Raw genomic sequence first — 57,671 nt, 5'->3', positions numbered from 1 at the left:
TGAGTTACGCTGATTTGAGTGGCGCGGATCTGAGTGATACTTTTATGCACAAAGTTATTCTCCGAGGTGCAAATTTATCTGAAGCCAATTTGTTTCGAGCTAACTTACTTTTAGCCGATATGAGAGAAGCTAACTTGCGCTCTAGTTACTTGATTGGTGCGGATCTCAGTGGAGCCGACTTGCGCGGAGCCGACTTGACAGGAGCGCGGATTCGTTCAGGCGATCGCCTGATGGTAAAATTGATTGGTGCTAACTTAGCTGGGGCAATCATGCCTGATGGTGTCATCCATAGTTAACATAATTACACAAAGGAACTATTGTTAACGTAAAGATCAGTTTTATTTATGAACATTGCCATTATTGGTTGTGGTTACGTTGGCTGTGCAGTGGCTGAATTTTGGCAGCAAAAAATGACTTTGATGATTACAGCTACCACAACTAACCCTGAGCGTATCCCGACTTTACAAAGTTTAGCCCAAAAAGTTGTAGTCACCCAAGGGAACGACCGAGAACAACTAAAATCTGTATTGCAAAATCAAGATATTGTGCTGTTGAGTATTGGCGCAAAAGGGGCAAATGTATATGAAGAAACTTATCTAAATACTGCCAAAACTCTAGTTGAAATTTTACCAGATATTCCTAGTATTAAGCAACTGATATATACTGGGAGTTATTCAGTTTATGGCGACCAGAACGGTGCTTGGGTAGATGAACAAACCCTAGCGAAACCAAGCCATGATAATGGCAAAATTCTCAAAGCAACTGAAGATGTCTTACTAGCAGCATCTAGTGACAAGCTCCGCGTTTGTATCTTAAGGTTGGGAGGTATTTATGGCCCTAATCGGGAACTGATGAAAATATTTAGTAGAGTTCCTGGTACAACTCGTCCCGGTAATGGTGAAGAGGCTGCTAATTGGATTCACTTGGATGATATTGTTGGGGCTATAGAATTTGTGCGTCAACATCATTTACAAGGTATTTATAATCTGGTAGATGATGCTTATCTTACTACTCGCCAATTGCTTGATAGCTTGTTGGAAAAACATGATTTACCCAAAGTAAAATGGGATAATACTCTTAAAAATAACCGTTCATATAATACTAGAGTATCTAATCAAAAAATCAAAGAGGCTGGATATAAATTAATTCATCCAAAAATAATTTTTTAAGAGTTTTAATATAGCCTTATTCACGAGAGAAAGGTATAGAAAAGAATGAAATAACCACAGATGGACACAGATAAACACAGATAAACTATTTAAATCGGGAATTTTTATATGGTCAACTCGCTGAATATCAGAATATCTTCTACCCAGTTTTACACCTGGAGAAATTATCGTTGCGCCTACGAATTACATCAACCAGCTAATTTTAGCAGTGAGGGTTTACCTTTACTTTTAATTCATCCAATTGGTGTGGGGTTATCGCGGCAGTTTTGGCAAAGATTTCGCAGCCAATGGTATAGAAAAGGTCATAAAAATTCTATTTACAATCCTGATTTACTCGGATGTGGTGAAAGTGATATGCCCCATGTGGCTTATACTCCTAAAGATTGGGCAGAGCAACTAAATTACTTTTTACAAAAAGTAGTAAAAAAACCTGTGGTAATTGTAGTGCAAGGTGCTTTATTACCAGTTGCTATAGAGTTAGTTCAAAAACAATCAAATTTAATTGCTGGACTGATTTTAGCTGGGCCGCCAGCGTGGCCAGTGATTACAAGAAACTCATCAGAATTGCAGCAAAAGATTGCTTGGAATATATTTGATTCGCCTGTTGGTAATGCTTTTTATCGCTATGCGCGGACAGAAAAGTTTTTGCGTTCTTTCTCAATTCGGCAACTTTTTGGTTCAGAAAAGGGTGTAGATAAAGAGTGGTTAAATATGTTGGTTAAGGGGGCGGAAAATCCTGAAAGTCGCCATGCAGTATTTTCGTTTTTGGCTGGGTTTTGGCGACAGGATTATAGTGGTTATCTTGCTTGTATCAATCAACCAACATTGGTAGTTGTGGGAGAAACCGCATCGAGTATTAGCAAAGAAGGTAAACAAGAAACACCAGATGAACGCTTGGCTGATTATCTCGGCTGTTTACCTCAAGGTAGTGGAACTAAATTACCGGGACGCAACGTTTTACCCTATGAATCAACAGTGGAATTTGTAGAAGCGATCGCACCATTTATTGCCAGCTTAAAAATTGTAACCTAATTCTAAAACAAAACAGCGAAAAGCCAAACACGACTCTTATAGCTACCGCCAAGGAAGTTAGGACATAAACTGAACATAAAAGTTAGACACCGAAAGGCTTTTACCCCACTCCCAACTCCCAACTCCCAACTCCCCACTCCCTACTCCTAATTTATAGCTACAATCGAGATGTTTACTTATTTGTGCTGAAGTTGTGGCTACCATATCTTGTCCCAATTGCCATCAACTCATTGATAATCAGGCGATTACTTGCTCCTATTGTCGTACAACTCTCAAAGCTTACGGTCATCCAGGAATTCCACTCCACCGGGCGACAGGGGAAGAGTATCTGTGCGACAGTTGCACATACCAGGCCGATAACACTTGTAACTTTCCTCAACGCCCCTATGCTAAAGCCTGTACCCTGTACGACAACCTAGAAGAGAGCAAGTTAAGATTACAAGATCAACGTCAAGCAAGCACCTTGGGTGCAACTGTGAAAAAATGGACTCAACGCCATCAGTCTTTGCTGCTGCTACTAGGTTTAGGATTCATCTGTTTGCTCATAGCTTTATCCATTGGTTAATCAGGTTAGACAGTAGGAATTGTCATAGTTTCAGCCGTAGAATCAACTAATATTTTTGGCTGTTCTTCAAATATAGTTAAGTCGAACCAAAAAGTAGTACCGACACCCACTTCACTCACCAGATGCATTTGACTACGATGCCTTTCCATAATATTTCTGACAATTGATAAACCCAAGCCAGTACCTTCTAGGGTGTGAACTCGGTTTTCCACACGGAAAAAACGGTCAAAAATTGCTTGTTGGTCTTCTGGAGCAATACCAATACCAGTATCGGAGATTTCCACCCGCACATGAGCCTGCTGATTGTGTGAATTAGGCTTGGTATCCAATTGGTAGGCGCGAATGGCTACTTGACCACCCGAATGAGAGAATTTGAGAGAATTACCCACCAAATTAGCTAATACTTGTAACAATAAATCATAATTACCCAAGACTAAAGGCAAATCCAGGGGTACTTCCTGAATGAGTGTAATGCCTTTGTCCCTAGCATTGAGTTGGTAAGTACGCAGAGTTTGCTCAATAGCTTGGGCTAAATCCACCCCACCAAAGTTGTAGCTGCGTCCAGATTCCAGCTTGGACAAATCCAAAACATCGTTAACTAAACGGGTAAGTCTGTCGGTTTCATTATTGACAGTTTGCAGAAAATCTTGCCGTTGTTCTAGACTCAAGTCTTCGCCATACTCATGCAAAGTTTCAATAAAGGATTTGATATTAAATAGCGGCGTGCGTAATTCGTGAGAAACATTACTTATAAATTGGCTTTTTGCCTCATTCAGTTCTACCTCACGGGTAATATCTTGAACAGTGATGGCAATACCTTTGATGCTCTCCCGTTGGAGATTGAGTACAGTAGTCAAGAGAATGCGGACAGTACGCTTGGTGGGTTCGTTCAAATGAATGCGGAACTCGGCACTTTCACATTCACCTGCGGCCATTTCATACAAAGGATGGGTAATTTCCATCTGCACTGCTGAAGGCAAATGATGTAAAACATTGCTACCTTCAACTTGTATCCCTTCCCACCCAAAAATTCGCCGCGCTGTGGGGTTAACTAAAATCACCTGCATACTGTTATCAATTAACACAGCACCATCGGCAATTGTAGAAACCAGTGTTTCCAATTTGGCTTTTTCTGCGGTTAATTCTTCAATATTTTGTTCTTCATAACGCTCTAGACGCTCTGCCATTTCGTTAAAACTGAGAATTACCTCTCCCAGTTCGCCACCTAGAGGTAAGTCAATGCGCTGCTTGAAATTACCCGCCGCAATTTGTTTTACCCCTACTAGCAGTTCTTTAATCGGCTTAGTAATAGTCAAAGCGTTAATGACTCCTGCCAAAATCACCATCACCCAAATTGTGATAAAAACGGCAATAGTCACATCACGGGTAAAATTAGTGGAAATAACTGCGGTTTGATTCGGGTTGATACCAATCGCCAATACACCCTGGTATTTTTGATCGACAATCAGGGGGATAAATACATCGGTGACTACGCCATCTGGGGTCATGTGTTGCCGCACCATCGGCTTTTCCCGGTCATTGGTGTAATCTTCTGGCAGTTGTATGCGTCGTTCAATGGTCAGGGAGTTTTCTACCTCTGGTTCCCAAAAAGGAATGCCGAAAAATATTTTGCCAGTTTGATCAGCGTACAGCATATAACGCACACTAGAGGTGCTGCTGTAGAAGCGTTGGGAAAATTGGGCAACTTCAGTCAGATTGTGGTCAGCTATGAGGGGAGCAACGTTAGCAGCAAGTAGTAGTCCTAGGTCACTACCAAAGCGGGTATCATTCATCCGAGCATCTTGCTGAATTGTATTCACAGCCCAGAAGGTCAGACCACTCATGACCAACGACACTACTAAAGTGGCGACAGCCAAAAGTTTTGTCTGGAGGGTGAATTCAGTCCACCAGTTAGCAATTGCTTCTCGGATTGTTTTTAAAGGAGCCAGCATTTTCAACAAAGTTGTTAGTAATTTCGCTTATTCAACCCAACAACTAAAAAATTAACAGTTAATTTGATAAATATGTTAATTGAAAGGTGAAGGTACGGATGAGATGGCAACTTTCAAGGGTAGGTTGTACTTAATTGCGGCAGATAAGGTCAATGATCTATGTCTACTACACCTTAATCATACTGTGGTCTTCGTTGTGAGGTGAGATGCGCCACGCCTTAGACATCGCGTAGCGCGCAAACCAGCAATAATTTCTACTTCAGGACTCGATGACCGATATCTTTTCGGTAATATATCCCTTCAAATTCCAGGGATTTGATCCCAGTGTATGCCTGAGCGATCGCCTGCGGAAAATCTTTGCCGATAGCAGTCACATTTAACACTCGTCCCCCATCTGTGGCTATTTGTTGTTGCTGGTTTAATTTCGTACCTGCGTGAAATACAGTTACACCTGCGGCCTCCGCCTCTGGAATACCAGTAATAACTTTGCCTTTTTCGTATGCCCCCGGATAACCACCGGAAGCGGCGACAACAGTGGCAGCAGCGCCCTGTTTCCAAGCTATGGGGGGCATTTCGCCTAAACGCTGCTGGACACAGGCTAAAATCAATTCTTCTAGGGGTGTGTCTAACAGTGGCAAAATTACCTGAGTTTCCGGATCACCGAAGCGACAGTTAAATTCTAAAACCTTCAAGTCGCCATCGGGGGCAATCATTAATCCAGCATACAGCACGCCTCGGTAGTCGATGCCTCTGGATCTTAAACAGGCGATCGCTCTTTCCAAGACTTCGGTTTGAACGCGTGACATTAACTCTGGTGTAGCAATCGGTGCGGGGGCGTAAGCTCCCATTCCACCAGTATTTTCCCCTGTATCACCGTCCCCAATCCGCTTATGATCTTGCGCTGGTAGCAAAGGGCGAATAGTTAACCCATCAGTCAAGGCTAAAACTGATACCTCTTCCCCCATCAAACATTCTTCAACAACAACAAAATTGCCCGCACTACCGAACTGTCCTTGAAAAATCGCATCAATGGCACTTTCAGCCTGTTCTAAAGTTCCAGCAACTATCACACCCTTACCTGCTGCCAAACCGTCGGCTTTGACTACTATGGGTATTCCCTGTGCTTTTACATAGGATTTAGCTGCTGCTGCCTCAGTAAATACCGCAGCTTTGGCTGTAGGAATCCACGCTTCTTGCATTAAAGCCTTTGCCCAAGCCTTACTCGCTTCAATTTGCGCTCCAGCTTTCCCAGGCCCAAATACCATCAGTCCTTGACTTTGGAGGTAATCTGTGATACCCATTGCCAGGGGTACTTCTGGCCCTACTACCACCAAAGAAATGCCATTTTCCAGAGCGTATCGGCTCATCCCCTCAAAATCATCGACAGCCAAAGGCAAATTCTGGCAACGTTCCAGACTTGCAGTACCGCCATTTCCTGGTACACAGACAACTTGCTCAACTTGCTGAGATTTTAACAGTTTCCAGGCTAGAGCGTGTTCGCGCCCCCCATTACCGACAACTAAAACTTTCACTAATTTCCTCGTGCGTTCCTTGTGAAACGAGAACACCCTAGTACAGTACGGCGTAAATAGGACAACCATTTAAAATCAATCAAAAGCCTATAAAGTCAGACTTTTGACTTTTGACTTTTGACTTTTGACTTCCGCCTTGCGGTACTAGCGGCTCTCGCGGATCAATTTTTTCATCAATTATGATGCTAATGCAAGACCCTGAACATCTGCCTTGCTAATGGCATTAAAAATTATACTAATTGAACTTGTATATTTAAAGAATAATCGCGCTACTTTTAACCAGGACTTACGCAAGAACTCTCGGAAACCTTCTTAACTTTGTGTCCTTCGTGTCCTTCGTGGTTCGTTTTTCCATAATTCAGTTTAAGTACTATTAACAACAATCAACTTCTGGGTATTTGCCAAACTATGAATACAGGATAACAGTATTGATATTGATCATTAATTTTTCAATTTTAAAACATCCTCTAAAAAACTTGCTCACGGATGAACTATAGTAACTATACAGCAACTTTCGTGGAAATAAAGTATAGATTTATCTGTGTTTATCTGTGTTTATCTGTGGTTAATTATCTTTTAATAGACTACATCTACTAGCAAAGTGCTGTAAGTATCAACCCATCAAGAAAAAGATTAAAAACACATCAATAGATTCAGATAGAAAATATGGCTAAAACTATTGTTACTGGAGCAGCAGGCTTTATTGGTTCCCATCTTGTGGAAGCATTACTGCAACAAGGAAAAGAAGTGATTGGGATTGATCAATTCAACGATTACTACGATCCTATATTAAAGCACAAAAGTATTGCTCATTTACAGAATGCACCTAATTTTACTTTAATTGCCGGAGATATTCAGTTTTTAGATTGGCAGACACTGCTGCAAGATGTTGAGGTAGTTTACCATCAGGCGGCACAAGCTGGGGTCAGAGCAAGTTGGGGTGAAGGGTTCCGAAATTATACAGAACGCAATATTAGTGCCACACAAATTTTGCTAGAAGCTGCCAAAGATGCTCAAGATCTGAAAAGATTAGTATTTGCCTCTACATCAAGTGTATATGGCGATGCCGAAACATTACCGACCCATGAAAAAATTCCGCCGCAACCGGTTTCGCCCTATGGTATTACCAAGCTAGCAGCTGAACGTTTGTGTAGACTATATCACAAAAACTTTGGTGTACCGATGGTGGCATTACGCTATTTTACAGTTTATGGTCCCAGACAGCGCCCAGATATGGCATTCCATAAATTTTTCAAAGCTATATTGCAGGATGAAGCAATTCCCATTTACGGTGATGGACAGCAAACGCGAGACTTTACCTTTGTGAGTGATGTCATAGCTGCCAATTTAGCAGCCGCCACTGTACCCCAAGCCGTGGGTGAAATATTTAATATTGGCGGTGGTAGCAGGGTAGTTTTAGCAGAAGTTTTGGAAACTATGGCAGAAATAGTTGGTAAACCCATTCAAAAAAATTACATCGAAAAGGCGATGGGAGACGCGCGCCATACTGCTGCTGATGTCTCGAAAGCCCGGCAAATTTTAGGATATCAGCCCCAAGTTTCTTTGAGGGAGGGTTTGACGCAGGAATGGCAATGGGTGAAGGCGTTGTATGCTTGATAAGGGACTGACAAATAAAAAAATCCGAGATCACCTAACCCAATAACCTCTCAAACCCTCATAACTCTGTGTTCTCTGTGTCCTCTGCTGTTTTATACTCTGGTAGTCTCAACAGAGGATCTACTTGAGCAATATACAGCAGTGACAATCCCATTGGTGTCACATACCACAAAGCATCTGTGAGGCTGATGCTATCAAACCAGCGAAATAATGCCCAATCAATTATTGCCACACTGATGTATGTAAAACGAATGTTGTTACCCATTTTGGACAGGAAGATATAAAACCCAGCTGCTATGAGTAAGGCAATGGGGGAAACTTGCAGTCTGGTTTCCCATATAATTATTAGGGGTACGATGTATGCGGCTTGTTGCCAAGGTCTTTTCGACCAACCCCAATTTTCCCAAGGTAAGATGTATAAAAAATAGGCAATTACGCAGGCGATCGCACTATTCCAAGGCACTAAGGGACCACCTAACCACTGTCCTACGGCTGTTTCCCGCCAATACACTCGCATAGCAGCTATCTCTAAGAATCCGAGGTAAACCCACAATTCTCCGATGGTGATGATACCAAAGATGCGGGGAGTTTGCGGGGTTCCCTTTCCTTGAAATATGGCATATCTAATTAAAAATACCCCAGTGGCTAATCCCACCAAACGGTTAATGTCAATGGGAAGGGGAATGGCCGCCATTAATAAGCCGCTACTCCAAAACCAATGCAGATGGGCGATTCTTTTCAGTTCTGGGGGAGTGAGACGTAAATAGCTGACAATCCAAGGTGTGAGGATGCGATAAGCATACATGATGCTAGTCCCCAGGGCTGACATGGCAATTAAACCATCACCTAATGCGCCTCCGGTGGTTTGGGACATTTGATAAAACAGCAGTTCATAGGCGGAAATTGATACGCCAATGATGCCTAAATACAATAGAGGTTTGAAAGATGTATTTCTTCGCCCCACACCAATGAGAATTAAAGCTACACCTAAAGTAAATAAACCAGTCCAAGCGCTAAAGGTATCTAAACGCAGCAGGACACTAAATGCACCATAGATTAATGGTAAAATATGCAAGCTAGTGGGAATTCTGGCTAATTGGTGTTTGCGTCGCCACCACTCTCCTAAAAGTTGGGCGATTAAGCCCAAGGCGATGTTAGCAACTGCAATTTTGATCGTGGAACGTTCTCCAAAGGCTAATCCCTCAGCAATTAACAATTCTACACACCAACCGATGCCATAAAATGCCCAATTTGTGGGATACTGCCAACTTCGATAGACAATTGCCCCTAATGTGATAGTTGTGGCTGTTAAAAATAATATTCCTGGGGTAAATAACCCAAAATATACTAACGCCGAGTGCAGTGTCATTGTAGCTAATTCAATGCTACATAATGCGATCGCCCAGCCATCACAAGCTACTGCATATATAGTGGCTAATTCGTTACCCCGGCGGCTGAGAACTGTTCTGGCTAACCATAAACTGAGGATGGCGATCGCACCGACAACAAACCACCCAGTTATACTAAGTTCAGGTATACTCTTCCATAGCAACGCCCCGGTTAAACTCAAGCCAAAACCAACTGTAATTCCCGCATTGGCTTGGTGTCTTAAATAGCGCGTATTTGCAAACATGACAGCCGTAGCCACACCCAGACTAATTAATCTGATTCCAGGCAGTGGTAAAGTTAATAACTGAGTCATGCACACAGCTAGAACACTTAAGAAAGTATTTGTAGTGCGGCGTTGTGCAGTGGTGCGACTGGCTAAACCTGTGAGAGTTAAAGGCGTAATTAGCCAAATAATCCCCCAATGATTGAGAATACCGTCGTTATACCAAGAGACTTGGTTATTCATCCACAGGAGATTAAAACTCACAATAGCCAGCCCTAAACCGATGTACCAGGAGCTACTTTGCCATAATCCATTTCCCAGACTAAATACCCATTCTGCCACCATCAGAGCGAGTAAAATACTTGCCCAGATGTGTAAATCTAGATTTGGTAATAGCCAATTAATTGTAGAAGCAAGTGTCAGCACCCCCGTGATGTGAGTCAGATATACCAAGGGAATGGGGACAGGGGAACGGCGTTTGGTGACTACTGCGAGAGTGATGGTAGAAAAGAGTAAATTGAGCGATAGCGAAGCGCTGCTGCCAGCAGTTCGCAATGTGGGATTTACAGTGGCAATTGTGGTTAAAAAAGCACCAAATACGAGCGTGAGCAGTTCACCAAATTTCGCTAATTCCGGCTTTTGGGCGCGATTTAGCTTCTCAGTGATTACCACCATGAATATTAAATAAGGGAATAAAGCGACACTCAAGAATGCCCAGGGTTCATTTTGAGAATTAGTGAGTTGAATTGCAAGAGCGATCGCACTTTGTTGTAAATCTAAAGGTACTAACCGCCAACCCAGCCAAACTGCTTGTAAACCAATGGCAAAAAATATGGCTAAGTCCTTCTTAAAACTATATCTTTGTAAGCGATTACCCACATACCACAAAGCCAATCCACTCACGGCTATTGCTTGTGCTGGTTGATTGAACACCGTTACTAGCCAACCAAGGAATAATAAAATGCTTCCCAGGATTTGCCAAGGGGATGAAGAATCTCTGTGTTGGGCTAACCAAGTTGCTAACCAGCCACAAATCCCAATGGCTAACCCTAATTGAGTGATATCTATCCCATGTACAAATATGGCTCGAATTAATAGCACTACTAACGCATAAATAATGACAGCAGCGAATAAGTTTATACCTAAGTTATTCGGCTGTTCACTGGGATTTTCTGAGGTAATGGGGGGCTGCTGTGGGTAGCGATTGTGATAAATAGTAATGATAGTTGTACCTACCATTGCCAGGTAAATGGCAATTACGGGAAAGTTGGGGATTTGCCAACCCCAATGTAAATAAATTAACCCCAGAATATTAAATAGAGGTAATTTCCCTGTGGGTAAGTTGCTAAAAACAGCGCGATTTTTGCAGAGTGCAATGGTAATAAATGTTAGGGTAGGACAGGCGATCGCCACTGTCAACCAGTCCAAAGGATTTTGCCATAACTTAAAGCTATCCATTGCCCAAAAGTTCACCGGGATTAATAAAAGGGTGACAATTAGCAACGTCTGAGCTGTTAACCTGAGATTATCTTGTCTCCCAGCCCAAAAGCTAAACCCCCAAAAACTTAAGGTATAAAGGAATAAAACGCCATATTGTCCCGAAGCCGGAAATCTCTCCCACTGACTAGCAGCGAGTAAGCCAGAGGAAAGCACAACCAGAAATAAACCTAAAAACAATAGCCAACGCACACTCAATTCAGCCCCCAGAGACTGCAAAATTGAGCTGAGGAAGTTGGGTTCTGGTGGTTGTTTGGGCGTTTGTCTGCGGCTACTAGATGCTAAAGCTTCTACAGGCAAAGCTTTTACAGGATCAGAAACAGTGACGGTTTCAGGTCGATTTAGGGGTTCTAATACCACCGAACAAACAAGAAACTGTCGGGATAGTTGCCTAACTTGGATATCGGAAATTAAACCCAAGCGCAACCATACATCCAATCCTTCTAGTAATTGCGGGTGGGAAGATGGTAGGCTGAGTTCAATTTTTAAATGTTGGTCTGGAGATGGCATAAGCCGTAATCATATCGGTAGACACTTATATCATTATTCGTCAACAGTGAATTTATGCGATCGCTATGCCACTTATTTTTATTGACTACGCAGGAAAAATTGGGAACTTGATCCTCTTTTTTCTAGTCCCCGATCACACATAGTAAAGTTTTATCAATAAACTTTTCAAAATTGTAAATATTTTGATATGTAGAATTATAAATATAAACTTAGTTAAGAAGTTCCGAGAGATTAGTCTTCGATGGTTGCATATTCTGACTATCCCATTAGGAGTACCCAAAACTGGACAGAAGAAGGAAGCAATAGGAATGGCAGTGGGACATAATTCAACCAACAGATATAAAATTCTTACTTAAGGAAAAGATGAGGAAGAAATTATGAATGGTCGAAGAAACCGCCGCCGACATCATCAAATATCCAGATTAAATCATAGAAACAAAAGTGGTTTGTGTGGTGTAGCGATCGCCACTAGCAACACTAGCCCAATTTCTGCTGATTATCTTATTAATCAGTTAGATGAAAAAACCCAACAGGCAATGATTGATGCCATTAACGATGAATATTATGCCCGTGCTTTTTATACATCAGTAATCAACAAATTTGGAGAAGTGCGTCCTTTTAGCAACATTGTTCATGCTGAAGATAGACACGTTTCTTTGTGGAATTCCCTATTTACTAAATACGGAATCCCGATTCCTGCTGATACTTTTATGGGAAATATCCCAGCGCCCGATACTCTCCAAGCTGCCTGTCAAACAGGGGTAGAATCCGAAATAGCTAATGTCCAAATGTATAACCGCTTTTTAGAATTTGTGCAGGAAACAGATTTACGAGAGGCGTTTTTCCAACTTCGCCATGTTTCTCAAAATAACCATCTTCCTGCTTTTCAACGTTGTGCGGGTAATTAGCTATCAAGATTCAGAACTACTGAGGGCTTTTTGCTGTTGATACATCTTTTTAAATAAACCTTGTTGCACCTTATGATCTACAATTGGTGCAGGATAGCCAATACTTTGAAGTTCCAAAGGGGGAATTTTACCAGTTACTAAATATTCTGTATCTACAGACCGTAATTCTGATACCCATTGGCGAATATATTCTCCTTCCCCATCAAATTTTTGTGCTTGACTAGCAGGGTTAAAAATCCTTAATGGCTTCGGGTCCATACCACTAGAAGTACTCCATTGCCAACCGCCATTATTAGCAGATAAATCACCATCAATCAACTTCTGCATAAAGTATTTTTCTCCCAATTGGGGATTTATCATTAAATCTTTAGTTAAAAAACTAGCCACAATCATCCGACAACGGTTGTGCATCCAACCCATTTCATTTAATTGGCGCATTGCCGCATCTACAATGGGATAGCCAGTTCTCCCTTCGCACCAAGCCTGAAAATATTCATCGTTATTTTGCCAAGGAAAGTTTTTGAACGTGTCACGGTAAGCACCCTCAGCCAATTCTGGAAAATTATACATGGCGTGTTGATAAAACTCCCGCCAGGCTAATTCCTGTTGCCATGTACGTATACTAGCTGCTGTTTCTTCGCTGCGGCTAAATTCTTGCGCCTCTAAAGTGGCTTCCCACACCTGACGAATGCCAATCACACCAAATTTCAAAGCTGCACTCAATCTTGATGTACCATCAACACCAGGAAGGTTACGCTGTTCTTGGTATTCAGTGATTGCACTGTCAGTAAATTCCTGTAATCTTTCTTGGGCTGCGGCTTCTCCAGGGGAAATACTTAATTCTCCATCCCAGATAAATCCTAAATCTCTAGCTGTGGGTAATGGAATAACCCCCGCTTGTTTAGCAATTTCCTGTTCAGCCTCCGTTAAACCTGCGGCATTTTGCAGTGTTTCTACTGATTTGGCTTTGGGTTTGCTACTCCAGTTTTTCCAGAAAGGACTGTAAACAGTGTAAGGACTTTTCGTACCTGTACGAATCTCGTCTGGTGCGTGGAGAATCTGATCCCAATTTTCGTGCAGAAATTCAATGCTGTTTGATTTTAGGATATCAATTATTGTGCGATCGCGTGTTTGAGAATAGGGTTCTACATCCCAGTTCCAAAATACAGCTTTGGCATTTAACGCTTTTGCTAAAGCTGGTATAACTTCTACAGGATTGCCATGTAGGATTAACAATTGGCTACCAACTTGTGCATATCGCTGTTGTAGTGCTTGTAAACAGCCCATCATGTAGGTGACTCTCGCCGGGGCGACATCATCCCGTGACAGAATTTGAGGATCAAGGCAAAACACGCCCACAACTTTGGCACTGCGCTCTCTAGCCGCCACTAATCCTGTATTATCAGAAATACGTAAATCACGACGATGCCAAAACAAAATTAAGTCAGACATACCACACCCATCTTAGTTCGCTTGTACTAGCTTAGACCCTTATGGTATTTTTGAGCATCATTCTGATGATCAAAAATGTAGAGACGAATCATAAATAATGTAGAGACTTTGCATGGAATGTCTCTACAAGGGTTTTGGAAAAAGCATCTTTAAATTCGCTCAATGTCTAGTACAATTTCATCAAAGCATAATCTCCGGTATCTCTATCGGGATTGTGTCTTATTGAGTTAAAGTTAAATATACTCTTTTTAATTCCAAGTAGCTAATTAGTATTTTTGCCATGCCCATCCTATTACTAGACAACGGCACAATCAAGCGCGATTTAGATGAAATAGTGGGAGAAATCGCGCCTCTTGGCATCCATTTGAAACATTATGACCCAGGAACATCACTACTTTTCCCCCATCTTCTAGAACAAGACGTTTTAATTGACTCAGACAAACAACAGATAATAGAACTACATCATGGAGTTTTTGAATTTATCCAGCAAGAAAACGGCTATCTGTGGTCTGATTTGCTAAATTTGCATCCAGGTTCGCCCAATATCCAACATTTGATTGCTACTTACAGCCGTTACCATCATCATACTGCGCCTGAAGCTCTCTACATATTGGCAGGAGAAATGATTTTTGGTTTTGTCAAACCCAATGGTAAACAGGTACAGCTGTTAATTCAGTCCCAAGACTATATCCACATTCCCGCAGGTGTGGAACATTGGTGTAGTCCTACGGCATTGTTGCATTGTAAAGCGGTACGCTATTTTACAACTGTGGAAGGATGGGTTCCTAATTATACAGGGACTCAGTTGAGTGATTATCTCAATAAGCCGTATTAAAACTGTGATGGGAAAGCGATCGCCCGCAGGAGGTTCAAACCCCCGTCTGGTAGCGAAAGTCCCCACTCTCAATGTACTCATAGGGTGGGGATGCATGGTGATTGGAGTGTGGGATTGAACAATAAAGTGCAAAAATTCTGGTTTAGCAAATAAATAAAAGTCCAAAATTGTTTGTAAGTGCTGATATCACATCTGAGTCAGCACACAGGAAGTATTTAGGTAAAATTTTAGGTTTGCTTAAGCGAACTACTATCGTAATTATATTGGTACTGCTATATTAAATCTAGAACCCTGTTTTAGACATTTTTAGCTTTGTATAGGCATTACCTAGACTAGCGATTATGCACATTGAGAAATGGTAATTGTTGGAGTGAAGGAGTAACCAGTGGAAAAGTTTGATGTTTTTCTTTGTCACAATACTAACGATAAGCCTGCGGTTATCCAAGTGGCCGAACAGCTAAAGCAATGCGGAATTGTACCCTGGTTGGATATTTGGCATTTACGCCCTGGTTTTCCTTGGCAACGTATACTAGAACAGCAGATAGACCAGATTGGAGCAGCAGCAGTTTTTGTGGGGGGATCAGGAATTGGCCCTTGGCAGAGTCAAGAAATCGATGCGTTTCTACGAGAATTTGTGGGGCGGAAATGTCGGGTTATTCCGGTACTTTTACCGGATGCTCCAACAGAACCAAAATTGCCTCCATTTCTCCAGGGTTTAACGTGGGTTGATTTCCGTTTAGTGTATCCTGAACCGATGGGACAGTTGACGTGGGGTATAACTGGACAGAAGCCACAGGGAAACTTACAGGTGAATGATAAAAAGCCAGAAGCAGTAACGACAGAGAAATTTCTTGAAAATACAAAATCTCTGCCTAAACCTATTAGATGGAATGATCAAAAAAGACAAGAATTACTTAAGATTGTCCATAAAGTATTTGAAGAGGAAGAATTAAAGACTATATGTTTGAATAATCAAGAATTATTACATGGAAATCCTTATAGTAAAATTCAAGGAAATACAGTTAGTAGTAGATTAAATTATTTAGTTGATTATTTAATTAGAAAAAATTCGATTCAATCTTTTCTAGAAATACTTAGTAAAGAAAGCGAATATTTTGCTTCTTTATTAGAGGATGTTTGAAAAGTCTAATTTATTACAGCCCTGGCGACTAGAAGTCGCGGCTATACAAACCAAACCCGCCTGCGCGGGTTAAAAACCTGAATTTTTCATTAGTCCACGCAGGTGGACTTTGCTTGTGTAGTAGCGAATTATATTCGCCCAAAACTTTTAAAACATCCTCTTAGAATTTTTACACGGATAAGTAATTTTTCAGGAAAGCTCATAAGTTTACCATTGATTTTTACCAAATATGGAACTCAGCGATAACCAAAGAAAAGAATTAATTAAGATTGTTCATAAAGTATTTGAAGAAGAAGAATTAAAAACTATATGTTTGAATAATCAACAAATATTACATGGAAATCCTTATAGTAAAATTCAAGGAAATACAATTAGTAACAGATTGAATTATTTAGTTGATTATTTAATTAGAAAAAAGCTAGTAGATGATTTTTTAGCATTATGTCTTAAAGATTCAGTTAATCAAAAAACTGAACTAAAGAACTTTTACTCACAAAGATTAAAAGCAAAAGAAGTATTTAATAAGTATAATTTTCAAACTTTAATTAATATTTTGCAAAAAGTTAATGAAGATAAGTCTGTAATTAATTCTTATAATAATTATTTAGAGAACAATGATATCCCAAAAGGAAAAATAAACTCATTTGACATATCACAAGCAATTGATGATTTATTGATGTTGATGTGTTCCAAATCTGACGGAGACAACCATATTTCTGATAATCCACATGATTCTTGTTATTTACTAGATTTCGTAGAAAAGTTTTTGTGTGAAATTGTATATATTCAAAATATTACAGAGGATTTGCAAGAGTGGATTAAAAGAAATTTTCCAGAAGTGGCATTTCGTAATAAGATCCAAATTCAAAATTTAAATAATATTAATATTGTTGATTATCTTTTTTTTTGTCATAGAACCAAAGATTGAAAACAATAAAGAGTTTTTTATCAAAGCTGAATTTGCACAATATGCAAATAATAGGGCTGAAGAAGAAATTACAAAATTTCCTATTGAGTTAAACACAGAAGAAAAACGGGAAAGTTTTACAGAAAAGCAAATCATTGATTTTGTATATCAAAGCATTCAAGCAATGACAGAAAAGCTTACACTGAAAGGAATTACATCAGATAGCTTACCAATTATAGAATTATTTGTACCTGTCAGTCTTCTAGGCACAGCATTTGATATTAAAAAAATTCCTGGAGACATTGACCCTAAGAAAAAAAAGCCCATTGGTCAGTTATACCCATTGATTGTACGCTCTTATGATAGATTTTCCAAAAATGAACATCATAGATTAAACAAGGTGTGGCGAGATCAATGGAAATTGTTACAAGTGTTTATTAATGAAGCTAATAATACTCAAGAATTTATAAACAAGCTTAAGGGTAATAATTTTTGTGTTTCTAATCTAATTGATGACCCTTTCCCGACTTCAAAATCAAGGTGTGAAGCAATTTTTGACCACATTTTGACTAAAGGTTTTCCTTTGTGCTTATGGACTAGATACACAGAAAATAATCAAATTGGTAATATTGACGAATGTTTGGAATTGATCTTAAACATAGAGCGTAATACTTCTCTTGATTTTTGTAAATTATATAAAATTCTGAAAAATATTTATGAAATTCGCAATAACGAAAAATATACCAAAGAAAAAGACGATTTTGGTTATAAACTAGGAGTATTGTTTGACCATGATAAAATACCAACAAAATCTAGTCAACTAATTTCACCTAATACGGCAATGAAGGTTTAGAAATCTATAGTGTAGTATTAAATGATATATGAATATAAGGAGGAAACAATGGCTAAAAGTAAAACAAAAAATGATTCAGCAAACCACAAAGATTGGTATTTATTTTATGGCGATGGCAAAACCCATGTTAAAAAGATTGATGAACTTCCACCATCACCGCCTTGGCGAAAATTTTTAGATATTAAAAAAGACCCAAAACAATTCGCAGAAATTACACAACAATGGGATGCAATTCAAGCATTAGCAAAATCTGATGAAAATAAACGAGGTCGAGAAAAGGGTGAAAAATTTCGTGTTTCTAGTCAAGCAACAAAAGCAGATGATGACGAGCAAACAAATAATACTAACATAACAGTATTAGATGCGGTAAATGCGGCGCTATATTTGCGACGACCTCTTTTGGTTACAGGAAATCCCGGATCTGGAAAAACATCTTTAGCTTATGCGATCGCGCATGAATTACAATTAGGTTCTGTATTAACTTGGGCAATTACTTCTCGTTCTACACTACAGGATGGATTGTATGATTATGATGCGATCGCACGACTCCAAGATTATCAGCTAAATAAAGATAACCCAGAACAAAAACAATCTTTTGATATTGGACAATATATCACATTGGGGCCAGTTGGTACAGCGTTTTTGCCATCTCTTCATCCTAGAGTATTATTAATTGATGAAATTGATAAAAGTGATATCAATTTACCTAACGATTTATTACATCTATTTGAAGAAGGTAAATTTTCTATACATGAATTAGTTCGTTGGGCAGATACTTCTAAAAATCAAGAATCTAAAACTGTAAAAGTTCGTACAGAGGATTCAAATATTAAAGCTGCAATTAAAGCAGGTAGAGTACATTGTTCAGAATTTCCCATTATTATTATGACCAGTAATGGTGAACGAGATTTTCCTCCTGCATTTGTACGTCGGTGTCTGCGGGTAAAAATGCCAGATCCTGATCAACAATCTTTAACAAACATCATTAAATCTCATTTTACTGATAGTAGTTTTACTCAGACTGAACAAAAAACTATTGAACTCATACACACTTTTTTAGGGAAAGAAGAACAAGAACGAGCAACGGATCAGTTATTAAATGCCGTTTATATGAGAAATAATCTTAGTTCGGAAGCTTTTACCCCGGACTTACAAGATTTATTGTTTAAAAGTTTATCTGCAACTGATGAACATTAAAATTTGAAAAGTATTTTAGTTTGAGGAAATTGGTATTGGAGTCATCAAAAAACCATGAGTGAGAAATTTGACCAGTTAATTAGAGTATTACAAAAAGAATTAAAGCTAACTGGTACAGAAATTGCAGAAATTCTCTGGTTAGCACAACAAACTTCTTCTAATTTTTCTGGACAAAAAACACAAGATTCATCTCATGACCCAGAAACAAGAGTTAAAGATATAACAAGAGTTAAAGATATAACAGAAGATATAACAGAAGATATAACTAATAAACTATCTGATAGTACACTAACTAATTCATTAGTATCAACTGCTGTAGTTACTCCTCAAACCTCAAAGACATTTTCTGGTAGCAGTTTATCGATAAAGCTTCCTGACCGTTCCTCTCTTCCTTATCCCCTAAAAATTGCCAAAGCATTACGTCCTTTAATTCAATATATTGCCTTTGGTAAAGCAGTTTTGTTAGATGAAAATGCCACAGTTGAACTGATTGCTGAATTAAATGGAGTCTGTATTCCTGTTCTGAAACCGCGACTAGAATTAAGATTTGATTTAACAGTAGTAATCGATAAAAGTGATTCTATGATTTTTTGGCAAAGCATAACCAAAGAATTAGAACAAATTTTAAAACATTATGGTATTTTTCGCAATATTCAAACTTTTGGTATGGTGGAAAATGAGCAAGGAGATATTTGTTTAAAACAAGAAACAAGTAAAAAAAATTATTCCCCCCAGAAATTGATTGATCCTAGTGGTCGTCGTTTAATTTTAGTAGTTAGTGATTGTGTTAGTCAAATTTGGCGCAATGGCAAAGCTTTTGATTTATTAAAAATTTGGGGTAAACATAATGTTGTAGCTATTGTGCAAATGTTACCGGAAAAAATGTGGTTACGAACTGGCTTGAGTTTAGGCACAATGGTACAGTTGGATAGTTTAATTCCCGCAGTATCAAATCGTAACTTATTCATTAGAGAAATTTTAATTTGGGATTATATTGATAAAAATTCTATCAAAGTTCCCGTTTTTAGCCTGACACAAGATTCTATAGAAACTTGGAGTCAAATGGTAACAGGAAAAGGAAATATGGGTGCAGGTGGCTTCGCATTTTCTTCTCTTCAAGAGCAAGAAAAAGAAATTGATGAGCAATCACAATTAACTGCTGAAGAAAGAATATATAATTTTCGTGTGAGTTCCTCCCCAGCAGCCAGAAAATTAGCCAGTTTATTAGCGTCTGCGCCTGTAATTAATTTGCCTGTAGTGCGTTTAATCCAAAATTTAATTAATAAAAATAAAAATTCAGAACTTCCACAAATTCATGTCATAGCTGAAGTATTTTTAGGTGGTATTTTAAAACCTACTGAAGAAATTACACCAGATACTGAACCAGATTATGTTCAATATCATTTTATTGATGAAAAAATTAGGGACAGTTTACTTCCAGACAGTTCCAGAGTCAAGTCACGGGAAATAATTGAAATTATTTCTGAATATTTTGCTAAACAACTGGGAAAAAATCTTAAAGAATTTTATGCGTTGTTGAAAAAGCCAGATGAGTTAGAAAAATTAAAAACCGAGAAGAATGTTACAGATTTTGATGTCAAACATTTTGCCACTATCACTACCAAAGTTTTAAAACGTTTAGGAGGAGATTATGCTCGATTTGCTGAAGAAATTGAACAATCTCAAAATCCACAACGAAAAGATACCGAACCTAGCATTTTTCAAGTATTTGCTGGAGAATACACTTGTTCAGTTAAATGGGGTGGAGAAACAGGTACTTGGCGTAAAGAATCAGAACCAGAACATTTATTGATTTCTCCACAAGGTGAAGTGCAGTTTCGTTCTCGTTTTGGTTTGGCGGTAATTCAAAATTTAACGGTAGATGAGCAAAGGTTATCTTGGAATTTTGGTGATAATCAAACTGCTGCTAGTATCACCTTTAAAGTAAATAGCGAAGATAGCTACTTTTGGGAAGATAATCAGACAGGAAAGTTATTTCAAGGATGGTTGAATTATCCCAATGAAGGCAGAATAGATTTTCGAGGTAGGTTGGTAATTAGTGAACCCTTGCCCGGTTTCCCTCCAATTCAAGAGTTAACCTTTGAAGCCGTAACCATTTCTGTTGAGGATGATGATCTAAATTACAACTTGCAATCTTTTGATTTTGAAGTTGCGCTCATCACAGTAAACGAATCTAATATAACTAATCCTATAGAAGTTGCTGATAATTTAGTATTTTCTCAAACAGAAAAACACTTGACTGAAGTAGAACAGCTAATTATACAAGAAACGATATCAAATAAAACTTATGAGCAAATCGCAGCATCATCAAATTACTCTACACAAGAACTAAGGGATGTTGCAGGTAAATTATGGAAAATTTTATCAACAGCTTTGGGTGCAAAAGTTAATAAAACCAATTTCAAGAATGTTATTCAACGGCAAGCAAATAATTATCGCATAGAGATTCTTCGTAGTCGTAAAACAGCCAATTGTTTTATTGAAGATGTAAATGGTGTTCAACTAGAAATGGTGTCTATCCCTGAAGGCAATTTTAAGATGGGGTCGCTAGAAGATGAACCGGAGCGTTTCAGTGATGAAAGTCCTCAACACCCAGTAACTGTTCCAGCCTTCTTTATGGGCAAATACACAGTAACACAAGCACAGTGGAAAGCTGTGGTATCTCTGCCGCAAGTTAACCGAGAACTAAAGCCTGACCCATCACGATTTAAGGGCGCAAATAGACCTGTAGAACGAGTCTCTTGGTATGATGCAGTTGAGTTTTGTCAGCGTCTGACTGCTCATACAAAAAGGGAGTACCGCCTACCTAGTGAAGCAGAATGGGAATATGCCTGTCGTGCTGGAACTACTACCCCATTCCATTTTGGTGAGACAATTACATCAGAATTGGCTAACTATGATGCTAACTCCATTTATGGCAGGGGTGTAAAAGGAACCTATAGAGAGCAAACTACACCTGTGGGCAGCTTTAACGCAGCTAACAACTTTGGACTATACGATATGCACGGAAATGTATGGGAATGGTGTCTTGACGATTGGCATGATAATTATGAAGGAGCGCCAATAGATGGTATTGCTTGGTTTAATGATAATGATAATCTTTCTCAGAAGCAAGGAAGAGCCGTACTGCGGGGCGGTTCCTGGGTCGACCTTCCTAGGGACTGCCGTTCTGCGTCTCGCGACGATTATCCTAGGGCGGAGCGCGACTTCGGCAACGATCTTGGTTTTCGTGTTGTGTGTGCTGTCGGGAGGATTCTTCAGTAGCCCTTTATACTTTTCCTCTTTTGCCCTCTACCCTTCTTCTCTTTATCCTTTTTTTGTCGCCTCTGGCGACTCGAATTTTTTGATAAAAACATTAAGATTAATTAAATCAAATGAAAGAATTATCTGTCATCCAAAAAACTTATGATTGTATAAAATGGTACGCACCAATTATTGAAAGATTGCCTAAAATTCATAAATTCACATTAGGCGATAGAATGATCAATCAATTTTATGAATTATTTGAGGGGTTAATTAAAGCCAAATATGCCAAAAATAAATTGTCTCAACTCGAAGCGCTCAATACTCAACTAGATATTTTACGTTATCAAACACGAATGCTGCTCGACTTTAACAAAATGTCAGTTGAGCGATATGAATATGCTATAAAATTATTAGACGAAATCGGTTTTGAACTAGGCGGATGGATTAAAAACCAAAAAGGCAGGGAAAAATAAATTTATTTAATTCTAAATGTAATGAAACGGTACGGCAACCTTTATCCAGAAATTATCAAATTTGAAAACATCCTTTTAGCATCACGTCAAGCACAAAAAGGCAAGAGATTTCGAGATAATGTTTTAGAATTTAATTATAATTTAGAAACAGAATTAATTAGATTACAGAAGGAATTAACAGATAAAACTTATCAGCCAGGAGCATATCGAACTTTTCACCTTATAGATCCCAAAAGTCGCCTCATTTCAGCCGCACCTTATCGGGATAGAGTTGTTCACCACGCACTCTGTAATATAATCGTCCCAATTTTTGAGAAAACTTTCATAGGTGATTCTTATGCTAACAGACTTGGTTTTGGCACGCATCGAGCGTTAAGAAAATTTACCCATTTTGCTAGAAATAGCCGCTATGTGCTTCAGTGCGATATCAGAAAGTATTTTCCCAGCATTGACCATATTGTTCTCAAAGAATTAATCCGCCGCAAAATTAAATGCCCCGATACATTGTGGCTAATTGATACTATTATCGACAATAGCAACGAACAAGAAACGGTAATTGATTATTTTCCTGGAGATGATTTACTTTCTCCTGTAATTCAAAGAAAAGGTTTACCAATTGGGAATTTAACAAGTCAATTTTTTAGCAATATTTATTTAAATGGCTTTGACCATTTTGTAAAAGAACAGCTAAAGATATCCAAATATGTCCGCTACGTCGATGACTTTGCCTTATTTAGTGATGAAAGACAATTGTTAGCTGATGCCAGATTAGCTATCGAAGAATATTTAACTACATTAAGGCTGAAAATTCATCCAATTAAAAGCCAATTATTTGAAACGCAAATTGGGGCAACTTTTTTGGGCTTTAGAGTATTTGCTGACAGAATTAGGGTACGAAATAGCAATTTACATCACGCTAGACGAAGACTCAAGGGATTGCAAACAGATTATACTCAAGGTAGAATTGAGCAAGAAAAAGTAAATCAATCAATTCAAAGTTGGTTTGCTCATTTAGAACATGGCGATACTTGGCAATTACGCCAACAGATATTTACTTCCCTCGCTTGGTCGAGGAAGTAGAGAAGGGGTAGGCGAACCCGACTGCGGGGCGGTTCCTGGATCAACAATCCTAAAAACTGCCGTTCTGCGTCTCGCAACAATAATCATAGGGCGGAGCAAGTCCTAAGTTGACAATTTCATAGACAAAACTATACTTATATTGACAAAAATCAATATATATTTTAGGAAAAAATCAACTACTTGATATATAATACGGTGATATCAAGTATTGAATTGAGACTATTGCCGACGCGAAAACCAAGCAATGATGGTGGTAGTCTTTTTCAGAAACTTAATTGGAACACAATCGCGTCTGGCTAAGGCGTGAAAGTCTACTGAGGGATAACTGCTCCCATGCTCCCGTTGAAGTAGAAAGTAAAGTCTAGTTTTGTCTAGGTTTTATATAGCAGCGCGACAACATCAACAACAATATTGGTTTTCGTGTTGTGTGTGCTGTCGGGAGGTCTCTTCACCGCGAGAGTTGGCAGGTGGGAATCTGTCGAGAGTGCAACCGAAGAGTCCAGCCTACACCTGTGATGTCGGTGACGATATCCGAAAATAAAACTGAGTTGGGCAGGTTGGTAGGTGCAAACCGAACACTTGCTCAACTCTAAAAATTGAATTCAGGCTATGTTGTAACGCTCTGCATGAGTTGATTAGCGTGGGATGCGATCGCCTGCCAATTTCCTTCTCTAACAAGCCTTTCAGGAAATAATTGACCACTCAAACCCACAGCGATCGCACCAGCTTGGATAAATTCTGGAGCATTTTCTAAAGTCACTCCCCCAGTGGGAATTAAGGGGATTTCACCCAGTGGCCCTTGTAAACTTTTAATATAATTAACTCCTCCCACAGCTTGCACAGGAAACACCTTCACACAGCTTGCACCCTGATTCCAAGCATTCACAATTTCTGTGGGAGTCATAGCACCGGGAATAATTGGCACATCTTGTTTGACTGCGGCTTGAATCATGGCAGAATCAACGTGGGGTGAGAAGAGAAATTGCGCCCCAGATGCGATCGCCTCTTGCAATTGTCCGACATTAAACAGCGTCCCCGTGCCAATAAGACAATTTGGTAACTCCGCCCGTAATAGACTAATTAATTCCCCAGGGCGATCGCTATTCCAGGTAATTTCAATCAGCCGCATTCCTCCATCAGCCGCAGCCATAGCCATATTTTGAGCTAACCGCATATCTGAAGCGCGAATAACTGCGATCGCACGGTGTTTTTGCAGATTTGATAACCAAACTTGATCAGACATTGAATAAAAATGTGAGTTCGACGGAACCTAACCCCAACCCCTTCCCTACAAGGGAAGGGGCAAAAAATCCATAACATACTATTAAATAAATAATAGGCTTTTTCAGCCTCTCTCCTCGCAGGGCTACGGTGTTGTACATACAAGTCTTATCAAGTTGCCTAACAGCGTTTCGATCCCCCCTAACCCCCCTTGAGAAGGGGGGAAATAGAATCAAAGTCCCCCTTTTTCTACGCCGAAGGCGCATCCCCGAAGGGGTTTAGGGGGATTTAGGGGGATCAGATCACTTGTGTGTACACCGTAGTTCCTTGCAGGGGAGAGGAATGGAAGGTGCAAGATATGTGTTTTGACTCTTCCTAGAGGGAGATCCATACATTTAGTATCATGCGACCTTAGCCAGATGGAATCAGAGATTGAGATTTTTAAGCTGAATGTAGTAAGAACCGAAATTAACAGGTGTAAAAACCGTATCGAACTTAACTTGCGCGGTGATACGGAATTTAAAACCCGTGCGGGTATTTCTCAATCATTAATTCATTATGGTAGACGCAACTATCACCAGCATAGTCGATGCGGTGCGTGGGTATGCCCACCGATTAACAGGCGCAGATCAAGACTACGACCCATTAATGAATTTAATCGGCAATGCGCGTTTTGTCTTGATTGGCGAAGCTTCCCACGGGACTCATGAATTTTACGAACAACGGGCGGAAATTACCAAGCGACTAATTCAAGAAAAGGGGTTTACAGCCGTAGCGGTGGAAGCGGATTGGCCTGATGCTTACCGAGTCAATCGTTACGTGCAGGGTGTCGATGATGACCCCACACCAGCCGAAGCACTCTTAAGTTTTCAACGCTTCCCTTTATGGATGTGGCGAAATACAGATGTGCTAAATTTTGTCGGCTGGTTACGAGAATACAATGATCGTTTACCCAGAAAGGCCATTAAAACGGGTTTTTATGGGTTAGACCTTTATAGTATGTATGCTTCCATAGAAGCAGTTCTCGGCTACCTGAATCAAGTTGACCCCGAAGCCGCACAACGCGCGCGCGATCGCTATTCATGTTTAGAGCATTTTGGCGAAGATGCTCAACAATATGGGTATGCTACCAGTTTTGGCATTGCTAAATCTTGTGAGGAACAAGTAATTAATCAGCTGCAAGAATTGCAACGTCGGACTGCGGAATATATCCAAAAAGATGGGCGCGTTAAAACTGATGAGTTCTTTTATGCCGAACAAAATGCGCGACTAGTCAAAAATGCCGAGCATTACTACCGCTCAATGTTTCAAGGGCGAGTGTCTTCTTGGAATATACGCGATCGCCACATGGCGGAAACCTTAGACCAGCTGATGGAACATTTGGATCAACAACATCCCCAAGCCAAAGTTGTGGTTTGGGAACACAACTCCCATTTAGGTGACGCACGCGCCACTGATATGGGGTCAATGGGTGAGGTGAATGTTGGTCAATTGGTCAAAGAACGCTATGGCGATGAGGCTGTAAATATCGGCTTTACCACCTATACGGGTACTGTCACCGCAGTTTCTAACTGGGGAGAAGCGGCTCAACTCAAACAGGTTCGCTCTGCCTTACCTGGAAGTTATGAAGCCCTATTCCATGAAACTGAAATACCCCAATTTTACCTCAACCTCCGGGATGAGAATCAAGCAATTGTGGGTCTACGACAACCCCGGCTAGAAAGAGCGATCGGTGTGATTTACCAACCGGAAACTGAGCGTGTGAGTCACTACTTCCATGCTTGTCTCCCCGAACAATTTGATGCGGTGATTTCTATTGATGATACCAAGGGAGTCCAACCTCTAGACCGTGTTCCCACCTGGGAAATGCGGGACGCACCAGAGACTTTTCCCTTTGGTGTTTAGACAAACTATTGATAACTTCAACGCCAGTTACAAACTCCAGCTATGACAAATCTTGACCCCATGAGAATGGGAACGCGCTTGGCCAGGAATTGGTGGACAGTTGCATTACGAGGTGCGATCGCCATCATCTTTGGTTTAGCAGCCCTCTTTTGGCCAGATATTACCCTAACAGCTTTGATATTTATCTTTGCTGCCTTTGTCTTAGTCAGTGGAGTATTATTAGCGATCGCAGCCTTCCGAGATGGTCTAACTCATACCCACGGTTGGCTAATGTTGCTCGAAGGTGCAATTGGTATTGCTGTGGGCATCATGGCTTTTATCTGGCCAGGGATTACAGCATTAGTCTTGCTTTATCTGATTGCAGCTTGGGCGATCGTCACTGGCGTTTTAGAAATCATCGCAGCCATTCAGGTACGAAAAGAAATTCAGAATGAGTGGCTACTAGCCATAGCCGGGATCGCGTCGGTATTGTTCGGCGTTTTGTTGCTCGTCTGGCCTCTTGCTGGAGCATTAGCAATCCTGTGGATTATTGGTGCTTACGCCATTATTTTCGGTATCTTACTCCTGATTCTGGCTTTTCGCCTCCGTAGTTGGGGAACTGAACGCAGAATTTTTTAAACACCTAAAAGAATTAATTGGAGATAAAAATCATGGTATTAAGTCGCTGGGAACCTTTTAGAGAAATAGAAACCATGCAACGGCAGATGAGTCGTCTACTAGATCAAATAGCACCCTCAACTGATACAGGCGAAATCATCAGCGATAGACTCACATTTATACCTCCCGCAGAACTGGAAGAAACCTCTGATGATATCAAACTGTGGATGGAAATTCCTGGTATTGACCCTCAAAACTTAGATGTCAAAGTTGCCGCAGATACAGTTTCCGTCACTGGTGAACGTAAATCTGAAATCAAAGACGAAGAAAGAAGAGGTATGCGGCGTTCAGAATTTCGTTATGGCAGATTTCAAAGAGTAATACCTCTACCATCTCGAATCCAAAACGATAAAGTAAACGCTGACTTTAAGAATGGTGTTTTGTGTCTCACCATGCCAAAAGCCGAAGAAGAAAAAACCAGAGTTGTGACAGTTCAATTACCAGGACAAAGCCAACAAGGGCAAATTTCCGGAGGTCAAAAACAGAAATAAAACCATTGTGGGGTGGGCTACTGGTCCCCCCATAACAGCAAAAAATTGTAGGTTGGGTTGACGTAAGGAAACCCAACATCATAGGTAGCTACTTGTAATACACTGTTTTAGGCTTGTCAATTGTAAAATAGAAAGATCCCCGACTTCTTCAAGAAGTCGGGGATCTGAGTCTTAGCTGAAAATCAGGAAACTGTACCAAATCCGCCGCCACCAGGGGTTTCAATCACAAAAACATCCCCTGGCTGCATTTCTACTGTGGCGGTACTGTTTAAATTTTCTTGGGTTCCATCTTGACGTTCTATCCAGTTGTGTCCTATTTTTCCTGGTTCCCCTCCATTTAATGCAAAGGGCGGAACTAAGCGATGGCTAGAGAGAATATTTGCTGTCATGGGTTCTAAAAACCGGATGCGGCGAATTACTCCATTACCACCGGAATGTTGACCTTTACCGCCGCTATCAGGACGCAGACTAAAGCTTTCTACTAATACAGGATAACGGGTTTCTAAAACTTCGGGGTCAGTTAATCGGGAGTTGGTCATGTGGGTATGCACTGCATCAGTACCATCAAAGTTAACTCCTGCGCCAGAACCACCGCAGATGGTTTCATAATATTGATAACGCTGATTTCCAAAGGTAAAATTATTCATAGTTCCCTGGGAAGCAGCCATCACACCCAACGCACCATATAAAGCATCAACGATGGTTTGGGAGGTTTCCACGTTACCTGCTACCACTGCGGCGGGATAAGTCGGGTTAAGCATACAGCCAATGGGAACAATAATTTCTAGAGGGTTAAGACAGCCAGCATTGAGGGGAATATTATCATCAACTAAGGTGCGGAAGACATATAAAACTGCGGCTTGAGTGACAGCTTTGGGAGCATTAAAGTTACTATTTATTTGTGGAGATGTGCCAGTAAAATCAATGATTGCACTGCGGTTTTTTTTATCAATTGTGACTTTAACTTTAATTTCTGCCCCATTATCCATTGCATAACTAAAAGAGCCATTTTTGAGGAGATTTATGGCTCTTCTTACTGCTTCTTCGGCATTGTCTTGGACAAATTTCATATAAGCTTGAACTGTCTCAATGCCGTATTGACTGACCATTTTTCGGAGTTCTTGTACTCCTCTAGTATTGGCAGCAATTTGAGCTTTGAAATCAGCCAGGTTTTGGTCAGGGTTACGCGCCGGATAGGGATGATTTGAGAGTATTTCTCGTACTTGAATTTCTTGAAATTTTCCTTGTTTAACTAAGAGAAAATTATCAAATAAAATTCCTTCTTCTTCTACTGTGGTACTGTGAGGAGGCATGGAACCGGGTGTAATACCACCGATATCGGCTTGGTGTCCACGAGAAGCCACGTAAAAGAGGGGAGTGGGGAGTGGGGAGTGGGGAGTAGGGGATGAAGTATTATCTTCGAGGAAAACGGGGGTAATAGCTGTAACATCGGGGAGGTGAGTACCTCCGTTATAGGGATTATTGGATAGATAAACGTTTCCTGGTTGAATGGTGTCGCCTTGATCGTTAATTAAGCTGCGGACACTTTCACTCATTGAGCCTAAATGTACGGGAATATGGGGAGCGTTGGCAACTAATAATCCCGAAGTGTCAAAAATAGCGCAGGAGAAATCGAGGCGTTCTTTGATGTTTACTGATGCTGCTGTGTTCTGGAGAATAATCCCCATTTGTTCGGCGATAAATTGATAGAGGTTTTTGAATATTTCTAGGCGGACTGGATCGGGTTTATTTTTTGTGTACATTGTTAAAAGTTAAGAGTTAAAATTATATGATATAAAATTTATATGATATGAAATCTAAACTAAAATTAATCAGGTGGGTTTTAGCGATCGCCTTAATAATAGTGAGTATTATTCCGGTGAGAATTGCGATCGCTTTTTATCAACAGCCAGTACCACAGGCTATTTTTGTCTTGGGGGATAACAACGAAATATCTGATTACTTCAGACTATCACATGATGCGGGCGCGGGCGATCGCAACTATTGTTTTTGGTATTCAAGGTATTGCAGTTACACTTTTAGAATGATTTTTACCGGAAAGACAGAAGCTAGTTTCAATCCTAGACTCTCTCTTATTATGTACATTGATAAAAATATTTACCAACGTTGTTAATCACTACTGATTTACTTACCTTTAAACATACTGCCATCCATGACGAAAAATCCATTTGACCAATTTTCCAAACAATTCTTTGCGGAATTTCTATCTAACTTAGGTGAAGTGCGAATTAACTATGAAATTCCCGGTGAACCAAGATTTGTAGATATTTGGTTTACACCCCTCACCCCAACGCCAGATAAACATCAAGAAAATTTAGGCATCTTAACCAAAATAGCAGCAACTCCTTGTTTACTAGAACCATTTCGCAAGCAACCAACACAAAGAGAAATTCGCAGTTGTTTAGCCAAACTATTTCATTTAGAAGCAGAGTTACACCGCCAAGCCAAGCGAGAAGCAGAAAGCATTCCCGAACAAGAGTTACCAAGATTATGGATTATTGCTACTACTTGTTCAGATAAGTTGCTAGATAAATTTATGGCCAATGAAGATGAAAATTGGCTTCCAGGTATTTACTTTCCCTCAAAACTGCTTTTAACTGGAGTGATTGCCATTGATAAGTTACCTTGTATACCAGAAACTCTCTGGTTGAGAATTTTAGGCAAGGGAATCGTTCAACAAGCAGCGATTGAAGAACTAATGGCTTTACCAAAAGATGACAACAAGCGGTATACTATTTTAAAGTTATTATCAACTTGGAAGATTACTATGGAAGTAAGTAATGAGATGGATGATGAAGAAAGGGAGCTAATAATGAATTTAACGCCGGCTTATTTAGAGTGGGAAAAAGAAACTGAACTAAGGGGATTAGAGCGGGGTAAGGAGATAGGCAGGGAGATAGGCAGGGAGATAGGCAAGGAGATAGGCAAGGAGATAGGCAAGGAGCAGGAAAGACGGCAAACTGTAGAAAACTTTCTTTTAGCCAGATATACGGCCATAGACGAGGAATTAGCAGCAGTTATTCAACCCATATTAAATTTACCGTTCCCGGAATATATTAGTTTGCTGTTACAGTTGTCGAATTTGTCTCGTGAGCAGTTATTAGAAAGATTTCGGAAGTTTTAACTGAGCCAAGGTGAAAATTCAACATTTTTTTGACACTCTCACTGTCAAGTGATGCTGTGACGTGATATTCTTGTTTCAATGAGTGACAGGATAAAGAATTGCCTGACTCACTTCTGGTAGTAACTGATAATCCTTACTTAAGCGCCTATACCGTCCTAGCCAATACGGCTGTATTTTGTAGTACAATCCCCATTTGTTCGGCAATAAACTGATAAAGATTTTTAAATATTTCTAAGCGCACCGGATCGGGTTGATGTGTTATGTAAATTTTAAATGTTAAGATTTAAAACTATATGATATGAAATCTAAACTGAAATTAATCAGGTGGGTTTTAGCGATCGCCTTAGTACTAGTTAGTATTATACCTATGAGAATTGCGATCGCTTTTTATCAAGCCCCAGTACCACAGGCTATTTTTGTCTTGGGGGGCGATTCTGAACGAATGAAGTTTGCGGCACAATTTTGGCAATCTCACCAGAATTTAGATATTTGGGTTTCTGATTTTCCTGGGAATTTAGATGCTAATCGCCGGATATTTTGGCAGTATGGCGTTTCTGATGAAAAGTTGCATTTGGATGGTCGAGCGACTGATACAGTTACCAATTTTACAACGTTGGTAGAAGAATTTGCAGATAGGGATTTACAGAATATTTATTTAATTACTTCAGATTATCATATGCGGCGATCAAGGGTAATAGCTAGTGTTGTGTTGGGTAGTCAGGGGATTGTGGTTACACCTTTGGCTGTACCGTCATCGGGTCAAGAACCAGAATCTCTGTTGCGAGTGTTGCGGGATGCTGGGCGATCAATATTGTGGATTGTTACTGATAGAACTGGCGCTAGTTTTAACCCCAAATTAGAGTAATGCCGATTTTTTCTACCAACCACTAACTCTCAATACCCTATGTCTGAGTAACTGATAGCCATAACCACAAGAATGAGCGATGGAAATTTATGTTTTGGTTAATTTCAGACAACAAAAACTTATCTTTACTACTGCCTGAATACCTACTCAATTCTCTTGTTATTTTTCACGACTTTTTCAGCAAGTCCTATTTAGATGCGAGAGCTACAGGTACGGGATCTGGTTTTATGCAAATTAGTTAATACCAATGTTTTTTTTATACTTTAAGTAAGAACTGCTGCGTAAAGTACTATAAACTATCTTGAGCAAAAAGACAGGTATGAGGCGCGGCGGTACTCTCAGAAGGATATTTTTTATAAAGATCCTTTTATTGATAAATCCTAATTGTAAAAATTCTCTTTGTAGTTTTAACTCTTGAATAGCGTACTTATATCCATTCCTACGGAATAGCATACCAGACCCAGTACGTGCTTTAACTAGATATTCAGGAATGTTTGCTAATTGAGATCCATTCATTATCATACGTACCCAGAGGTAATAATCTTCAAAGTAGAGAAAACTTTGATAATTACTGGCACTAATAACAGCTGATTTTCTAAATGCTACAGTCATATGATTGAGAGGATTCCTGAGTCTGGCAAAATGTTTAATCTCATCTGGATTCGTAGGTAGAACCCTTTTAGAAAAAATACTTTTCAAGTCATTATCAAACTCAAGTATCCATGAGCCAACAACATCTATTTCAGGTCTACTTTGTAAAAATTTTACCTGGTTTTCAAAGCGTGTTGAGTTAGAAACATCATCACTATCCATTCGTATAATCAATTCATGGCTACAATTAATCACTCCTTCCTTGAGAGCTAATCCAAGACCGAGGTTTTGTGGTAGCTTGATTCGCTTTAAATTCAATTCAGAGAATTGCTCCAAAACTCTGTATAGGTCTGGGGTTAGAGGTCCATCTTCAACTAAAACAAGCTCAGTGGCACTAACTGTTTGGTCTTTGATACTTTGTAGTGATTGAAATAGATACTCAGGTTTTTCCTTTGCGTATACTGACATTAAACAAGAAAATTGAAACATAATAATTTTTTCTACTAAATATTGACTTTCATGTAAGCTATTGCCACATTTATTTGGAAATGCTGTGTTATGGCAATTCTAAATGATACCTGAGAGTTCAAAAAGCCTGAAATGCTTATAAAACAAGAATTTTAATCTAAGAGGATGTCTGAGAAGTAAGAAAGCCCACGTAACTGTATTCTCTCAGTAGAAAAAACACGTAAGTATGACAGCGTTACGAGAGCCATGAACCCATCCTACCCAAGTAACTTAACTTCGCAACAGTGGGAAATATTATCAGGACTAATTCCAGAAGCTAAAGTATTGTCTAAATTTGATAGGTATTAAGATTCCTATACCTCTAATAAAATTTGGATATTCTAGACAACTTTTAATAATCCAATACATTGCCTTAATTACACTATGGCGACGCATAGACTTTGCAACAGATAAAACCAGATTTGCACGAATTCTTCGTGAAGCTAATCTTCCTTGAGATTCAATTTCTTGACCATGTTTAATAATAATTTTATTCACTGCTTCTAGATAACGATTTGGTTTTCCACTAATTTGTGTAGTATGATTATCAGATATTGTGTAACGAACATTATATGAATTGTCATATTCGACAATTGTGTGTTTGCAGCACCTTATCCATAATTCGTAATCTTGTAAAGCAGGTAGATTTTTATCAAACCCACCAACCTGGTTAAAAATATATTTTTTAATAGCAACAGATGAAGTGGTTCCTATTAAATTACTGTATAATATTTGAGGATAAATTTTACCAGATACCTTCGATGATACTTTATAAATAACATTCTGTCTGTCGCTATCAAATACCATTATTCTTCCAGAGTAAACTAAGCCAACATCAGGATTTTCGTTAAAGATACGCAGCTGATCACTAATTTTAGACAACTCCCATGTGTCATCATCGTCTAAAAACATTAAAATATCACCTCCAGCAATTGCTGCGCCTCGATTACGTGCATAACATGCTCCTTTTGATACTTTAAGTCTTTCTATTTTAATAGTTACTCCTTCACATACAAAATTTTCGGTAATAATATTACTATTTAACTCAGAAGCGTCATCAATAATGATTATTTCGTCTGGCTTTCTAGTTTGATTACAAACACTTTGAAACGCTTGCTTAAGTTGTAATGGGCGATTGTATGTGGGTATAATTACGGAAACTTTCATATTTTACCAACTATTATTTTTTTGCTTGTCATCTGTTGTAGTAATTAAAATCGCCAAGGCTCCAAATGGAATATACGAGCTTCCTAGATCAAAAGAAACATTCCATGTCAAAAAAAAGTAAACTGCCATAGCAGATATAGAAAAATTGGCAGGAAGGTTAGAAGATGAATTTTTAATGAATGCCATTAATAATGTTTTAACTAATAAACAAAGTAACATAATACCGATTATTCCTGTACTGAGACCAACTTCAATAAATATATTGTGAGGATAATAACCAAGAAAATCTTTATAGTCAATTCCATACCCAAATGGATTGTTTAATAATGCCGTTAAACTTTCTAAATAAATAAAATATCTTGGTTCTGATGTCGTATCCTCAAACATATTTTGAAAACGCGTTGACAAATATGTGTTATCTTTTAAGTATACTTGTGTTAAAATGAGTGAAAACAATAAAATCATGCTGATCAGCATTGTTTTTAATAAACTTGCTTTACTTAAAGATACTTTGAAGCGATAGTTCATTATAAGACAAAGTATTGTAACAATTCCTAAAAAGATAATAGGTGCTCTGCCTTGAAGTGAGAATAGCACAAATATATTGAGAAATAAAGGAATGGCAAGTAATACTAGCTTTGAAACTTGACGTTCTTTGAAAATAAATGCCAGTATACAGCATAGGCTTGCTGAGATGGGTACGCCCAAAGTTAAGTAGTGCTGACCCAGAGACCTATCTAATGTGAATATCCCGTAAAAACTACCAAGGGACATAAAACTCCCCCAAACGATTTGGGCATAAATTATAGAAGGTAGGTGTCTAACTTTCACAAAGAAAATCAAGCATAATATGTACAGATATATGGATAAATATCTAATAACAATGAGAATGTCTGTAGTCAATCCAAATGTTGCATATAGAAGAAATAACAGCCAAAAAAGACTCCAAATTTTCAAAAAATTGAGTTTATTTTTTGAAGGTACTTGTATAATACGATTTTGAAATAGGCTGAGGATAGAGATAATAAATAAAAGTGATAAGTTTACCACCTCACTTGAATACAATATTTTAATGCTAGGAATATTAAGGATAGCAAATGCAGAAAGAGAAATACAAAAATCTATTAACTTAAAAAAAGTAATTTTAATTTTCATTTATTTTAGATTTAAATTGAATTGTTTTCTCATACAAAGAGATACCCAAAATCTAGTGAAGAAATAATTTGGACAAAAAATATAACCTTTCCCAGTCTAATGAAGTACAAACCAAATTATTCCCTACTACCTGTTCACTGTTCCCTAGAACTAAAAAACTTTGTACCTCACGAGTATGGGAATTGTTATAATATTTATGCTAAATGATACTATGTTTGATGCTTTTATGTCTAACTCTGTAGTAAATAGACATCAGTTTGTTCCCTAAAATTTTTTTGAGCAAAAACTTACTCACTGCAATTGACAACCAACGTGTGGACATAAGAAAATTATTGACCCAAAAAATATTTGATTTCCGAATTAAGAAATGTTCAATACACCTTGTCCAAAGACTTTTAAATTTTTCTGATACTCCACCAAGTCTCATGTAAGCTATATCGGTATTGGTAAAAATAAATTTCACAATAGAACTATGATAAGCTCTAAAAATAAAGTCGTAATCTCCACAAATCCTAAATTTGGGATCAAAATAGTCTAGAGTTTTATAGGTATTTATAGATACAAAAGTAGATGGATGGTTGATCGGCATACCTTTATTAATACGAGTATTTAAATCTTCATACTTTTTGACTAATTTGAATAAAAAGCTACCTTCATCATTAAACCTATACATAGCTCCTGTAATTATGATATGTTCATGATTAGGCTTATTAAGAGTATACAATTCTACTACTTGTTTTATTGCATTATTTGTATATACATCCCCACTATTAATCAAACCAATTAATTCTCCCGTAGATGCTTTAATTCCTTTATTCATTGCATCGTAAATTCCCTGATCAGGTTCACTGACCCAATAATCTATGTATTCTTCATACTGTTTAATGATATCGAGTGTTTTATCTGTGGAACCACCATCAATAATAATATATTCTATATTTTTATATGATTGATTAATAACTGATTGAATGGTTTGCTCTATATATTTTTCCCCATTAAATACCACGGTAATGATAGAAATCAGAGGTTTCTGATTCACAGAATGTTTATATAAGCCAAGCTTACGTAATCCTCCCTCACCTTTACGTTGAGGATGAGCAGCTAATAAGGGTGTAGTATTTATTTGAGCATTTTTGTTATTAATAATTACTGGTGCATAGTCAAATAATAAAGATTCTTGAAAATCATTGTGTTCATCTTCATGTAATTGATGTTCAAAGGGATGTTCAAAAGGCATTTGTATATACAGATGCAATATACTCTGCCAGTAGCAACCAATAAACAGATTCTCTTCAACTTTTTCAATTCTTACTGGTTGATCAATTCTGATAGAAATATTACACAAATATATGATTAATTTATGTCTATAGGGCATACCTCTAACCTTATTTTCTAGAAGTATAGTTTCATTCCAGCCGTGATCTACAAGATTTTGCTTGAATAAAATATTAGACCAAGCGTAACGAACATCAATATCGTATATTTCATTAGTTTCACTGAGGCAAGTTAGGGAAGTTAAGCCATGCCAGCCCAACATATCATCACTTGTATGTGCTTCTACTTTGATAACCGCAACTACTTTACTCGGTAATTTGATTTTATTGAGAAAGTTCAAATAATGTTCAAATTCTAATAAATCCAATGATTTTGATGGTTTGTTGGTAAAAAATTGCATTTCTCCGGTGAACTCCTTCTCTGCTAATTGGTGTAGTAATTTCCTAACTAATCGCAACTATTGTTACTTTGCCAGCAAGCTAAGATAAAGACTTCTATATTTCTGAGCTTGAGCTTGCAGGGTGAACTCTTGTTCTACTTTTTCTCTACTTCGTTGCGATAATGATAGCCAACGATGCTTATCTTCAAGCACCCAAGCAATTCCTTTAGCTAAATCATCTACATCAAAAGGTTTAGCCAAGTAGCCATTTTGTTGATGAGCAACGATATCTTTTAATCCAGTTATGTCAAAAGCAACAACTGGTGTACCACAAGCCAAGGACTCAGATGCTGTTTGACCAAAAGCTTCCTGAATAGATGGTACTGTCATCACATCTGCTGCTGAATATACCAATGCTAAGGATATGTCATCATATAACCGTCCTAAGTAATGTGTTTTTAAGCCAAAATTGGGAATATTTGCAGGCTGAGATGCACCAAAAATCACCAATTCTATATTTTCTTGGCTTTTATCTTGGCTCAATTTCCGCAAAGCTGGTTCAAGTAAATGAAACCCTTTGCGCCTATTACTTGTGGAATTCATTGCCCCAAATAATACCAGCTTTTTATCTAATGGCAAATTAAGCAACTTTCTTGCCATTGTTTGATCAATTGGTTTATAAACTTGATCATCTAAACCATTCGCTATAACTTCAATGCGTAAATTATGGAATAAAGAACTTTGTGTAGCACATTCAGCCAACCAACGACTAGGGGTAACTATAGTTAAATTGATATCCTCCCATGCGCTGGCTTTCCGTTGCCAAATCCATAGAGAAATATCATTTTCTCTATGGCTTCCCAATTGTAGACAAGCACCACAAGATTTTGTATATTTATCGCACCCTTCGTTATAGTGACACCCTCCCGTAAATGGCCACATATCATGCAGTGTCCAAATTATGGGTTTGTTAAATTTGGCAAGTGTTTCTATTCGCAGATAACCATTATTAATCCAGTGTAAGTTAATTACGTCAGGATTGATGTGAGCTACTCGAGCAGCTAATCGTTCAGGTAGCCATTGCAAGGAAAATATCGACCTATTGTATTGAGGATAGGCTTTTAGTGGTAGTGAATCTAAAGTTGGTGCTATTTTTTGCCATGCCTTACCTAGTTTGGTATTTGCTCCTAAAACCGTAATTTCATCACTGGTTTTATCACCGACTAGCATGGTTGAGTCGATATTTATTTTTTTTAACCCCTGATGCAGGCGAAAAGCTGCACGAGCTGCACCACCATGAATATCCATGGTGTTAATTATTAGTGGTTTAATCATGTGTAAGTAGCTATATATTCATATAATTGAATCAGAAATGAACCGAGTTACCTCAAAAATTTAGCCATTCTTCACCACTAAAACATCTTCAAGTTTTTTTCTAGCCGAGTTTGCAACCGATAATTTATCAGGTAAGTTGCCAACTGCAAGCATCATTATTACTGTTTCAGTTTCTTGAATACCTGCATCTTTTCTCAGACGTTTATCTGTTTCGTGACTGACACACCAATTTAAACAACAACTTCCAATTCCCAATGAATGCAAAGCATAAACCAAAGACATCGCAAATAAACCACCATCTACAAAGCATTGATTTCTCTCTGAGACATCTATAAAAAGACTAAGGTCAGAAGTAATAATCAATACTTTATTAGCATACTCTCCAAACCCTCTATTACCGTTCTGATGACTTAATATTTGATTTTTAATTTTTTCATTATTGTAAACATGAACTTTCCAAGTTTGTCGATTACAAACAGATGGAGTTCTTATGGCCATTGAAACAGCCTTTTCTATGATTTTTATATCTACATCACCAGTACCAAAATTCCTAATACTATGTCTGGAATTCACAAAGTCTTGAAAATTAATAAAAGCACTCTTATGAATATCTTCTTTGGTCAGTGTGATTGTACCCCCCTCTAATGGATATTCATCACTACTAGGGCTTTTTTGTTGAAGTTTGATTAATTCCTGGTACAGTTCCTGATTATCAATATCATGACTTAGGTTAAATTTTTGATAAGAAAATAAAACATTAATAGCTACCTTACTTACTTCATCTAAACCATAGTTTTCTTCATACCTTTTTAGAATCGATACCAAATTGTTAACTACATTAATTCCAAAACCAGGTCTGGGATTTTTAAGAGAAAGCCCCTTTTCGATTACATGATAATGAGCAATAATTCTCCCTTGAAGCATATTTTTTGTTTTGCAGGGATTAATTGTTGCAGAAAATCGGAAAAATCTTTGCAAGTCATAGTAGTAATTAACAGTTAAACTAAAAAAAAGTTTAATCATTCTATAGTATGTTCTTAGCTTTTGGAATCCAAGACTTATAGCCATAATTGAATTTTAAAAAGTGTTTAAAAACTGTAATTAACTAGTGTAAGGCTGTATGAAGATAATTTTGAGAATGTTGAATTTGCTTATTTAATTCATTTTTCTCCAAATCAGTCATAATGGATGATGTCAATATACGGTCTTCACTGATTTTGATTTTTGTATTGTTTGTTTCTCCTAAATTCACAATTTTATTTTTCAAATTCAATATATTTAACAAATCATTGATTTTGACTGATTTGCTTTGTTCTTCAAAAACAAGGAACGGCTTGTTGAAAATTAAAGAAAATATCACACCATGATAAAACTTGGTAATCACAAAAGAAGCTTGACTGAAAAAACCTAACCATTCTTCTGGTGAAATACCAAATAAATCTAATTTTAAAAATTTAGTCAAATTATTTGAACCTATTGAAATTATATCCAACCCTTCTTGATTTGCTAAAAGTTTTACATATTGGGCTTCCATTTGGTTTAAAGAACCATACACAAGTAAATATTTATTTCTGAATTTAGGATAAATTATAACATCTTCATAATTGACTAAGAATGTTGGGTCAACAACTTTTTCAGCCCTGAACCCACATTGTTCAACTAATGCCAAGCTATTATTATCCCTAACTGAAATTGCATGAAACTGTTTTAAAAGCCCAGATAATTCTTGTTCGTAATTTCCTAGAAAATTTGTAGATCCAAAGCTTGCAGCATAACTGACTTTAAAAATCTCTTGATCATTTATAAAATCTATAAAATAAGCATTGTCTAAACCTCTTAAACCTATATTCCATATTTCATCACTACCACAAAGTATAAAATCATATGAATGGTTATATTGTCTCAAATCTTCAATTTTATAAAATGTTTTTGGACTTAGTTTGACATATTTTTCTATAAATTTGTTCATATTCCATTGTCTTTTTATTCGTCCTAGAGGATTTAAAATAAAGTGCTTAGATATGTATAGGTATCTTCTTGCTTCCCAGCTAACTAATTCTGGTCTATAGTCAATCACTTCTACTTCATATCCCTTCATTTCTAGAAAATGAAACAGGGCGTATGTTTGTAGCATAGCTCCATAATTAACTGTATTATGATAGGTGATAATTCCAATTTTAATTGACATATATTGATATCTTAATTAAAGGGTTATTGATTGATTACTTAGAGAAAAACAAAAATGATTGAACTTGTAATTTAAATATTTTTCTAGTTTTTAAATTAATACTATGAGAAAAGAAGCTAGCAATCCCATAAGAAATAACAGTAGCGATCGCCGCACCCACTCCAGCATAAGCTGGAATTAAAAATAAATTTAACAAGATATTAGTAGCTGCACCAATCAAGTTTCTTTGGAAAGCCTCATGAGTTAAACCCTCAGAGATAAACCAAACTCCTGTAGCAACTCCCATAGATACGAACAAAGAAGCCCAGATATGAATTGCTAGAATTGACCCTGCTGCTGCATAGCTATTACCAAAAAGCATTGTAATTATTCTTTCAGATAGAAATGACATTGGCACAGCAACCACAATAGAAATTAACACCAACACCCGAATTAATTTTTTAATTTTTTGATAGTAGAGTTCTTCACTGACTTCCTTCGCCGCATAAATTGCTGGAGCTACTGAAGAAGTGATCGCCATTGGGATGAAATACCAAACTTCAGAAATCCGGGTTGCTGCTGAATAAAGACCTACAGCACTAGCATCAACCATTTCCCCCAACATAATCTGATCTATTTTCATATAAATCATGATAGTTAAACCAGACAACATCAAAGGCCAACTTTCTCTGAGTAAAGTCTTAGCAACTGGTAGACTCCAACGCCACAATATTGAATAACCCTGAACCCTGTAAGCAATAATCAAACCTATTGAAGCCAACCCAACTTCTGCTAATCCAGCCCAGGCAAAAGCAATTAATGGTGCTTGCATTTTAATCAAAGCAACTTTGATGAATGCAATGATAATAAATGCTGTATTTTTAGCAACTACAGTGTATTTAGACTGTACTTGAGATTGAAACCAAAAGTCAATTGTATCAAAAGCGTGAAAAATTCCCGCCGTTGCCAAAATTGCTACTAGCCCCACAGTTAACTGGTCATCCTGACGCAATACAAAAATCGAGCTAACTGCTAACAGTATACATCCTATTGCACCAGCTAATTTCAGCCAAAAAGTTGTCCCTAAAATTTGGTCTTTGAGTTCTGGCTCACGAACAATAGAACTAATGACTAAGCCATCTAACCCTAGTTTTGTTAAAGGATTCAATAGGGCGACAAAAGCACTGGCATAATTAAAAATACCAAACTGCTGCACTCCTAAATAACGCGCTACCCAAACACCCACAAATAATCCAACTCCCATACGAAGAATGCGATCAAAAAATAGCCAAGCTATATTTTGAATAATTGCTAACCGTCCAGAGCCAAATTTATGGATAAATAAGAACAAATTTGTTTTATATTTGTTGAGCATTTGGCACAGGTATTAAAAAATTTATATTTAATTAACTCAGAATTCCTCGTTTAGTCACACCTTCTCTGCAATTCGACCTCCTATATATAAATAAGATAGGAAGGTTACGTTTGGAGAGACTGATATCAATTAGACCATCGAAGCCTAACTCCTAAAAATTAGCAACCTATTTACAATACCATATTCATTAAATTGAAGGTAACTACAAAAATAGGACTTACGCAATAACTCTCTGCAACCCTCTTTCCTTCGTGTCCTTCGCGTTCTTTGTGGTTCGTTTTTTCATGATTTTGCGTAAGTCCTGAAAAAATTAAGCACTTTCAAATAGGGTTAGTTTCATCTTTTGAACAAATTCAAACAAATGAAATCATATTTTGCTTTGAAATTACCTAAAATTTATCCCCGAATGGATTTACTATTTTTTTAACCATTTCCCCGCTATTTCTTTGAATTGAGACTCAATAGTATGCTTTTTCTCTGCCCCATTTTTGGAATGATAGTAATTATAATTATTGTAGTAGTAACCACTATCGCCAGATATAGCATTCACCACCATACCCAACACGGACAACCGCGAATTTTTTAACAGTGCCTTTGTAGTCCTAATCGCATCCGAATTAACTATACCAGGACGGGCAACTAACAAGATGCCATCTGCCATTTTGCCTATAATCGAGGCATCAGCAATAAATGTTAAAGGCGGCGTGTCAATAATTACGCAATCATAATCTTGGGAGGCTTGTTGCACTAACTCATGCATACGCTGTGAGTCTAATAGCGCTGCTGGGTTAGGCGGTATGGTTCCAGCAGTCAGCAAGTCTAAATTTACCAATGCTTCTTGAGAACTTTGTGTTAAATTAGTCTGCCCCGCTAGAACATTACTTAAACCCATCAAATTGCGTACTTGCCACACTTCTCGTTGACGGGGGCGACGCATATCGGCATCAATCAATAGCACTCGCCGTCCCATCTGGGCAGTAGCCACGGACAAATTAGCTGCCACAAAAGACTTACCTTCACCTGGTAAACAACTGCTCACCACAATCACCTTTAATTCCTTATCAGAAATGGTAAAACCAAGGTTGATTTGCAGCATTTCAAAGGCAGTATTAACCGATGAATAAGGGTTATTTAATAAAGGTAATTCGCTGGTGTTATCATCACGAATCATCTTAGGAATTTTACCCAACAAAGGATAGTCCAACAACTGTTCGGCTTCTGCGGCTGTTTGCACAGACTTGTCTAGAGCGTCTAGCAATAAAGCAGAGCCAACAGCCAATAATATGCCTAAAAATCCTCCTAGTGCTAAATTCAAATTAATGCGGGGAGAAACGGATTTTTCTGGCAACAAAGCCTGAGAAACAATCCTGGCATTACCTACATTTTGATTTTCCGCCACTTGAACTTCTTGGAGTCTTCGCAGCATTTGTTCATAGGTAGTTCGTGCCACTTGTAGCTGTCGTTGTAACTGTAGCTGTTGTTGTTCCAGTTTGGGTAAGATTTTCAGACGTGCTCGATCTTGTTTAAATGCGTTTGTCAATACACCAACTTGATTTTCCAATCCCAACCTTTCTACTTCCACTTGCACCAAATTAGCAGTTAGGGCTTGCTTAAGTTCTCCTATTTGTAAATCTTGCTCTGGAATAGGCTGTGAACTACCCAGAGTTTGGGTGATTCTTCCTTCTAACTGTTCTTTGAGAGCTTGTTCCTTGTTTAACAAATTAACAACTACTGGATGTTCATCTGTCAATCGTGACCTCTCCACAGCCAACTGGTCTTGAACCTTCTGGTATTCTGATAGCACTTGTTGTACTGCTCTTGACTGACTTAAAGTGCTAAGTGCAGTAGCTTTCTGTGTGTTCAATGCCAACTGATTTTGCAAAGCATCAGAACGGCTGCTAGCATCTATCAACCGCGCCCGTAATAGAGTGATCTGGTTGGATATTTGATAAAGCCTTTCAACTCCTTGTTTAGCTTCTTCTTCTAAGAGGACAACCTCGTATTTTTCTTTAAACTGACGCAGTGCTAATTCAGATTCTGCAACTTGTTTCTCAACCAGGGGTAATTGCTTGTTTAAAAATTCCCGTGCTGCTGTAGCCTGGGAACGGTTGGTCATCACATTATCATCGATATAGACATTCATCAATTTATTGACCACTGCCTTGCCTACTTCAGGATCAACACTACGGTAAGAAAGCTGCAAAAGATCGGTACCTCGGATAGCTTGGACTTTTAAGCTCCCCAGAACATGATCTATTTTTAAAGGTTCTCCCTCTTGATCTTTTAGCTGCAAATCAACGATAGTTTTTTCAATCAGGGGGTGAGACCGAATAATTTCAGCTTGGGTTTCCAAAGGGTTAGAGCTACTTGTCAACCCACTTAGTTCTCCTACCCCCTCACTGACTCCTGTTAGGGAAGAAACACTATTTTGTTTATCAAAAATTAGTTTGCCTTCGGCTTCATAAATTGGCTTTTGATTAAAAGTGACGAAGGACGTGATGCCAAAAACAGACCCGATAATGATTACTATAAGGAACCATCGTCTTTTCACGGCCAGCCAATACTGTCGCAAATCAATCTCGTCTTGGTCTTCTTGATAGGAAGGCATAAACTAGACCACTCAAAATACAAATGTATGTTGCTATATCCTGAACACAGGTTATATGTAGTGTATAGCAATTGATCCCCGTAACCAGATTGTATCCGATTTTAGGGATAAAATATCACTTAGTCAATTTTAATTTATTCCGTCTCATAGTTTATACTTTTTCAAGAAAAAGCACAACATATTTTTTAAATCTGTCTTGCGTAGGTGGTCCGTGGGGAGTTACTTCGACTGCGCTCAGTAACCGGGGGAGTGGTCCGTGGGAAACAGCTTTTTGAGTTGTAAGCGCAAAGCGCAGGCTACGCCAACAGAAATCAAATAGGAGTCCTATAGTTAAAATACTCAGGACTTACGCAAAATTATGGAAAAACGAACCACGTTCGCGAAGCGTCTCCCCTTGGGAGAAGGACACGTTGGCGCTAGCCTCTCCCCTTGGGAGAAGGACACGAAGGACACGAAGTTAAGAAGGTTTCAGAGAGTTCTTGCGTAAGTGCTAATACTTATGGTATAAATGTGTTGTGTTGCATAATACAAGATAAGAAAAACGTAATATTGAGACATCCATAAGTACGAAAATATATGATACACAAGTATAGAAGGAAAAATGTAGTAAACGCAACCCGTCATTGTAGGGTTCTGCAATTTCCGGCAATTGTTTTGAATGTAGAAGAAGGAACCTAAATGGCTACGAATATTAGTGTTCGCAGAAAGAAGTTATCTGAAACTCATAACCTCGTCTCCCAAAATATTATTTCTCTGGTACTGCTATTTGCGGATATTCTGGGGTTAATCTTGAGTTCATCTGCTTGCCTATGGTTGAGACGGGGTGAAAATCTGAATAGTTTTGATCCTTTCATGTATCTATTTGCTCTCCTAGTTATTGCTGGGCTGTATTTAGCAGATACTTACCATCCCGATACCCAAATCTCTGGTTTACGCGCTCCATCTCGGATTTTGATTAGTAATGTTGTTGTCGGTTGCATGATTGCATCTTTGATTTACTTGACTGGTGCTTCGAGAACAGAGATGGTTTTGCAACGAGGAACTTTGCTTCCCAGTTTAGGAGTATTTACTATCTGGGCTATGGTATCAAGAATATGGGCGGCAAAGTGGACAAGAGCGCAAGCTGAAAACAGTCGTTGGTTAATTTTGGGTGCAGATAAAAAAGCTATGATCTTTGGACAAAATTTTCTAGAACAAAATTCATTAGGTTGCTTGCTTTTTCTCACAACCCCAGGGCAAAAAATCAATGAATTACTAAAAAGTAATCGAGTTTCCACAGGGAGTCTCAATGACTTACTCCAATGGAGTCAACAACCTTGGTCTGGGGTGATAGTAGCAACAGAATTATCTGATGCACAGACACAGGAATTGATTGATTTAAGGTTATCTGGTGTCTCCATTTACAGGATTCCCGATATTTGTGAAACCCTGTGGTACAAACTTCCTTCATCTTTGCTTCAGATGAATTGGCTGGCTTTTGGTAATGGTTTCAATTTAGGGGCTGATAGTATTAGTCAGAAGACCAAGCGGTTAACAGATATTATTCTGGCATGGTTATTACTGCTGTTTTTATCTCCATTAATGTTGGTAGTGGCAATAGCTATTAAGTTAAATAGTCGCGGCCCTGTGTTCTACACACAAATGCGGACTGGTTGGGAAGGTAAACCATTTAGAGTTTACAAATTCCGCTCTATGTATCAAGATGCCGAAAAACGGGGGGCGCAGTGGGCTGGTAAACAAGATCCTCGAATTACTAAAGTAGGACGCTTGTTACGTCTGACAAGAATCGATGAACTACCACAGATTTTAAACGTTCTTCGGGGAGAAATGAGCCTGATTGGTCCTCGTCCAGAACGACCAGAGTTTGATGTCAAGTTGCGAGAAGAAATTCCTTACTATGACTTACGTTATGTGGTCAAACCGGGAATTACAGGCTGGGCGCAGGTTATGTATCCATACGGCTCATCAGTAGAAGATGCTTATGAGAAGTTAGCTTATGATCTTTATTACATTAAGAATTATTCGCTAGCTTTGGATTTAGCAATCTTCTTCAAAACTATTCGAGTCGTGCTATTGGGTAAAGGTAGATGAATAAAAAAGTCTTAGTCACTGGCGGAGCCGGATACATTGGCTCCCATGTAGTTCGTAAGCTGGGTGAAGCAGGTTACGATATTGTTGTATATGACAATTGTTCTACAGGTTCACCCCAAGCAGTACTATATGGTGAGTTAATTGTTGGTGATTTAAAAGATTCAACAACCCTATCCCAGGTATTTTCTCAGCATGAATTTACGGCAGTTTTACACTTTGCTGCCAGTTTGAATGTACCTGAATCTGTTTCTCGTCCCCTAGACTATTACGCTAATAATACTTGCAACACCCTGAATTTACTTCGTTGTTGCCACAAAATGGGTGTGAAACAAATTATCTTTTCCAGTACAGCAGCTGTGTATGGACAACCAGAAAAGATTCCTGTGACTGAATATACACCAACTCAACCTATTAACCCCTATGGGCGATCAAAACTTGCTTGTGAATGGCTGATTCGTGACTATGCCCAGGCTTCTGATTTACGTTACGTGATTTTACGATACTTTAACGTTGCCGGAGCCGAACCTGGTGGGCGTTTGGGACAGATGTTAAGAGATGCATCTCATTTAATTCGGGTTAGCTGTGATGCTGCACTCCAACGCCGAACAGAAGTAAAAATTTTTGGTACAGATTTTCCTACACCAGATGGAACGGCAATTAGAGACTACATTCATGTTGAAGACCTAGCAGCAGCACATTTAGATGCTTTGACCTATCTAGAGCAAGGTAACGAAAGTCAGGTTCTCAATTGTGGTTATGGACAGGGCTACAGTGTGCGTGAAGTTATCGAACGGGTTAAGGTGATTTCTGGGGTAGATTTTCCGGTTATTGACACAGAACGTCGCCCTGGTGATCCTGCTTGTGTGATTGCTGGTGCTGATAAAATTGGTAAATTACTGGGTTGGCAACCAAAATATAATGACTTAGATAAAATTGTCTCCAGTACCCTAGCTTGGGAAATGTATCAGAAAAGTTTGATGTTAAATTAACTATTAGCAGGTGAGTAAAATTAAATGATTACGTTGAGTTAATTTTGCTTCCCAGTTAGGTTCAACGATGATGGTGCTAATTTTTTCTACGATAATAGCAGGGCCACTAATCCTATCTTCTGGTTGTAAATCTTCTCGTTGATAAACAGGTGCATCATGCCATTGGTCAGATGTAAATATTCTGACTGTCTCAACAGGTTCGGGTCCTTCATCTATCGGACGGTTACGAATGATTAAGGGTTCTTGGGGTGTGTCCATTTTCTGAATTACTTCTACTGAGGCAGATTCGATAATTAAGGTTTTCTCTATTTGAATGAAACCGTAACGAGTTTTATGTTCTAGCTCAAATTCTTGTCGCATCATTGCTATATCTGAGGCAAAATTAATATTTAAGGTTGAGTTAGTACCTGCATATTTTAAATTCACTTTTTGGACTACTGACTGTTGATTATTTACGCTTTCTAAGGTTAATTCGCTTCTAGCTTGGGTTTCTAATGTTGCCATTAGTTGCTGTAGTTGGGGGATGATTTCTGGGTCTAAAGGCTGTTCTACTCCACTTTCTCTAATTGATCTGATATCAGCTAATCCCATGCCATAGGCAGATAAAACCCCGGCGTAAGGGTGCAGAAATATCTTTTTCATTCCCAATGTATCGGCGATTAAACAAGCAACTTGCGCCCCAGCGCCGCCAAAGCAACACAGGGTATATTGACTAACGTCGTAGCCTCGTTGTAAGCTTATTTTTTTAATGGCGTTTGCCATGTTTTCGACTGCGATCGCCATAAATCCAGCTGCTACTTGTTCTGGTGTACGATGGTTGTCTGTAACATCGGCAATTTCTTGGGCTAACTGGGTAAATTTCTCAATAACAATATCTCTATCTAAAGGCAAATTACCGTCTAAGCCAAAGACACAGGGGAAGTATTGCGGGTGAATTTTGCCTAACATGACATTGGCATCTGTTACTGTTAATTTACCACCTCTGCGGTAACAAGCAGGCCCAGGATTTGAACCCGCAGATTCGGGGCCGACACGATAACTTGAACCATCAAAAAATAGAATTGAACCGCCACCAGCCGCAATGGTATTAATGGCTAATACGGGAACTCGCATCCGCGCCCCAGCAATTTCGGAATCTAATTGACGTTCGTATTCTCCTTTAAAGTGGGCAACATCTGTACTGGTTCCGCCCATATCAAAGGTAATTACTAACTGAAAATCTGCTCTTTGACTGGTTTGAACTGCGCCGACTATCCCCCCTGCTGGTCCACTTAAAATACTATCTTTACCTTGAAATTGTTGGGCTGCTACTAATCCACCGTCAGATTTCATAAACATTAATTTAACTGCGGGTAACTGACTAGCAATTTGATTAACGTAGCGACGTAGAATAGGAGTTAAATAAGCATCTACAACGGTTGTATCACCTCGGCTAACTATTTTCATTAAGGGGCTAACTTGATGAGATATAGATATGTGTGTAAAGCCGATTTCTTGGGCAATTTGGGCTACTTGTTGTTCGTGTTGTGGATAGCGATCACTATGCATGAAAACTATGGCACAACTGCGAATACCTGTGTGGTAAACTGTTTGTAAGTCCTGTTTTACTTGTTGAATATTAACGGGGGTTAATTCGTCACCGTGGGCATTATAGCGCTCATCTACCTCAATTACCTGTTCATATAACATTGTTGGTAAAACGATATGACGGGCAAAAATATCAGGGCGGTTTTGGTAGCCAATGCGTAGGGCATCTTTAAAGCCTTTAGTAATTAAAAGAACGATGCGATCGCCTTTTCTTTCTAAGAGGGCATTGGTAGCGACTGTAGTCCCCATTTTGACTACTTCTATGGCTGGTGTGGGAATGGGTTCTTTACCTGAAAGACTCATGATATCCCGAATACCTTGAATGGCTGCATCTTGATATTGTTCAGGATTTTCTGATAGTATTTTATAGACGATAATCCATTGTTGATCAGGAATAGGCACAATTAAAAAGCGCTCAGGATGTCTTGAGAGTTTGTCTATAATTGCCTGATCATCAGTGACAGCAACTATATCTGTAAATGTACCGCCTCGGTCAGCAAAAAATTTTAGCATTGTTGATTTATTCAATGATATAGAGGTAGAATAATAGCATTTGGTATTTTATTAAAACTTTAATAGATACTGTACTGAGTATATACTTAACGTGAGTTTGATAACCTCTCCCCAACCCCTCTCCGACGCGGAGAGGGGTTTAAATATTTCTAAAACTTTATTTAATTCATATTCCTTAGCAACCTTGATATACAGGCGGACTTTTTCACCCATATTCAGATTTAGTCATTGGGTCAGCACAATTATAACTCTTTCATTATCTAAAATTTATGCTTTATGAAAAAACATAAATACTGGAATTAGCTATATATACCCCAATATAGTTCAGTTAAGCATTTCTTCCTTCTCATTCTTCACTTGGTGTCCTTGGCGTTCTTGGCGGTATGCGCTGCGCGCACGCTACGCGAACGTTAAAAAAAATGACCTAAACGAAGAGTTTGAATCTTAACTGAACCGTATTGATATATACCCTAAGAAAGAAAGGGTAGTTATTCCATTAGAAAGAAGTTATTATACCTCCTACTCTCTAAAGTGAACCCAGGAAGACATAAATAACTTTCTGAGCAATTTTGGTTATTGGCTAGTTACTAGTGTTAACAAAATTAAACATGAAAATCTTTGTTTGGGAATAGATTAGTGGTAATTTCTCCGGGGAAATAGTTCGACTTAGCCAAAAAATTGCCAATTTTATCAATTGCCTGTATTTTAATTTAGGAAAACCATTATGGCTACACAGGAGCAACTGCACCAATGGTATGAATTAGCCCAACAGTTACGTGTTGATAGTATTCGCGCTACAACCGTTGCGGGTTCGGGTCATCCTACCTCGTCTATGTCACCGGCGGATTTAATGGCGGTTTTACTTTCTAAATATTTCCGCTATGATTTCCAAAATCCAGATAACCCTAATAACGATCGCCTGATTTTCTCTAAAGGTCATGCTGCACCATTATTATATAGTATGTATAAAGCAGCAGGGGTAATTAATGATGAAGAATTGCGATCGCTGCGCCGTTTTGGTAGTCGTTTAGAAGGTCATCCCACACCGATTTTACCTTGGGTTGATGTCGCCACTGGTTCTCTCGGACAAGGTTTACCCATTGGGGTGGGGATAGCTTTAGCAGGTAAATATTTAGACCAATTACCTTATCATACCTGGGTATTATTGGGTGATAGCGAAACAGCCGAAGGGTCAGTTTGGGAAGCTTTTGATCATGCGGCACACTATACCCTAGATAATTTAATTGCCATTATCGATGTTAATCGCCTTGGTCAACGGGGTCAAACTGAATTGGGTTGGAATACAAAAGCCTATGCTAAACGTGCTACAGCCTTTGGTTGGCAAGCCATTGAAATTGACGGTCATGATTTAACCGACATAGATCAAGCATACAGCGCGGCGGTGACAGTGAACGATCGCCCCACAGTAATTATTGCCCGCACCAAGAAAGGTCAAGGTGTGGCTTCCCTAGAAGATTTAGGCGGTTGGCATGGTAAAGCCTTAGAATCTGAGGATGCCAAACGAGCAATTTCTGAGTTAGGTGGTGAAAGACAGATTATAATTTCAGTGGATACACCTGACGACCAAGCACAACCAGCAAGTATTGGGAATGCTCAACCATTGCAACTTCCCAAATATGACAAAAGCAAAAAAGTCGCAACACGTCGAGCTTATGGTGATGCTTTAGTAGCATTAGGTGCTGCACAACCCAATGTAATTGCCCTGGATGCCGAGGTTAGTAATTCCACTTACGCCGAAGATTTTGCCGAAACTTACCCAGAACGCTACTTTGAGATGTACATTGCTGAACAGCAAATGGTAGCAGCTGCGGTGGGTTTACAGGTGCGAGAATACAAACCCTTTGCTTCTACTTTCGCGGCTTTCTTCACTCGTGCTTACGACTTTGTGCGGATGGCGGCTGTCTCTCGTGCCAATATTAAATTAGTGGGTTCCCATGCGGGGGTATCCATTGGACAGGATGGTGCTTCACAGATGGCTTTGGAAGATTTAGCCGCATTTCGGGCTGTGTGGAGTAGTACGGTACTTTATCCCTGTGATGCCAATCAGACAGCGAAATTAGTCGCCCAAATGAGCGATCGCAATGGTATTGTTTATCTTCGCACAACCAGGGAAAAAACACCAGTCATCTATGAGCATGGTGAAGAATTTCCCATTGGTGGGAGCAAAATTGTTCGCAGTTCTGACCAAGATCAAGCGGCGGTAATTGGTGCAGGTATTACTGTGCATGAGGCGATAAAAGCTTACGACAGACTGAAAGACGAAGGAATCACAGTCCGCGTCATCGATGCGTACTCAGTCAAACCCATTGATGTGCAGACATTGCATCAAGCAGCACGGGATACCGAAGGTAATTTAGTCGTTGTGGAAGATCACTGGATAGAAGGCGGACTTGGTGCGGCGGTGCTGGATGCCTTTGCAGGTACTAGCAACACCCCCATTTATGATGGTCCCCAACTGCAATTAATTAAATTGGCGGTACGAGATATGCCGGGTTCAGGGACACCAGAAGAACTACTTCATGCTGCCAAAATCGATGCTGATGCCATTGTGGAAGCTGTGAAATCGCAAGTCAGACAGCCAGTAGGAGTATAAACATTAATGCCTAATTATTTCTTCTGGTAGGAGTTAACAGCAAAAGCCACAGTTACCGTAGAAATTACTATCACCAGGAGTGAAGAAAATGTCTGACAAATATCATACCGGAACTAAAGACGAACACTTTAATTTGATTAGTGTATTGTACCATGCTTTGAAGTGTTCTGCTTGCTGTGAAACATATATTCAAGATGCCGAACAAGCAGGCGATCGCGAACTTGTCCAATTCTTCCAAAATATCAAACAAGAAAACCAGAATACAGCAGAGAGAGCCAAACAGCTACTAGCAAAGCGTACAGAACAACTTGTAGCGCATTAGGGTATTCGTGACGCTTGTACAGGCGGGTTTAGCCATATCATCATTCAACATGAATGATATCTGTAAACCCGCCCCTAACGGATATGGGGAGTTTTTTCCGCTCATATCATTGATTATCAGGTTGCGATAAATTTCCTTCTTTCCTTCTTTCCTTTGTGTCCTTTGCGTCCTTTGTGGTTCGTTCCTCATAAAAAAATGAAATTAAATCCCAAAGCAGGTAAATTATGACGAGAGTAGCAATTAATGGATTAGGTAGAATTGGTAGAGCAGTTTTAAAGATTATCCTGAATACTAGCGAATTAGAATTAGTAGCTATAAACGAGATCATCCCGCCAGATAACTTGGCTTATTTATTGAAATATGATACTGTTTATGGTAGATACGAAAAACCCGTAGAAAGCAATAGTAATAATTTAATAATTAGTTGTAAAAAATATCAAGTATTTAACGAAAAAGACCCAATAAAACTGCCTTGGGATGACTTAGATATTGATATAGTCTTTGAATGTACAGGAATATTCACGAAAAAAGAACAATTAGAAAAACATCTGCAAGCCGGAGCTAAAAACGTGATATTATCGGCTCCAGCCAAGAGCGAAGGTATTCAGACAATTGTGTACGGAGTTAACGAAACCCCAGAGTCAGAGCGGATGGTTTCCTGTGCCAGTTGTACCACAAATTGCATTACTCCCGTCGTCGAAGTCATGGGCAGAAGAATCGGAGTAAAAAAGGCGATTATGACCACAGTTCACGCCTATACTTCCACTCAAGAATTAGTGGATAGACCGCATAAAAAATTTACCAGAGGTAGAGCTGCGGCTGCTAATATAGTACCAACTACAACCGGAGCAGCGATCGCCACTGCTCAAGTTCTCACCCAATACGCAAACAAATTCGACGGCGCAGCCATAAGGGTTCCTGTAACGGTCGGTTCCATTGCAGATATCACCTTTCTCACCGAAAGACCAACCACTGTCGAAGAAATCAATAATATTTTTAGAGAAGAAACCAATAACCAAAGATACCAAGATGTTTTAGGAGTTTCCCAAGACCCCATAGTTTCATCTGATATTATCCAAGACCCGCGCGCCTCCATAGTCGATTTAAGCATGACTCAAGTTGTCGATAGCGACTTAGTAAAAATCATGAGTTGGTATGACAACGAATGGGGTTACGCCTGTCAAATGGTTAGACAAGCCCAAAAAATGGCGAAAACCTCTCGACCTTTGCAAACTGTTTAAACGAACCGCCAAGTCGCCAAGTACGCCAAGGAAGAGAAGAAAGAAATCTCTGCGTACCTTTGCGTTAACCTCCGCGTACCTTTGCGTTTAAAAAAAACCTATGTCAACTCCACAAAACTCTCATATACGCTGGTTTGAAACCCTCAAATCTAATGATGTCGCCATTGTCGGCGGTAAAAACGCCTCTTTGGGAGAAATGATAGCCAGTCTCAAGGATAAAGGTATTCGCGCCGCCGATGCTTATTGGCAATTCTTAACAGCAAATCAACCCTGATAGTGTAATTCCAGTTAAGCGGCGAGTTGCTGAAAGTGACACCCAGGTAGAGCAAAATTTCAGCGAATTTGGGGGACTGTTTTGGTAAATTTGGCAGTATTACCAAAATATCAATTGCAATAATGTGGTTTTAACTACGCTATGACATGGAATTAGTAAGATAAACTTGCCTTATGCATATGAAAGGGGTGCAAGGGGTACAATTTTGGGTGGGGGTATTTATGCTTTTTCTACACCTCACACCCTGTTTTTTGTGTTCAAACTACTGACTTTCATTTAGTAACAAAACAGGAGAACCAATGCGCGACGAAGTAGTCAAAGTCATCTTATGGGAAGAAAAGCAAAAAGATTATCTAAAAAAGTTCTATGACTTACAATTTACTCCCAGAATAGGAGAGGAAATTTACCTAAATAAGGAAAATTGGAGAGTCACCAGAATTGAGCATGATTTAGAAGTGAGTGAGATTAATATCTATATGGAATTAATCAAAAAAAACAAGCCTGAGAAATCATCTATTTCTTGACATCCTGCACCCTCGAAGGATTTTACCGCAGTTTGCAAGTAAGCGTGGTGCATGAAAAGATTATCCACCACGGATGAACACAGGGAGTAGGGGTGGGTGAGATTATTGTTTCTATACCCGCTCCTACTGACCAGTACACGGTTAAATCTTTGGTTCAAGTTCATTGATAGTCTATTAATCACAAAAGTAGAGTATAATTTATCAGCTAGCTCTGGTGACTAGCAGTCGCGGCACTACACTGATGATACTCTTGGTTTCATTTTTCGTTAGTCCGCGCAGGTTGGCTTTGCTTGTGTCTATTCTTACTTCAATGAGGTAAAGGAAGAATTTTCGACCGCAGATGAACACAGATGAACACATATGAACACATATGAACACAGATAATTACCTATCTCAAGCAGGCTAGGAAAGGAAGAATTTTTAACCACAGATGAACACAGATGAACACAGATAATACCAATTTAATATAAAGATGCATAAAAAGAACCCCACCTTAACCCTCCGGTGCAAGCAAGGAGGGAACCTGATTTTCCCCCTCCCCGCTTGCGGGGTAGGGGGGTAGGGGGTGGGGTCGAAATTATATGCAGCCTCATAAATAATTGGTATAATTACAGATAAGTACAGATAAATACCTATCTCACCAGGCTAGGAAACGCTATATTCTCCCAATATTTTGAAAATATCCTCTAATTCTCACAATGATCCCTAAAAAAACTTATAGTAATTCACAATCTTGTTCAGATGTTTCCCAGAATATAACTCGGATTGTAGAACCAAGTTTTGAGTTTTACTCTGTTTTTTCGCAAACAGAAGTTTTAGAGTTAATTAAGGCATTAGATGTTAGGCGAGAAATTCCTTTAAAATATGCTTACAAAGGTGGTGGTGCGAAAATTTGGCATAATTTTTATCAAAAATATATTATTCCTAAATGGTATCAACCAGCTAATGTAGAAATTGATTTATTACAGCAGAATTTTGCGTATATTACCGGGAGTTATCAAAGTTGCCAAAAAATCAATATTGTGGATGTAGGTGCTGGTAATTCTTATCCGGTCAAAAAGTTTATTTCTCAACTGAAGAAGTTAGGTAAAATTAATAAATATATAGCATTAGATATTAGTCAGGAACTCCTGAAGGTATCAAAAGCAAATTTTACTAAATGGTTTCCCAAAATTGATTTTGACAGTTGCACAGTTGATATAGAAAATAGTCCGATTTCTCCAGAGATTTTGGGAAATTTCAATTCTATGCAAATTAAGGATATAGCCAATATATTTTTACATTTAGGTGTGACAATTGGCAATCATCAAGACAGAAATAGAGTCTGGCAAAATTTCCGAAACAGCATGGATAAAAATGATTTGCTGGTCTTCACTAACGAAATTGGTTCTAATTCTCAATGGGATGGCAAAGTTCGCGGCGGCTGTAAGTATCATGTGGAAGGAATATATACATGGATGACAAATAATTTAGGTATTAGCTCGGAAGATTGCCAACTTGTCAGAAAGTATGATCTTAAAACAGATAGTATCACTGCAAACATCAAATTTCTGCAAAATTACACTCTCAAATTTAGCCAGTGGGGCATAGATCAGACTGTGGAAATTTCTCAAGATGAAGAGATTACTATTTGGCGGCATCATAAGTATCAGATGCCTGAACTTACCCAAGAATTAGATACCGCAGGTTTACAAATTGTTCACTCTAGTTCTAATAAATATTTATCACATATTATGGTTATTTGTAAACCTGCTGATTGTGAGACTTGATGCTTAAAATATTTTAATTTATTCCCACCAACTTAGGCAGAAATTCCCTCAAAGATTGAGTTAGCATCTGAATTTTCGCAACGGTTTGATGGCTTCTCTCTTGGTAGTAATGATTTATTTTAAAGCAGTCTCTTCCTGCTTTTTATATAGCATTTGTCCTGAGTCTAATTCTGAAGCAATTTGCTGACGATTATTAATGAATGTGTACTGTTCGTTAAAGCTACCCACAGGACGCTCTCCAATAATGTAGTGACGTACTGGTATATCTGGACTATTCACAACAACGCGATCAGAAACACGTACTTTTGTATCTGGTGCATTGGGATTTTCTTCTTCAAGTTGAGAAACCACCCAAAGCTCATTGTTTAGAGCATATATACCTTGAATTTCCAGATTGTAACCACTAGAAGGAACCTCAACTTCAGTTGTTATAGTCCGCTCTTTTCGGTCTGCTCCGGGTACATCAACATCAATATAAGGAACTTCAACGGTTTGTTCTTCCTGTATGACAATTACTTTGGGTACTGTAACCGTGCGCTTTGCTAATCCGACCTTGACATCAGGTCCTTGAATATCATATTTTGGTAGCCTTCCGGGTTCTACATTCACATCAGGTAAGCGACCTGCTTGTTCTCGCTCTATTTGACAGGATGCCAAAGGAAGGAGAAGCACAATTAAAGATAAAGGGATGATTTTTTGTAAGGTTAACGGTTTTGATTGCATAATATATCTAAACACCATAAAAAGCTATCACTCCGCTATTCTCTGATGAAATAGTGCTAATTTGAATCTATCTACAGACCAATATCTAAATCTATCTAATTAGAGGTTTTGAGGATAAATTCACAAATACCAGCGAAACAACAGCGTCAAACTTCCAATTAAATGCTCCTGCAAGGAACGATGGCGTAAATCCCTGTTGCACACCAGCCGACTCTTGGCAAAACCATCGAGAAAAAATTTCTCCATCTGCTGAAACAAATAGCGATCGCTTAGGGTAAATTCTTAATTTTGTAAAAAGTTCGAGAACGGAATACCCCTCGGAAATAGAGAACTATTAAAGTAACGAGAATGAGTAGGCTAATAGGAAAAATTATCCACACAAATGTTTGGCTCATTGCTCATTTTGCCTCATTTTTATGTTTACAGGAGCGAAAGTTTTCTAAGTATTCACCTTTTGCTAATGTTGTAAAAATCTCGTAAAAAACCGGAAATACCTAATCTGGTTTCACCTCATCCAGCAAATGTTGAATTTGGTTATTAGTGAGAATTTGAATTACGCCAAATAGGCTTTGAACATTTTAA

The 57,671-nt window shown here is 38.7% G+C and carries 44 protein-coding genes and 1 pseudogene (1 of these 45 only partly in view); 28 read left to right on the top strand and 17 right to left on the bottom strand.

Features of this window, described 5'->3' with window-relative positions; all coding sequences use genetic code 11:
• The 4 genes from NSP_RS16935 to NSP_RS16920 all read left to right on the top strand — a co-directional run.
• On the top strand, positions 1-296 hold the final stretch of the coding sequence (locus NSP_RS16935; protein ID WP_173403296.1) for a pentapeptide repeat-containing protein. It extends 352 nt beyond the left edge of the window; the window shows 296 of its 648 coding nt (coding positions 353-648); its start codon lies off the left edge, out of view; its stop codon occupies positions 294-296.
• Between the two features lie 48 nt (positions 297-344).
• Entirely contained in the window at positions 345-1,169 is an 825-nt protein-coding gene (locus tag NSP_RS16930) for an SDR family oxidoreductase (RefSeq protein ID WP_006195006.1), read from the top strand.
• Between the two features lie 108 nt (positions 1,170-1,277).
• Positions 1,278-2,201: an alpha/beta fold hydrolase gene (locus NSP_RS16925; protein ID WP_006195005.1), complete on the top strand. Its 924-nt coding sequence runs from the start codon at positions 1,278-1,280 to the stop codon at positions 2,199-2,201.
• A gap of 193 nt (positions 2,202-2,394) precedes the next feature.
• Positions 2,395-2,766 (top strand): zinc ribbon domain-containing protein, encoded by a 372-nt coding sequence (locus tag NSP_RS16920; RefSeq protein WP_006195004.1) that lies wholly within the window; start codon positions 2,395-2,397, stop codon positions 2,764-2,766.
• Positions 2,767-2,771: 5 nt separating this feature from the next.
• Here NSP_RS16920 and nblS read toward each other — a convergent pair whose 3' ends face one another.
• Together nblS and purD are read right to left on the bottom strand one after the other, a co-directional pair.
• Positions 2,772-4,718: a two-component system sensor histidine kinase NblS gene (nblS, locus tag NSP_RS16915; protein ID WP_006195003.1), complete on the bottom strand. Its 1,947-nt coding sequence runs from the start codon at positions 4,716-4,718 to the stop codon at positions 2,772-2,774.
• Positions 4,719-4,972: 254 nt separating this feature from the next.
• The gene (purD, locus tag NSP_RS16910) at positions 4,973-6,250 is read right to left on the bottom strand and encodes a phosphoribosylamine--glycine ligase (protein WP_006195002.1); all 1,278 of its coding nucleotides are present in this window, start codon (positions 6,248-6,250) and stop codon (positions 4,973-4,975) included.
• A 666-nt stretch (positions 6,251-6,916) separates the two neighbouring features.
• On the opposite strand from purD, the gene NSP_RS16905 reads away from it, so the two are divergent.
• The gene (locus tag NSP_RS16905) at positions 6,917-7,867 is read left to right on the top strand and encodes an NAD-dependent epimerase/dehydratase family protein (protein ID WP_006195001.1); all 951 of its coding nucleotides are present in this window, start codon (positions 6,917-6,919) and stop codon (positions 7,865-7,867) included.
• A 58-nt stretch (positions 7,868-7,925) separates the two neighbouring features.
• Here NSP_RS16905 and NSP_RS16900 read toward each other — a convergent pair whose 3' ends face one another.
• Positions 7,926-11,486, bottom strand: coding sequence for a hypothetical protein (locus NSP_RS16900; protein ID WP_006195000.1), 3,561 nt, complete (start codon positions 11,484-11,486; stop codon positions 7,926-7,928).
• A 377-nt stretch (positions 11,487-11,863) separates the two neighbouring features.
• Here NSP_RS16900 and NSP_RS16895 point away from each other — a divergent pair, with 377 nt between their 5' ends.
• Positions 11,864-12,394, top strand: a complete 531-nt coding sequence (locus NSP_RS16895; RefSeq protein ID WP_006194999.1) for a ferritin-like domain-containing protein — start codon at positions 11,864-11,866, stop codon at positions 12,392-12,394.
• A 3-nt stretch (positions 12,395-12,397) separates the two neighbouring features.
• Here the strand turns inward: NSP_RS16895 and NSP_RS16890 are convergent, their stop codons facing one another.
• Positions 12,398-13,846, bottom strand: a complete 1,449-nt coding sequence (locus tag NSP_RS16890) for an FAD-binding domain-containing protein (protein WP_006194998.1) — start codon at positions 13,844-13,846, stop codon at positions 12,398-12,400.
• A gap of 280 nt (positions 13,847-14,126) precedes the next feature.
• Here NSP_RS16890 and NSP_RS16885 point away from each other — a divergent pair, with 280 nt between their 5' ends.
• From NSP_RS16885 to NSP_RS16850, 8 genes are all read left to right on the top strand, one after another.
• Entirely contained in the window at positions 14,127-14,681 is a 555-nt protein-coding gene (locus NSP_RS16885) for a 1,2-dihydroxy-3-keto-5-methylthiopentene dioxygenase (protein WP_006194997.1), read from the top strand.
• A gap of 385 nt (positions 14,682-15,066) precedes the next feature.
• A complete protein-coding gene (locus NSP_RS16880) occupies positions 15,067-15,822 on the top strand; it encodes a TIR domain-containing protein (protein WP_006194996.1) in 756 nt (251 codons plus the stop codon).
• A gap of 229 nt (positions 15,823-16,051) precedes the next feature.
• The gene (locus tag NSP_RS27015) at positions 16,052-16,750 is read left to right on the top strand and encodes an EAD6 domain-containing conflict system protein (RefSeq protein WP_017804267.1); all 699 of its coding nucleotides are present in this window, start codon (positions 16,052-16,054) and stop codon (positions 16,748-16,750) included.
• A complete protein-coding gene (locus NSP_RS16870) occupies positions 16,710-17,582 on the top strand; it encodes a VMAP-C domain-containing protein (RefSeq protein WP_017804266.1) in 873 nt (290 codons plus the stop codon). The genes NSP_RS27015 and NSP_RS16870 overlap by 41 nt, the downstream gene beginning before the upstream one ends.
• Positions 17,583-17,630: 48 nt before the next feature.
• On the top strand, positions 17,631-18,779 hold the full coding sequence (locus tag NSP_RS16865) for an AAA family ATPase (protein ID WP_006194994.1): 1,149 nt from the start codon (positions 17,631-17,633) through the stop codon (positions 18,777-18,779).
• 54 nt (positions 18,780-18,833) lie between these two features.
• Positions 18,834-22,064, top strand: a complete 3,231-nt coding sequence (locus NSP_RS16860) for an SAV_2336 N-terminal domain-related protein (RefSeq protein ID WP_006194993.1) — start codon at positions 18,834-18,836, stop codon at positions 22,062-22,064.
• A gap of 110 nt (positions 22,065-22,174) precedes the next feature.
• Complete coding sequence (avd, locus tag NSP_RS16855) at positions 22,175-22,519, top strand: diversity-generating retroelement protein Avd (RefSeq protein ID WP_006194992.1); 345 nt, start codon at positions 22,175-22,177, stop codon at positions 22,517-22,519.
• A 21-nt stretch (positions 22,520-22,540) separates the two neighbouring features.
• On the top strand, positions 22,541-23,599 hold the full coding sequence (locus NSP_RS16850) for an RNA-directed DNA polymerase (RefSeq protein WP_006194991.1): 1,059 nt from the start codon (positions 22,541-22,543) through the stop codon (positions 23,597-23,599).
• 607 nt (positions 23,600-24,206) lie between these two features.
• On the opposite strand, the gene NSP_RS16845 is transcribed toward NSP_RS16850, so the two are convergent.
• Entirely contained in the window at positions 24,207-24,842 is a 636-nt protein-coding gene (locus NSP_RS16845) for a bifunctional 4-hydroxy-2-oxoglutarate aldolase/2-dehydro-3-deoxy-phosphogluconate aldolase (protein ID WP_017804265.1), read from the bottom strand.
• 536 nt (positions 24,843-25,378) lie between these two features.
• Between NSP_RS16845 and NSP_RS16840 the strand changes: the two genes are divergently transcribed.
• From NSP_RS16840 to NSP_RS16830, 3 genes are read left to right on the top strand one after another with little or no spacing between them, the layout of a single operon-like run.
• On the top strand, positions 25,379-26,725 hold the full coding sequence (locus NSP_RS16840; protein ID WP_006198730.1) for an erythromycin esterase family protein: 1,347 nt from the start codon (positions 25,379-25,381) through the stop codon (positions 26,723-26,725).
• A 42-nt stretch (positions 26,726-26,767) separates the two neighbouring features.
• The gene (locus NSP_RS16835) at positions 26,768-27,343 is read left to right on the top strand and encodes an HdeD family acid-resistance protein (RefSeq protein ID WP_042202982.1); all 576 of its coding nucleotides are present in this window, start codon (positions 26,768-26,770) and stop codon (positions 27,341-27,343) included.
• 32 nt (positions 27,344-27,375) lie between these two features.
• On the top strand, positions 27,376-27,873 hold the full coding sequence (locus NSP_RS16830) for an Hsp20/alpha crystallin family protein (protein ID WP_006198728.1): 498 nt from the start codon (positions 27,376-27,378) through the stop codon (positions 27,871-27,873).
• Positions 27,874-28,055: 182 nt separating this feature from the next.
• Here the strand turns inward: NSP_RS16830 and NSP_RS16825 are convergent, their stop codons facing one another.
• The gene (locus NSP_RS16825; protein WP_006198727.1) at positions 28,056-29,636 is read right to left on the bottom strand and encodes a hydantoinase B/oxoprolinase family protein; all 1,581 of its coding nucleotides are present in this window, start codon (positions 29,634-29,636) and stop codon (positions 28,056-28,058) included.
• A gap of 189 nt (positions 29,637-29,825) precedes the next feature.
• Here NSP_RS16825 and NSP_RS27545 point away from each other — a divergent pair.
• The 3 genes and pseudogenes from NSP_RS27545 to NSP_RS16810 form a co-directional block, all read left to right on the top strand.
• Positions 29,826-29,909 (top strand): annotated as a pseudogene (locus tag NSP_RS27545) (YdcF family protein); the annotation flags it as partial.
• Positions 29,910-30,046: 137 nt separating this feature from the next.
• A complete protein-coding gene (locus tag NSP_RS16815) occupies positions 30,047-31,018 on the top strand; it encodes an RpnC/YadD family protein (RefSeq protein WP_006198725.1) in 972 nt (323 codons plus the stop codon).
• Between the two features lie 298 nt (positions 31,019-31,316).
• Complete coding sequence (locus tag NSP_RS16810) at positions 31,317-31,883, top strand: YdcF family protein (protein WP_006198724.1); 567 nt, start codon at positions 31,317-31,319, stop codon at positions 31,881-31,883.
• 234 nt (positions 31,884-32,117) lie between these two features.
• Here NSP_RS16810 and NSP_RS16805 read toward each other — a convergent pair whose 3' ends face one another.
• The 9 genes from NSP_RS16805 to NSP_RS16765 form a co-directional block, all read right to left on the bottom strand.
• Entirely contained in the window at positions 32,118-32,963 is an 846-nt protein-coding gene (locus NSP_RS16805) for a glycosyltransferase (protein WP_173403295.1), read from the bottom strand.
• A 282-nt stretch (positions 32,964-33,245) separates the two neighbouring features.
• Positions 33,246-34,148, bottom strand: a complete 903-nt coding sequence (locus tag NSP_RS16800; RefSeq protein ID WP_006198721.1) for a glycosyltransferase family 2 protein — start codon at positions 34,146-34,148, stop codon at positions 33,246-33,248.
• A gap of 3 nt (positions 34,149-34,151) precedes the next feature.
• Positions 34,152-35,303 carry an O-antigen ligase family protein gene (locus tag NSP_RS24390; protein WP_017804263.1) on the bottom strand — a complete coding sequence of 384 codons (1,152 nt, stop codon included), beginning with the start codon at positions 35,301-35,303 and terminating at the stop codon, positions 34,152-34,154.
• A gap of 199 nt (positions 35,304-35,502) precedes the next feature.
• Positions 35,503-36,945, bottom strand: coding sequence for a glycosyltransferase family 2 protein (locus tag NSP_RS16790; RefSeq protein WP_231859490.1), 1,443 nt, complete (start codon positions 36,943-36,945; stop codon positions 35,503-35,505).
• 96 nt (positions 36,946-37,041) lie between these two features.
• A complete protein-coding gene (locus NSP_RS16785) occupies positions 37,042-38,292 on the bottom strand; it encodes a glycosyltransferase family 4 protein (RefSeq protein ID WP_017804261.1) in 1,251 nt (416 codons plus the stop codon).
• Positions 38,293-38,352: 60 nt separating this feature from the next.
• Positions 38,353-39,360 (bottom strand): nitroreductase family protein, encoded by a 1,008-nt coding sequence (locus NSP_RS16780; protein ID WP_231859489.1) that lies wholly within the window; start codon positions 39,358-39,360, stop codon positions 38,353-38,355.
• Positions 39,361-39,397: 37 nt separating this feature from the next.
• A complete protein-coding gene (locus NSP_RS16775; RefSeq protein WP_006198712.1) occupies positions 39,398-40,480 on the bottom strand; it encodes a polysaccharide pyruvyl transferase family protein in 1,083 nt (360 codons plus the stop codon).
• A 34-nt stretch (positions 40,481-40,514) separates the two neighbouring features.
• On the bottom strand, positions 40,515-41,834 hold the full coding sequence (locus NSP_RS16770; protein WP_017804260.1) for a flippase: 1,320 nt from the start codon (positions 41,832-41,834) through the stop codon (positions 40,515-40,517).
• A 415-nt stretch (positions 41,835-42,249) separates the two neighbouring features.
• A complete protein-coding gene (locus NSP_RS16765) occupies positions 42,250-44,442 on the bottom strand; it encodes a GumC family protein (protein WP_017804259.1) in 2,193 nt (730 codons plus the stop codon).
• Positions 44,443-45,120: 678 nt separating this feature from the next.
• On the opposite strand from NSP_RS16765, the gene NSP_RS16760 reads away from it, so the two are divergent.
• Entirely contained in the window at positions 45,121-46,533 is a 1,413-nt protein-coding gene (locus tag NSP_RS16760) for a sugar transferase (protein WP_017804258.1), read from the top strand.
• Positions 46,530-47,522: a UDP-glucose 4-epimerase GalE gene (galE, locus tag NSP_RS16755; RefSeq protein ID WP_017804257.1), complete on the top strand. Its 993-nt coding sequence runs from the start codon at positions 46,530-46,532 to the stop codon at positions 47,520-47,522. Before NSP_RS16760 ends, galE begins: the two co-directional genes overlap by 4 nt.
• Before the next feature lie 3 nt (positions 47,523-47,525).
• On the opposite strand, the gene NSP_RS16750 is transcribed toward galE, so the two are convergent.
• Positions 47,526-49,622, bottom strand: coding sequence for a hydantoinase/oxoprolinase family protein (locus tag NSP_RS16750; RefSeq protein WP_006198795.1), 2,097 nt, complete (start codon positions 49,620-49,622; stop codon positions 47,526-47,528).
• 724 nt (positions 49,623-50,346) lie between these two features.
• On the opposite strand from NSP_RS16750, the gene NSP_RS16745 reads away from it, so the two are divergent.
• The 6 genes from NSP_RS16745 (at position 50,347) to NSP_RS16720 (ending at position 56,366) form a co-directional block, all read left to right on the top strand.
• Positions 50,347-52,236, top strand: coding sequence for a transketolase (locus tag NSP_RS16745; protein ID WP_006198797.1), 1,890 nt, complete (start codon positions 50,347-50,349; stop codon positions 52,234-52,236).
• An 88-nt stretch (positions 52,237-52,324) separates the two neighbouring features.
• On the top strand, positions 52,325-52,558 hold the full coding sequence (locus tag NSP_RS16740) for a hypothetical protein (RefSeq protein WP_006198798.1): 234 nt from the start codon (positions 52,325-52,327) through the stop codon (positions 52,556-52,558).
• A 224-nt stretch (positions 52,559-52,782) separates the two neighbouring features.
• A complete protein-coding gene (gap, locus tag NSP_RS16735) occupies positions 52,783-53,799 on the top strand; it encodes a type I glyceraldehyde-3-phosphate dehydrogenase (protein ID WP_006198799.1) in 1,017 nt (338 codons plus the stop codon).
• Between the two features lie 100 nt (positions 53,800-53,899).
• Positions 53,900-54,073, top strand: a complete 174-nt coding sequence (locus NSP_RS16730) for a hypothetical protein (RefSeq protein ID WP_006198800.1) — start codon at positions 53,900-53,902, stop codon at positions 54,071-54,073.
• 299 nt (positions 54,074-54,372) lie between these two features.
• On the top strand, positions 54,373-54,597 hold the full coding sequence (locus NSP_RS16725) for a hypothetical protein (RefSeq protein WP_006198801.1): 225 nt from the start codon (positions 54,373-54,375) through the stop codon (positions 54,595-54,597).
• 698 nt (positions 54,598-55,295) lie between these two features.
• Positions 55,296-56,366 (top strand): L-histidine N(alpha)-methyltransferase, encoded by a 1,071-nt coding sequence (locus tag NSP_RS16720; protein ID WP_006198802.1) that lies wholly within the window; start codon positions 55,296-55,298, stop codon positions 56,364-56,366.
• A gap of 114 nt (positions 56,367-56,480) precedes the next feature.
• On the opposite strand, the gene NSP_RS16715 is transcribed toward NSP_RS16720, so the two are convergent.
• Positions 56,481-57,089 carry a hypothetical protein gene (locus NSP_RS16715; RefSeq protein ID WP_006198803.1) on the bottom strand — a complete coding sequence of 203 codons (609 nt, stop codon included), beginning with the start codon at positions 57,087-57,089 and terminating at the stop codon, positions 56,481-56,483.
• Positions 57,090-57,671 lie beyond the last annotated feature (582 nt).

Origin of the sequence: Nodularia spumigena CCY9414 (genome assembly GCF_000340565.2) — a bacterium.
In the GTDB taxonomy this organism is placed as follows: domain Bacteria; phylum Cyanobacteriota; class Cyanobacteriia; order Cyanobacteriales; family Nostocaceae; genus Nodularia; species Nodularia spumigena.
Note: the sequence above shows the minus strand (reverse complement) of the source record. Positions and strands in the feature narration are given on the sequence as shown.

Excerpts from the sequence above, each read along its gene's own strand:
- NSP_RS16885 (WP_006194997.1), top strand. The coding sequence starts at position 14,127 with ATGCCCATCCTATTACTAGACAACGGCACAATCAAGCGCGATTTAGAT.
- NSP_RS24390 (WP_017804263.1), bottom strand. The coding sequence starts at position 35,303 with ATGAAAATTAAAATTACTTTTTTTAAGTTAATAGATTTTTGTATTTCT.
- NSP_RS16825 (WP_006198727.1), bottom strand. The coding sequence starts at position 29,636 with ATGTACACAAAAAATAAACCCGATCCAGTCCGCCTAGAAATATTCAAA.
- NSP_RS16890 (WP_006194998.1), bottom strand. The coding sequence starts at position 13,846 with ATGTCTGACTTAATTTTGTTTTGGCATCGTCGTGATTTACGTATTTCT.
- NSP_RS27015 (WP_017804267.1), top strand. The coding sequence starts at position 16,052 with ATGGAACTCAGCGATAACCAAAGAAAAGAATTAATTAAGATTGTTCAT.
- NSP_RS16770 (WP_017804260.1), bottom strand. The coding sequence starts at position 41,834 with ATGCTCAACAAATATAAAACAAATTTGTTCTTATTTATCCATAAATTT.
- NSP_RS16715 (WP_006198803.1), bottom strand. The coding sequence starts at position 57,089 with ATGCAATCAAAACCGTTAACCTTACAAAAAATCATCCCTTTATCTTTA.
- avd (WP_006194992.1), top strand. The coding sequence starts at position 22,175 with ATGAAAGAATTATCTGTCATCCAAAAAACTTATGATTGTATAAAATGG.
- NSP_RS16930 (WP_006195006.1), top strand. The coding sequence starts at position 345 with ATGAACATTGCCATTATTGGTTGTGGTTACGTTGGCTGTGCAGTGGCT.
- NSP_RS16830 (WP_006198728.1), top strand. The coding sequence starts at position 27,376 with ATGGTATTAAGTCGCTGGGAACCTTTTAGAGAAATAGAAACCATGCAA.
- NSP_RS16750 (WP_006198795.1), bottom strand. The coding sequence starts at position 49,622 with ATGCTAAAATTTTTTGCTGACCGAGGCGGTACATTTACAGATATAGTT.
- NSP_RS16810 (WP_006198724.1), top strand. The coding sequence starts at position 31,317 with ATGAAATCTAAACTGAAATTAATCAGGTGGGTTTTAGCGATCGCCTTA.
- NSP_RS16765 (WP_017804259.1), bottom strand. The coding sequence starts at position 44,442 with ATGCCTTCCTATCAAGAAGACCAAGACGAGATTGATTTGCGACAGTAT.
- NSP_RS16905 (WP_006195001.1), top strand. The coding sequence starts at position 6,917 with ATGGCTAAAACTATTGTTACTGGAGCAGCAGGCTTTATTGGTTCCCAT.
- NSP_RS16895 (WP_006194999.1), top strand. The coding sequence starts at position 11,864 with ATGAATGGTCGAAGAAACCGCCGCCGACATCATCAAATATCCAGATTA.
- gap (WP_006198799.1), top strand. The coding sequence starts at position 52,783 with ATGACGAGAGTAGCAATTAATGGATTAGGTAGAATTGGTAGAGCAGTT.
- NSP_RS16900 (WP_006195000.1), bottom strand. The coding sequence starts at position 11,486 with ATGCCATCTCCAGACCAACATTTAAAAATTGAACTCAGCCTACCATCT.
- NSP_RS16800 (WP_006198721.1), bottom strand. The coding sequence starts at position 34,148 with ATGAAAGTTTCCGTAATTATACCCACATACAATCGCCCATTACAACTT.
- NSP_RS16725 (WP_006198801.1), top strand. The coding sequence starts at position 54,373 with ATGCGCGACGAAGTAGTCAAAGTCATCTTATGGGAAGAAAAGCAAAAA.
- NSP_RS16860 (WP_006194993.1), top strand. The coding sequence starts at position 18,834 with ATGAGTGAGAAATTTGACCAGTTAATTAGAGTATTACAAAAAGAATTA.
- NSP_RS16760 (WP_017804258.1), top strand. The coding sequence starts at position 45,121 with ATGGCTACGAATATTAGTGTTCGCAGAAAGAAGTTATCTGAAACTCAT.
- NSP_RS16845 (WP_017804265.1), bottom strand. The coding sequence starts at position 24,842 with ATGTCTGATCAAGTTTGGTTATCAAATCTGCAAAAACACCGTGCGATC.
- NSP_RS16805 (WP_173403295.1), bottom strand. The coding sequence starts at position 32,963 with ATGTTTCAATTTTCTTGTTTAATGTCAGTATACGCAAAGGAAAAACCT.
- NSP_RS16785 (WP_017804261.1), bottom strand. The coding sequence starts at position 38,292 with ATGATTAAACCACTAATAATTAACACCATGGATATTCATGGTGGTGCA.
- NSP_RS16850 (WP_006194991.1), top strand. The coding sequence starts at position 22,541 with ATGAAACGGTACGGCAACCTTTATCCAGAAATTATCAAATTTGAAAAC.
- galE (WP_017804257.1), top strand. The coding sequence starts at position 46,530 with ATGAATAAAAAAGTCTTAGTCACTGGCGGAGCCGGATACATTGGCTCC.
- NSP_RS16775 (WP_006198712.1), bottom strand. The coding sequence starts at position 40,480 with ATGTCAATTAAAATTGGAATTATCACCTATCATAATACAGTTAATTAT.
- NSP_RS16740 (WP_006198798.1), top strand. The coding sequence starts at position 52,325 with ATGTCTGACAAATATCATACCGGAACTAAAGACGAACACTTTAATTTG.
- NSP_RS16835 (WP_042202982.1), top strand. The coding sequence starts at position 26,768 with ATGACAAATCTTGACCCCATGAGAATGGGAACGCGCTTGGCCAGGAAT.
- NSP_RS16840 (WP_006198730.1), top strand. The coding sequence starts at position 25,379 with ATGGTAGACGCAACTATCACCAGCATAGTCGATGCGGTGCGTGGGTAT.
- NSP_RS16720 (WP_006198802.1), top strand. The coding sequence starts at position 55,296 with ATGATCCCTAAAAAAACTTATAGTAATTCACAATCTTGTTCAGATGTT.
- nblS (WP_006195003.1), bottom strand. The coding sequence starts at position 4,718 with ATGCTGGCTCCTTTAAAAACAATCCGAGAAGCAATTGCTAACTGGTGG.
- NSP_RS16925 (WP_006195005.1), top strand. The coding sequence starts at position 1,278 with ATGGTCAACTCGCTGAATATCAGAATATCTTCTACCCAGTTTTACACC.
- NSP_RS16815 (WP_006198725.1), top strand. The coding sequence starts at position 30,047 with ATGACGAAAAATCCATTTGACCAATTTTCCAAACAATTCTTTGCGGAA.
- NSP_RS16865 (WP_006194994.1), top strand. The coding sequence starts at position 17,631 with ATGGCTAAAAGTAAAACAAAAAATGATTCAGCAAACCACAAAGATTGG.
- NSP_RS16780 (WP_231859489.1), bottom strand. The coding sequence starts at position 39,360 with ATGGCTATAAGTCTTGGATTCCAAAAGCTAAGAACATACTATAGAATG.
- NSP_RS16730 (WP_006198800.1), top strand. The coding sequence starts at position 53,900 with ATGTCAACTCCACAAAACTCTCATATACGCTGGTTTGAAACCCTCAAA.
- NSP_RS16745 (WP_006198797.1), top strand. The coding sequence starts at position 50,347 with ATGGCTACACAGGAGCAACTGCACCAATGGTATGAATTAGCCCAACAG.